At 58.5% G+C, this 47,737-nt stretch carries 38 protein-coding genes; 29 read left to right on the top strand and 9 right to left on the bottom strand.

Annotated elements, in window-relative coordinates; genetic code table 11:
• Positions 1-1,227: sugar-binding domain-containing protein (locus tag V9K67_RS04550; protein ID WP_336720407.1), on the bottom strand; the 1,227-nt coding region annotated here is incomplete at its 3' end.
• Between the two features lie 140 nt (positions 1,228-1,367).
• Here V9K67_RS04550 and V9K67_RS04545 point away from each other — a divergent pair.
• On the top strand, positions 1,368-2,117 hold the full coding sequence (locus tag V9K67_RS04545) for a class I SAM-dependent methyltransferase (protein ID WP_336720405.1): 750 nt from the start codon (positions 1,368-1,370) through the stop codon (positions 2,115-2,117).
• 50 nt (positions 2,118-2,167) lie between these two features.
• The gene (locus V9K67_RS04540) at positions 2,168-2,584 is read left to right on the top strand and encodes a hypothetical protein (protein ID WP_336720404.1); all 417 of its coding nucleotides are present in this window, start codon (positions 2,168-2,170) and stop codon (positions 2,582-2,584) included.
• Positions 2,585-2,787: 203 nt separating this feature from the next.
• On the opposite strand, the gene V9K67_RS04535 is transcribed toward V9K67_RS04540, so the two are convergent.
• On the bottom strand, positions 2,788-5,310 hold the full coding sequence (locus V9K67_RS04535) for a hypothetical protein (RefSeq protein ID WP_336720403.1): 2,523 nt from the start codon (positions 5,308-5,310) through the stop codon (positions 2,788-2,790).
• A 471-nt stretch (positions 5,311-5,781) separates the two neighbouring features.
• Here V9K67_RS04535 and V9K67_RS04530 point away from each other — a divergent pair, with 471 nt between their 5' ends.
• The 18 genes from V9K67_RS04530 (at position 5,782) to V9K67_RS04445 (ending at position 29,553) form a co-directional block, all read left to right on the top strand.
• On the top strand, positions 5,782-6,276 hold the full coding sequence (locus V9K67_RS04530; protein ID WP_336720402.1) for a hypothetical protein: 495 nt from the start codon (positions 5,782-5,784) through the stop codon (positions 6,274-6,276).
• A 66-nt stretch (positions 6,277-6,342) separates the two neighbouring features.
• Complete coding sequence (locus tag V9K67_RS04525) at positions 6,343-7,299, top strand: TerC family protein (protein WP_336720401.1); 957 nt, start codon at positions 6,343-6,345, stop codon at positions 7,297-7,299.
• 111 nt (positions 7,300-7,410) lie between these two features.
• Positions 7,411-8,124 carry a pirin family protein gene (locus tag V9K67_RS04520; RefSeq protein ID WP_336720400.1) on the top strand — a complete coding sequence of 238 codons (714 nt, stop codon included), beginning with the start codon at positions 7,411-7,413 and terminating at the stop codon, positions 8,122-8,124.
• A gap of 335 nt (positions 8,125-8,459) precedes the next feature.
• Positions 8,460-9,050: an RNA polymerase sigma factor gene (locus tag V9K67_RS04515; protein ID WP_336720398.1), complete on the top strand. Its 591-nt coding sequence runs from the start codon at positions 8,460-8,462 to the stop codon at positions 9,048-9,050.
• A gap of 253 nt (positions 9,051-9,303) precedes the next feature.
• Positions 9,304-10,707, top strand: a complete 1,404-nt coding sequence (locus V9K67_RS04510; protein ID WP_336720397.1) for a family 43 glycosylhydrolase — start codon at positions 9,304-9,306, stop codon at positions 10,705-10,707.
• A gap of 53 nt (positions 10,708-10,760) precedes the next feature.
• Positions 10,761-11,813 (top strand): family 43 glycosylhydrolase, encoded by a 1,053-nt coding sequence (locus V9K67_RS04505; RefSeq protein ID WP_336720395.1) that lies wholly within the window; start codon positions 10,761-10,763, stop codon positions 11,811-11,813.
• A 29-nt stretch (positions 11,814-11,842) separates the two neighbouring features.
• Entirely contained in the window at positions 11,843-12,538 is a 696-nt protein-coding gene (locus V9K67_RS04500; RefSeq protein ID WP_336720393.1) for an SGNH/GDSL hydrolase family protein, read from the top strand.
• 59 nt (positions 12,539-12,597) lie between these two features.
• Positions 12,598-13,968, top strand: coding sequence for a glycoside hydrolase family 28 protein (locus tag V9K67_RS04495; protein ID WP_336720391.1), 1,371 nt, complete (start codon positions 12,598-12,600; stop codon positions 13,966-13,968).
• Between the two features lie 144 nt (positions 13,969-14,112).
• Entirely contained in the window at positions 14,113-15,291 is a 1,179-nt protein-coding gene (locus V9K67_RS04490) for a FecR family protein (RefSeq protein WP_336720389.1), read from the top strand.
• Between the two features lie 252 nt (positions 15,292-15,543).
• Positions 15,544-18,759, top strand: a complete 3,216-nt coding sequence (locus tag V9K67_RS04485; RefSeq protein WP_336720734.1) for a TonB-dependent receptor — start codon at positions 15,544-15,546, stop codon at positions 18,757-18,759.
• Positions 18,760-18,778: 19 nt separating this feature from the next.
• On the top strand, positions 18,779-20,476 hold the full coding sequence (locus V9K67_RS04480; RefSeq protein WP_336720388.1) for a RagB/SusD family nutrient uptake outer membrane protein: 1,698 nt from the start codon (positions 18,779-18,781) through the stop codon (positions 20,474-20,476).
• Between the two features lie 183 nt (positions 20,477-20,659).
• Entirely contained in the window at positions 20,660-21,715 is a 1,056-nt protein-coding gene (locus V9K67_RS04475) for a glycoside hydrolase family 43 protein (protein ID WP_336720387.1), read from the top strand.
• 15 nt (positions 21,716-21,730) lie between these two features.
• Positions 21,731-23,797: a beta-galactosidase gene (locus V9K67_RS04470; protein WP_336720386.1), complete on the top strand. Its 2,067-nt coding sequence runs from the start codon at positions 21,731-21,733 to the stop codon at positions 23,795-23,797.
• A 117-nt stretch (positions 23,798-23,914) separates the two neighbouring features.
• A complete protein-coding gene (locus V9K67_RS04465; protein WP_336720385.1) occupies positions 23,915-24,796 on the top strand; it encodes an AraC family transcriptional regulator in 882 nt (293 codons plus the stop codon).
• 242 nt (positions 24,797-25,038) lie between these two features.
• Entirely contained in the window at positions 25,039-25,737 is a 699-nt protein-coding gene (locus tag V9K67_RS04460; RefSeq protein ID WP_336720384.1) for a hydrolase, read from the top strand.
• A 105-nt stretch (positions 25,738-25,842) separates the two neighbouring features.
• Positions 25,843-27,615 (top strand): amidohydrolase, encoded by a 1,773-nt coding sequence (locus V9K67_RS04455; protein WP_336720383.1) that lies wholly within the window; start codon positions 25,843-25,845, stop codon positions 27,613-27,615.
• A 6-nt stretch (positions 27,616-27,621) separates the two neighbouring features.
• Positions 27,622-28,992 carry an alginate export family protein gene (locus V9K67_RS04450; RefSeq protein ID WP_336720381.1) on the top strand — a complete coding sequence of 457 codons (1,371 nt, stop codon included), beginning with the start codon at positions 27,622-27,624 and terminating at the stop codon, positions 28,990-28,992.
• A gap of 18 nt (positions 28,993-29,010) precedes the next feature.
• A complete protein-coding gene (locus V9K67_RS04445) occupies positions 29,011-29,553 on the top strand; it encodes a YceI family protein (protein WP_336720380.1) in 543 nt (180 codons plus the stop codon).
• A gap of 304 nt (positions 29,554-29,857) precedes the next feature.
• Here the strand turns inward: V9K67_RS04445 and V9K67_RS04440 are convergent, their stop codons facing one another.
• The 4 genes from V9K67_RS04440 to V9K67_RS04425 form a co-directional block, all read right to left on the bottom strand.
• Positions 29,858-31,459, bottom strand: coding sequence for a PepSY domain-containing protein (locus V9K67_RS04440; protein ID WP_336720379.1), 1,602 nt, complete (start codon positions 31,457-31,459; stop codon positions 29,858-29,860).
• Between the two features lie 21 nt (positions 31,460-31,480).
• Complete coding sequence (locus tag V9K67_RS04435) at positions 31,481-33,793, bottom strand: TonB-dependent receptor (RefSeq protein ID WP_336720378.1); 2,313 nt, start codon at positions 33,791-33,793, stop codon at positions 31,481-31,483.
• Between the two features lie 139 nt (positions 33,794-33,932).
• Positions 33,933-34,310, bottom strand: coding sequence for a hypothetical protein (locus tag V9K67_RS04430; protein ID WP_336720376.1), 378 nt, complete (start codon positions 34,308-34,310; stop codon positions 33,933-33,935).
• A 117-nt stretch (positions 34,311-34,427) separates the two neighbouring features.
• Positions 34,428-35,645 (bottom strand): PQQ-dependent sugar dehydrogenase, encoded by a 1,218-nt coding sequence (locus V9K67_RS04425; protein WP_336720375.1) that lies wholly within the window; start codon positions 35,643-35,645, stop codon positions 34,428-34,430.
• A 199-nt stretch (positions 35,646-35,844) separates the two neighbouring features.
• On the opposite strand from V9K67_RS04425, the gene V9K67_RS04420 reads away from it, so the two are divergent.
• From V9K67_RS04420 to V9K67_RS04410, 3 genes are all read left to right on the top strand, one after another.
• Positions 35,845-36,387, top strand: a complete 543-nt coding sequence (locus V9K67_RS04420; protein WP_336720374.1) for a YceI family protein — start codon at positions 35,845-35,847, stop codon at positions 36,385-36,387.
• 22 nt (positions 36,388-36,409) lie between these two features.
• A complete protein-coding gene (locus tag V9K67_RS04415) occupies positions 36,410-36,730 on the top strand; it encodes a GNAT family N-acetyltransferase (RefSeq protein ID WP_336720373.1) in 321 nt (106 codons plus the stop codon).
• Between the two features lie 71 nt (positions 36,731-36,801).
• Complete coding sequence (locus tag V9K67_RS04410) at positions 36,802-37,098, top strand: antibiotic biosynthesis monooxygenase family protein (protein WP_336720371.1); 297 nt, start codon at positions 36,802-36,804, stop codon at positions 37,096-37,098.
• 70 nt (positions 37,099-37,168) lie between these two features.
• Here the strand turns inward: V9K67_RS04410 and V9K67_RS04405 are convergent, their stop codons facing one another.
• Positions 37,169-37,657 carry a hypothetical protein gene (locus V9K67_RS04405; protein WP_336720369.1) on the bottom strand — a complete coding sequence of 163 codons (489 nt, stop codon included), beginning with the start codon at positions 37,655-37,657 and terminating at the stop codon, positions 37,169-37,171.
• Between the two features lie 187 nt (positions 37,658-37,844).
• On the opposite strand from V9K67_RS04405, the gene V9K67_RS04400 reads away from it, so the two are divergent.
• From V9K67_RS04400 to V9K67_RS04380, 5 genes are all read left to right on the top strand, one after another.
• Positions 37,845-39,002 (top strand): Gfo/Idh/MocA family protein, encoded by a 1,158-nt coding sequence (locus V9K67_RS04400; RefSeq protein WP_336720368.1) that lies wholly within the window; start codon positions 37,845-37,847, stop codon positions 39,000-39,002.
• A 29-nt stretch (positions 39,003-39,031) separates the two neighbouring features.
• Positions 39,032-40,090 carry a sugar phosphate isomerase/epimerase family protein gene (locus V9K67_RS04395; protein WP_336720367.1) on the top strand — a complete coding sequence of 353 codons (1,059 nt, stop codon included), beginning with the start codon at positions 39,032-39,034 and terminating at the stop codon, positions 40,088-40,090.
• 23 nt (positions 40,091-40,113) lie between these two features.
• Positions 40,114-40,572, top strand: a complete 459-nt coding sequence (locus V9K67_RS04390) for an RpiB/LacA/LacB family sugar-phosphate isomerase (RefSeq protein WP_336720366.1) — start codon at positions 40,114-40,116, stop codon at positions 40,570-40,572.
• Positions 40,573-40,648: 76 nt separating this feature from the next.
• Complete coding sequence (zwf, locus tag V9K67_RS04385; protein WP_336720365.1) at positions 40,649-42,160, top strand: glucose-6-phosphate dehydrogenase; 1,512 nt, start codon at positions 40,649-40,651, stop codon at positions 42,158-42,160.
• 93 nt (positions 42,161-42,253) lie between these two features.
• Positions 42,254-42,979, top strand: coding sequence for a DUF72 domain-containing protein (locus V9K67_RS04380; protein WP_336720364.1), 726 nt, complete (start codon positions 42,254-42,256; stop codon positions 42,977-42,979).
• Between the two features lie 16 nt (positions 42,980-42,995).
• On the opposite strand, the gene V9K67_RS04375 is transcribed toward V9K67_RS04380, so the two are convergent.
• Positions 42,996-43,931: a putative 2-dehydropantoate 2-reductase gene (locus tag V9K67_RS04375; protein WP_336720363.1), complete on the bottom strand. Its 936-nt coding sequence runs from the start codon at positions 43,929-43,931 to the stop codon at positions 42,996-42,998.
• A gap of 198 nt (positions 43,932-44,129) precedes the next feature.
• On the opposite strand from V9K67_RS04375, the gene V9K67_RS04370 reads away from it, so the two are divergent.
• On the top strand, positions 44,130-45,188 hold the full coding sequence (locus tag V9K67_RS04370) for a DUF4236 domain-containing protein (RefSeq protein ID WP_336720361.1): 1,059 nt from the start codon (positions 44,130-44,132) through the stop codon (positions 45,186-45,188).
• Positions 45,189-45,313: 125 nt separating this feature from the next.
• Here the strand turns inward: V9K67_RS04370 and ppk1 are convergent, their stop codons facing one another.
• Positions 45,314-47,434 carry a polyphosphate kinase 1 gene (gene ppk1 / locus V9K67_RS04365; protein WP_336720359.1) on the bottom strand — a complete coding sequence of 707 codons (2,121 nt, stop codon included), beginning with the start codon at positions 47,432-47,434 and terminating at the stop codon, positions 45,314-45,316.
• Positions 47,435-47,737 lie beyond the last annotated feature (303 nt).

Raw genomic sequence — 47,737 nt, 5'->3', positions numbered from 1 at the left:
GAGTTCCAGCCAGAGCTCGCTGTTGGGATAATGGCTGGTGCGGACGGCGTTGATGTTGTATTGCTTCATCAGGGCGATGTCGCGGATCATGGCTTCCCTGGAAATGACATGGCCGGTTTTGGGGTCCGTTTCGTGGCGGTTCACGCCCTTGATCAGCACCGGTTGCCCGTTGACCCGGAATTGTCCGTTGCGGATCTCGATTTTCCGAAAGCCCACCAGTTGGGGGATCACTTCCTGCACCCGGCCCTGGGCATCCAGCAGGCTGATGGTGGCGTCGTACAGATGCGGCGTTTCGGGTGTCCATAACCGGGGATTGGCTACCGGCAATGTAAAGGAGGTGCGGGCCGAATCGAACGCCACCGTTTGCGTGGCTACCGGTTTTCCGCCGTCTTTCAGTTCGAACAGGGCTTTTAGGGGAGCCGCCGGCGGGCGGTTCAGGTCCAGGGTCACCTGCAATTGACCGTTTCTATAATTGGAGTCCAGGTCGGGAATGATCTCGTAATCGTAAAGATGCGTTTTGTTGCGGCCGGCGATGTAGCAGTCGCGGGTGATGCCGCTGAGCCGCCACATGTCCTGGTCTTCGAGGTAGTTGCCGTCGCACCAGCGCATGACTTTCAGCACGAGGGTGTTTTTGCCTTTTTGCAAAAAGGGCGAGATGTTGAATTCCGACGGCAGCTTGCTGTCCTCGCCATAGCCCACGTAGCGGCCGTTGACCCAGACCGCCAGGTTCGATTTGGCGGCGCCGATGTGCAAAATAGCTTCCTTTTCCTGCCAGGAGTCGTCCAGCACGATCTCGCGGCGGTAGATGCCGGTGGGGTCGTGCTGCGTGGGCACGAAGGGAGGGCGGGGGCCGTCCTTCATCAGGTAGGTGAATTCAAAGCCGGAGGTGTTGTACGAGCGGAAGCCGTGGCCGTTCATTTCCCAGTTGGCCGGCACGTGCAAAAAGCCCCAGTCCTTGTCGTTGAAGGCAGGGGTCTCGAAGCCGGCGGGCAGGTGGTTGGGGTTGTCGAACCACCGGAACTTCCAGTTGCCGTTTAAGCTAAAATAGTTTGGGTTGGTGGTCCAGTCGTTCTTTTGGGCGGCCGCTGCGCTGGGATACGCGATAAAGGAAGCGTGCATCGGCAGGCGGTTTTCCTCGTTGCGGGTCTCGTCGAGCCACAGGGGCGTTTGTGCAACGGATACCAGCGGAAAGGCCAGGGACAGGAGTCGGAGCAAATGTTTGATCATGAGCAGGCGGTAACGGTGAAAGATTGGGGCCAAAGGTAATTTCAGAAAAGGCACCGCACGTGCAGATTTTAACCACTAATGGGCAGATATTAACCGGACACGCTGTCGGTGCTCTCGTCAAAAAAAGCTAATTTGCTCCAATGAAATGGAATACCGAACTCTACGACAATAAGCACGATTTTGTCTCGAAGTATGGAGAAGGCGTGATTGACCTTCTGAACCCCCAGGCCGGCGAGCGGATACTGGACCTCGGTTGCGGCACCGGCGACCTGGCGGATGTCATCCGGCAGCGGGGCGCTACCGTGCTGGGTATGGACAGTTCGCCCGACATGATTCAAAAAGCCATTGCCAAGTATCCCGGCATTACCTTCGACGTGCAGTCGGCCACCGGCTTTGCCTACGACGAGCCGTTCGATGCCATCTTTTCCAATGCCACCCTGCACTGGGTGTTGGAGGCCCAACAGGCTGTCACCAGCATTTACAACAACCTGAAGTGGGGCGGACGCTTTGTGGCGGAATTCGGCGGCAAGGGCAATGTAGGAAATATAGTAAATGCCCTCAGAGCAGTGCTGCAGGATAAAGGCTTTGAGCGCCAGGCCCAAAAAGAAGTATGGTATTTTCCTTCTCTTTCCGAATACACCACGCTGCTGGAAAACGCCGGCTTCCGGGTAACCTTCGCGGCGCATTTTGACCGGCCCACCCTGTTGAAAGACGACCAGGGCATGCAAAACTGGCTCCGGATGTTCGGCCAGCCTTTTTTTGAAAACCTGGAGTCCGAAGTAGTAGCGGAAATCCTGGAAGAAGTGGAACGCAGGGTGGAAGCCACCAATTACCTCGACGGGAAATGGTATGCCGATTATGTGCGGCTGCGGGTAGTCGCCCTTAAATAAACCAATCACGGCGCTATAGCTGGTAGAACTATTGCAACCAAAACTTTATCATGATGACCATTCTATGGGAATTTCCCCTGCTCTACATTTTTGGCCCGGCCCTGCTTTTCGGCACGGTGATCCTCCGGGTACAGCGGAACAAAAGGAAAAAGCTGCACCTCAGTAAATTTTCCGAAGCCGTCGAACATTTTAAAATGACGTCCATTGTCTTTGGAGCCCTGGTGGTGGTGTTGTGGCTGCTATTGCCTTCCACGCCTTCTTTAAGCACGTTTGGTTACCCGGATAGCATTGCCGATATTGACACCAGCGAAAAGACGCTGCATTTGCTACAATCCTACAATAGGGCCATCGTACGGACCACTGAATCCTTCCATTGGTTCCTCTTCCTTTTTGTCTGGTGGTTCCTTACTTCCTTATTTGGCGCGGCCGATGCTGTGAAAGAAAGGGCTGGGGAGACTTTTGCATAGCAACAATCATAAACCGGGTGACAACCTATAAGACTGTCATGCCGAACGTAGTAAGGCATCCCGTCAGCACACGAAAAGCTGTTTCTATTTGAAGGACTAGTGTCCTTTTCTTGCAGAAGGCTTTTCAGGCATCGACGGGATGCCTCACTACGTTCGGCATGACAGTCTTATTGGAGCACCTTTGCCTTTTTGTTAGGAGCAGCCTAATTTCCCTTCCACTCCACCTTCAGGTCCTTGATAAGGGTGGGGGAGCCCCCGTTGTATTCGATGCCGAACCCTCCGAAAGCGGTCGGTTCCACGGTTTGCTCCAGCGCTACAGTTGCGGCTACTCCCGGGCGCTCCGAAGCCGGTGCCCCTGTGGATACGTGGGCAGAAAGCTTGTCGCCCTTCATGGATACCTTGATCGTACAGGGTGTGCGGAAGGCAGTGGTGGTTACCGGTTCGCCGATGGCCATGGCCTTGCCGTTCTCGTAGCGCAGCAGCACCGCATCCACCGCATCGTGGTACTTGGTGGTGCGGATCAGCCGCAGGGCATAACCCGACCGGGTTTTCGTATCCATCTTTACCAGCACGTCCATGTACAGGTGGGCCACGCTAAAACCCTGGCCGGCGGTTTTAAAAGGAGCGAGGGTCAGCGTCAGGGACATGTCGCCCTGCTGGCCGTCCACAGGGATGTAGGCCAGGCTGGCGGTCCGCCCCTGCAGCAGTCCCCAAAAACCGGCGGCGCCTTCGCTGCCCTCACCGTACTGCCAGGCATCGCGGGCTTTGTCCGGCCGGTTGCGCGGATCCTCGGGCCCGTTTTCCGGGTAGCCCAGCGTCCAGAAGCCCGGGAGCACCAGGGACTGGTTTTTAGTAGAAAGGTTTTTGAAGTCGGTCGCCAGCACGCGGGCATCGGCCGTGACCTGCCTGGCCGTAACCGGCTGGCTCAGAATAAAACGATAGGGCTCGCCGGCTTTGGAGCGTATATGCCTGGGCGTTACCTCCGCCATCAGGTGCCAGCCTATATCTCCAACCGACAATACATAGTTGCGCAGCGGTGAGTCGAACCGCGAAACCGCCACTTCGACCGGCTGGGTGCCCCTTTCGTCACGGCAGCGGTACCACCGGATATCCGACCGGTCGGCATACTTCGTATCCAGGCGGTAGGCCACCCGGTAACTGCCAGGACCAGATGTGGCTACATAGGGGCTGGCGCTGAAGCGGGGCGCCTCCAGGATGGCGGGGGACACCCGCAGCAGGCTGGCGCCTTCCAGCCCCGAGGCGGTAACGGCCCGCACCACCACCTGGCGGGGCGTATCCCGCTGGTTGGTGGGAATAACGGTGCAACTGCCGCCATCCGGGGAAAGCTTTAACTGGACAAAGGCTTTGTCGGCAGGAGCCACGCTCCAGGTAAGCTTTTCTTGATGCACGGCATAGTTACCAAAACGCTGCAGGGTGGGCTGCAGCAGGGCTTCGTTCTTCCTTGTTTCCAGCGAACGGCCCGTGGGTGCCAGTTTGAGTTGCACCGGCAGGCCGGTATAACGGGTATGCGCCTTCTTTTCGGCCTGCAGCACCAGGGGTTTGATACCCATGGGATCCCAGTCGTCATCGCCCCGCAGCAGGTTGTAGGTATTATAAACCACCTTGCCCTGGTGCACGAAGCGGTAGGCAAGCAGGAGGGGTTTGCCGGCCAGGTCGATGGTGGAGGCGGGATCGTTGCGGCCGATGAACAGCGGCTTGCCGTTCAGCGTGACGCCTGCCTGGTAGTTCCGCGTTTCGGGCGGCACTACTTCCTGCCAGCCCCAGTAGGTGTGGGCAGGTGAGGTCAGGCGGCAGTCGATCAGCGCTACCTGCCCGCCGGCCTTGGTAAAGTACTGGCGGTCGCCGGCAAAGGAGCGGAGGGCGCAGTCGAGGAAAACGGCGCCGGTGCCGGTGGTGTGGTAAAAAGGCTTCGAACCATAGATGTCGAGCGTGGAATGCAGGTACACGCCCGTGCCGCAGAGCGCATCGTCGGTGGACTCGAAATGGCAGCGGTCGAACAGTACCCGCTTGCCGCCGGTAAAGGGACAAAGGTTCAGGCGGCTGATGAAGCGGGTGTTGCGGGCCACGATCTTGTCGCCGTTGCAGTGAATGAGCTGCGCCTGCACGATGGCGGAGGCCCGCCTGGGCCGGCCCAGGGCGGGTTTGAGCGGATACACCAGGTCCACGTTGCAGTAATTGCCAAAGGTGAGGTTTTCCGACCCGGTTCCCTGGCCGGTGAATTTAAAAAGGGTGTAGTTGCCCTGCGCCCCGATAGTCTGGCCGCGGTTGGCCGCCAGCACCACGTTTCGGGCATCGTCGGTCAGTCCCCGGAAGTGCAGCCACTCGCAGGCGATCTCCAGCCCGTAAGGCGTGCTGCCTTCTTTGGGCACCCTGACGGCGGGGTCGTCGGGATTGTCGATCCAGTACACCCAGGGCGCCAGGTAGAGGGTCATCGGCGCCGCTTCGGTGCCGTGGGTAAGGTGGGCGGCGGCCTCGATTACCGAATTGTACACGAAGCGGTAGCGGGCCACCACCGAATCGGGCAGGCCGCCGTCGATGAAAAAGGCTTTGGGGCCGAGCGCCACGGTATCACCCTTGAAAACGATGCGGTCGCCCAGGAACGTTATGGGCTGTTTCGGGTCCAGCGGCCGGTAGCCCTCTGCGGGCTGGGCCGGGCAAAAAAAGAAGGCAAGCAGGCAGCAGACCGCCAGCAGGGTCTTGGTCATGGGTTCGATTTGAGGGGAAGATAAGGGATATTTCGACGCCTTTGCCCCTGCCTCTGTACGCCCCCTTTACATCTCTTTAACAAAGATTAAAGGAAGCGGCTCCTGATATTCAGTATATTTACGCATGCCCACTATTCCTCCATATACCGTCTACGGCTCCAGCAGGCAGCTTCCTTGCGGCTTCCCGGGGGAATATACTGCCTGCATCCATACCGCTTTTCTCACGTTCTGTCATAAACTGTACTTCTTTTCCTGCTATAAGGTCTTTTTCACGTCCACCCCGGCCTGACCAGGTACGGGGAAATTCCTCCATTATTGATGGCCCTGCCGGCACCTGTACGGCGATAGGGGTAACCGCACGCCGGTCCATTATCCTGGTACACTATCGGTAAGGCCTACACGAATCCTAACCTGGAAAAAGACCGGGCGCATGCCCCAAACAATATTACCCGGAAATTTAAAATCGTAAACATGAACGTGTTTATAGTGCCCGTGAAAAATTATATCGACCGCAACCTTCTTGGGGGCTGGAGCATCGGAAAGCTCGCCCGCCATTGCGGCCTGAATTTTACCGCCTTCGAACGCTTCGGCAAAAGGATCATCGGCTGGGACAGCCTGCGCAACGAACTGCTGGTGCTGCGGCAGATGGACGAGCGGATCTGTTATTGCATTATCAACCTGAAGCAGGTGGAGAGCTGTACCGTATTCAAAGAGTACCGCAACATCGAGGCGGTGGACTGGAAAATAAAAGGCCTGGACCACAGCCTGGAAAAGGTGTCGCTGCACCTCCGCCTGAAAAACTTCGGCCGCTCCATCGCCCTGCCGTTTTATGAGCGCAGCGCCGACCCCATCGGCGATATCCCGTACCGGGAGGGCCGGGCCCGCCGCTGGATGCAACTGATCTCGGGGATCATGACCCTATCCCTGCCCGGGGAAGTGCCGCAACTGGTTGCCCTGCCGGGTTAGAAAGGCCGCCGTGAAATCGCGGAATAATTTTTTCATACCTTGGTCTTCAGGGAAAAAAGGGAACTTATGAATGGACTGTCCCAATGGGTGTTGTTCAACGGTTTTGTGCTGGGCATGCTGGCCCTGGACCTGGGTGTATTTCATAAAAAGGACAAGCCGGTCAGCACCCGCGAGGCGCTGACCTGGTCCGCCGTGTGGGTGGCCCTGGCGCTGCTGTTCAACGGCTATATCTACTGGCGGCAGGGACAGGAGGCGGCACTGGAATTCTTAGCCGGCTACCTGATCGAAAAATCCCTGAGCGTCGACAACATCTTTGTCTTTATCCTGCTGTTTTCTTATTTCCGGATACCGCCCCAGTACCAGCACCGGATCCTGTTCTGGGGGGTATTCGGCGCGCTGCTGATGCGGGGGGGCTTCATTGCCCTGGGGGCGCTGCTGATCGCCAAGTTTCACTGGATCATCTATATTTTCGGCGCCTTCCTGGTGTATACCGGCTACAAGATGTTTACCGAATCCGTGGAAGAGATGCACCCGGAAAAGAACCCGCTGGTGAGCTGGTTTACCCGCAGGGGAAGGGCGACCCCCAAGTTTCACGGCAACCATTTTTTTATCAAGGAGAACGGCCGCCGCCTGGTCACCCCCTTGTTCCTGTGCCTGATTTCCATTGAGTTTACCGACCTGATCTTCGCGGTCGACTCCATCCCGGCCATTTTTGCCATTACCGAAGACCCCTATATCGTGTATACCTCCAACGTGTTCGCGATCCTGGGGTTGCGTTCCCTCTACTTTGCCCTGCAGGGGGTGATGAGCCGTTTTCCCTACCTGCGCTACGGGCTGGCCATTATCCTGGTGTTCATCGGCCTGAAAATGCTGCTGGTGGAAGTGTACAAGATCCCTATCTGGATGTCGCTTTCCTTTATTGCCCTGGTGCTGGCCGTTTCCGTCATCTGGAACCTGCTGGCCGACCGCCGCAAATTGCGGGAAGAAGCCCGTAAAGTCGGAGTGGCGGACAATGTAAAATGAGATTTCGGATGTCGGATTTCGGATCCCCTTGAAAGGAGTAAGAGTCTTACTGGAATCAAGGGTTCCGAAATCCGAAATTCCTTAGGCTATATTTGCCGGTAAATAAAGAATATGAAGTCTCAGCTTTTCCCAAGATCGGAACGCGGAATCAAAGACATTGGCTGGCTGCAAAGCAATTTCTATTTCAGCTTCAGCGATTATTGCCATCCCCTGAAGAGCGCCTTCGGCACCCTGGTGGCGTTCAACGACGATTATGTGCAGGCCGGCAAGGGCTTTGGTATCCACCCGCATGCCAACATGGAGATCATCTCGGTGCTGCTGCAGGGAAAGATGAACCATATCGACACCCTGGGCTACAGCACCACCATCGGGCCGGGCGGCGTGCAGATCATGAGCGCCGGCAGCGGCCTGCGCCACGAAGAATACAATATCGGCGACGACGACGCGAATTTTTTGCAGATATGGATCCAGCCCAAGCTGCAGAACATTACGCCCCGCTACCAGCAGCGCAGCTTCCCGCTGGAGGGCCGCAAGAACCAGCTGAAGACCATTGTCTGGAGCGAAGAAGGGCAGGGGCATTGCTGGATCAACCAGAATGCAAAGCTGTCGCTGGGCTATTTCGAAGAGGCGCAGGAAGTGGTCTATTCCTTCCACCCCGTGAACAAATGCCTGTTCATCTTCCTCATGGACGGCAAGATCCGGGTGGACGGCACCGACCTGCAGCCCCGCGACGGCATCGGCGTCTGGGAAACCGGTACTGTTCCCATCCACTGCGAAGCCGGCGCCCACTTCCTGGTCATCGAAACCCCGGTTAACCAGAAATAAGGCAAGCGGAGTGTAATTACCCGCCGTTTTTACCCGGTTGTCGCATTGACAAATAGGGCAAATTGCTCCTATAAGGCTGTCATGCCGAACGCAGTGAGGCATCCCGTCGATACCAGAAAAGTCTTTCTCTGGAAAAGGAAAGCCCTCCTTCGAATAGAAACAGCTCTTCGTTACCGACGGGATGCCTCACTGGTTGTCACCTGGTTTTTGATTGTTGCTCCAGGCAGTGTGTGGGTTGAACTTTGGAGGAGTAGTCCCCATTCCATTCATTTTATCCTCGCCGGATTCTATAAATTTGCCCCGATGATCCTGATTGCTGGTATTAAAGGGCCGATATGCTGAACAATATTGATGAGGAGCTGGTGCTTCGTCTGAAAGAAGATGAGGCAGACGCCTTTAATGCCTTGTACTGGAAATACCACCAGGCCGTTTTTGCCAATATTTTCAAGCTGGTCCGCGAAGAGGAAGCTGCCCGGGACCTTCTCCAGGAGGTGTTCATTACCTTATGGGAAAAGCGGGCCACCCTGGACACGGAAAAATCCGTTTCCGGCTGGCTGTTCGTCGTCAGCTACAATAAGTCCGTTACCTACCTCAAAAAAGTGCTGCAGGCAGCCGTTGCCCCCGATGCCGTTCCGGAAGAGCTGCCCCTGGCCGAAGAGCCCCACTGGAATGTAAGGGAAGTGCAGTACCAGTTGCTGGAAGAAGCCCTCGGCCAGCTGTCGCCCCAGCGGAGGCGGGTGTTCGAGCTGTGCAAGCTCCAGGGGAAAACCTACGAAGAGGCGGCCCGGGAGCTGAATATTTCCCGCTACACGGTCAAGGAATACCTGTCGGCGGCCGTAGCCTCCATCAAAAGTTATATAAAAGACCACCCCGATTACCCGCTGTCCTGCTATTGCCTGGGCCTGATGTCCCTTTTTCTTTCCTGAACAGCCTTTAAAAATCAATTTTAGGATCCCCCCCTTTTTTTTACGGCTGCAGTATTTAGCGTAATAAAGGGCGCCGGCCCCCAGAGCGGGAGCGGAAAAGGAGGAAAACAGGATGAAAACGGGAAAAAACAGGAGGGCTTTTCACCCCTTATCGATCCTCAAGTGTTTTTAGATAGCCTTCTGAAGTACCTGCAGGTACTTAGCAGGGAGAAAATCAACAATGCCCATCACTAAAGAAATATTTGCTGTACATATGAATCGGATAACGAAAGCTGCAATTTTATTCGGATGCCTGGCCACAGGGCTGGTTTCCGGCGCCCAGAAGCCCCAGGGCCGGGGCGCCATTTATTCCGGCGTTCCCTGGTACGACGACAGGGGTGAGGTAGTGAGCGCCCATGGCGCCTGTATCCTGCAGGACAAGGGCCGCTATTACCTCTTTGGCGAAAAGCATACCGACACCAGCAACGCCTTTGCCGGCTTTACCTGCTATTCTTCGGCCGACCTGTACCACTGGAAGTTCGAAAGCCTGGCGCTGCCGGTGCAGCCCTCGGGCAAGCTGGGGCCTAACCGGGTGGGCGAACGGGTGAAGGTGATGCGTTGCCCCCAAACCGGCGAATATGTCATGTACATGCATGCCGACACCCTGGGCTACAAGGACCAGTTCGTAGGCTATGCTACTTCCAAAAACGTTACCGGCCCTTATACCTTTCACGGTCCCCTGCTGTTCGACGGCCGTCCCATCCGCAAATGGGATATGGGGACCTTTCAGGACGCAGATGGAGCGGGCTACGTGCTACTGCATGGTGGCGATATCTACCGGCTCAGCGACGACTACAAAAGCGTTACCGGGCAGGTACACAAAGCCATGACCTCCGGCTTCGAGTCGCCGGCCATCCTGAGAAAGGACAGCGTTTATTTTTTCCTGGGCTCCCACCTCACCAGCTGGGAGCGTAATGACAACTACTACTATACGGCCACGTCGCTGAAAGGTCCCTGGACCTACCGTGGCCTGTTTTGCCCCGAGGGTACGCTTACCTGGAACTCCCAGACCACCTTTGTCCTGCCCATTAAGGGTGCAAAGGAAACCACCTATATGTTCATGGGCGACCGCTGGTCCTTTCCCAAGCAGGCATCCGCCGCTACCTATGTCTGGCAGCCGATGGAGGTTAAGGGCACTTCGCTGTCCATTCCCCAATACCGGGAGGCCTGGCAGGTGGCTACCGCCACCGGCGCGGTAACTTCGGTAAATGGGGGGCAGAAGAGCATCGGGGATACCGACAAAAAGATCCGGTATTCCGGCAACTGGCGGCAGGATACGGCTTCCGTTACTTCGTCGGACCGGAAGGGCGACGCTTTTTCCACAACCTTTACCGGCACGCAGGTGGGAGTTTACGGCCTTTCGCGTCCCGACGGGGGCTATGCCCGGGTGCAGCTGCAGAACGGCAAAGGAAAAACCGTGCTGACCTCGATCGTGGACCTTTATAGCAAATACCCCGTGGCACAGCTGAAGTTTCGGAGCCCCTCCCTTCCCAAAGACAAGTATACCCTGACCGTTACCGTCACAGGCGAGCGGGGCAACTGGTCCGACAAGCGGAAGGCCGACTACGGCAGCACCGGCTATTTTGTTTCCCTGGATAAAATCGTGTTTTCCGAATAGGAGGGGCCGCCTTTTATTCTGCGCTACCTTTGCCGCTTCAACCGCCAACAAACATGAAAACGAGCTTGAAACTTTTGTTTGCCTTCCTGTCCTTACCCTGCAGTACGCTTCGGGCACAGGAAGCAAAACCCGTGACGCCGGTCCAGGTTAAGAAAAAAGGGCAGAACAACCCGGCCCTGCGGGGATTGTTTGCCGACCCCGACATCATCTTTTCGGAGAAAACGGGCCGCTTCTATATCTATCCCACCACCGACGGCTTTACCAACTGGATGGGCACTTATTTTAAAGCCTTTTCCTCGGCCGACCTGGTGCACTGGAAGGACGAAGGCGTGGTGCTGGACCTGCAAAAGGAGGTGAGCTGGGCGGATGTCCGCGCCTGGGCGCCCTGCATCATCGAACGGAAGATTAACGGGCAGTACAAATACTTTTACTACTTCTGCGCCGAGCAGAAGATCGGCGTGGCCGTCGGCGACAGCCCGGCGGGTCCCTTCGTGGATACCGGCAAGCCCCTGATCGACAAACGGCCGGACGGCTTTGTGCGCAAGGGACAGCAGATCGACCCCGACGTGTTCCAGGACCCGCAGACCGGCAAATACTTCCTGTACTGGGGCAACGGCTACCTGGCCGGGGCGGAGCTGAATGACGACATGGTTTCCCTGAAGCCCGAAACCATCAAGGAACTGACGCCGCCGGACCGGATGTATACCGAAGGAACGCACGTATTTTACCGCCAGGGAACCTACTACTTCCTGTGGTCGCAGAACGATACCCGCGATCCGAACTACCGGGTGCGGTACGGCATGACGAAATCACCGCTGGAAAAACTGACGTATCCCCAAAACAATTTCGTGGTGGTCAAGGACTCGGTCGCCGGCATCTACGGCACCGGCCATAACGCCACCATCCAGGTGCCCGGCAAGGACGAATGGTACCTGGTGTACCACCGGTTCAATTATCCCAACGGCATCAACATGGGCCGCGAAGCGGGCTACAACCGCGAAGTGTGTATCGATAAGATGACCTTCAATGCCGATGGCACCATCCAGCAGGTAATCCCCACCCATAAAGGCATCCAACCGGTAAGCCTAAAACCGAAGCGGAAGTAACCGGCTACTTAATCCTAATAATTTCCAACGTGACATACAAACTGAAAATCCTGTTCACCTCCCTGCTGTTGGTTCCCCTGGCGCTGCTGGCCCAGGATACGGCCGTACCAAAAAAAGGCAGGAACATCTTTACCCTGGGCGACAGCAACGGCACCTTTCCGTTCAGCTGGCCCAAACAGCTGCAGGAGGCCTTGCCCGATGCCCAGGTATTCAATATCAGCAAGTCGGGCCGCACCATCGGTTTTCTGAACCTGGGCGACAGCTCGCTGAATTCGCTGCTGGTCATTGACGAGAACCTGAAAAAGGCGGCGGATTTTACCAAGGACCGGCCCTTCGATTACGTGATCCTCGAGCTGGGCACCAACGATGCCAAGGCGGTCTTTGCCGACCGTCAAAAGGAGGTGCCGAAAAACCTGGAGCGGCTGGTACGGAAAATAAAGGGCAGCCCGTATACCACCATCAACCGGGCGCAGATCGTCATCATTTCCCCGCCGCCCTACGGCTCCAAAGCCGAGGCAACGGAGAAATACAAAGGCGGCGGCAAACGGGTAAAGGCCATGAGCAAATCGTTCCGAAAGGTGGCGAAACGGAATGGTTGCCTGTTTGTAAATGGCTATAAAACCCCGGGACTGGATATGGAGACCATGTCGCCCGACGGCCTCCACCCCGATGCGGTGGGATCGAAAAAGCTGGCCGAACCGGTGGTAAAGCTGATCACCCGCTAAGCAGGCGAGGTAAGCACACCCCAAAGCATTTAGTGACATTGAAAATATTGCCCAACGTTATGAAGTCAACCATCACCGTCTTGTTGTTCCTTTGTTCCCTGTTTCTCTTTTCCTTTCCCGGCCGGGGACAGGGCGTGGCCCTGAAGGAAGTGACGGTCCAGGCGCCCTTTGCGATGCCGGCCATCAAGGTGCCGGATTTCAGAAACTGCCCCCGGATGAAGATCACCGATTTCGGCGCCGTGCAGGGCGACAAGAAGGCCACCTCCCGGGCCATTGCCAAAGCCATCGATAAAGCCAACAGGATCGGCGGCGGGGTAGTGGTGGTGCCTGCGGGTGAATGGCTGACGGGCAAGGTCCATTTCAAAAGCAACGTGAACCTGCACCTGGAAAAAGACGCCGTGCTGCTGTTTTCCGAAGACCCGGCCGACTACCTGCCGGCCGTCCATACTACCTGGGAAGGCATGGAATGCTACAACTACTCGCCCCTGATCTATGCCTACAAATGTAAGAACATCGCCCTGACCGGAGAAGGTACCGTAAAGGCAAAAATGGAAGTTTGGGAAAAATGGTTTGCCCGTCCCAAAGCGCACATGGAAAGCATCAAGCGCCTGTACAACCTGGCCTGGGAGCGCCGCCCCGTGAAGGAGCGCCAGATGGTGGACGACACCGCCCACCTGCGGCCCCAGTTCATCCAGTTCAACCGCTCGGAGCATATTTTGCTGGAAGGCATCAGCGTGACCAACAGCCCCTTCTGGACCATCCATCCCTACTTGTGCAGGAACGTGGTGATCCGTAACGTGAACGTGTATGCGCACGGCCACAACAACGACGGGGTGGACCCGGAAATGAGCCAGAACGTGTTGATCGAAAAATGCGTGTTCGACCAGGGCGACGATGCCATTGCCATCAAGTCGGGCCGCAACCCCGAGGGCTGGCGCCTGAAGACCCCTTCCAAAAACATCGTGATCCGCAACCTGACGGTCAGGAACGGTCACCAGCTGGTGGCCATCGGCAGCGAGCTGTCGGGCGGCATCGAGAACGTGTTCGTCGACAGCTGCACCGTGGTGGACGGCGCCCAGCTGAACCACCTGCTGTTCATCAAGACCAACGAGCGGATGGGCGGCTATGTACAGAACATCCACGCCACCAACATCCGCTCCGGCAAAATCGACCTGGGCGTGCTGGGCATCGAGACCGATGTGCTGTACCAATGGAAGACCCTGGTGCCCACCTACGAAGTACGGCTGACGCCCATTAAAAATATTTTCCTGGAAAATATAACCGCCGCCAATGTGAAGTTCGTTTCGCGCATCCTGGGGCAGAAGACCCTCCCGGTACAGCATGTTGCCCTCAAAAAAATAACCACCGGTACCGTCCTGGAGAAAAAGCACATCCACGAGAACGTGGTCAACTTTAAGAGCGTCGATTAGGCCGGGAAAAATATAAAAAAAAGTTCCGGCAGTCTCCCCCCATAATTGCGCCACCCGGGTATTTACAGTACATACAGCCCGTCCGCACAAACCAGAAAGAAAAACACCGGGCTGCACCCACAGTAACTATAAATACTATAGAAAATGGAAGGGCTGAAAAACAAGCTGGAGCAATTGCTGGCAAAAGAGGAGTGGACCCCCGAAGAGAAACAGTGGTTGCTGCACTACCTGGAAAGCCCTGAAACGGATGCCCTGAAGGAACTGATGCGGGAGCGCTTTGAAGCCGCCACCGCTACGCCCGCCATGGACCCGGCGGTATCGGAACACCTGCTGCAGCAGCTCCATCAACGGCTGGGCCTCGAACCGCCGGTGAAACAGGCGCCCGTGCTGCGCCTGCGGTGGTGGAAGATCGCGGCAGCCGCCGCTGTAGTGGGACTGCTGCTCCTGGGCGCTTCCCGCTGGTGGGGGCCGGGAGCGGAAAAAAAAATTACCGCGAAACACATTTTCAGGGATAGCCAGGACGTGGCGCCCGGAGGGCAAAAAGCGGTGCTGACCCTGGCGGACGGCTCCACCATCGTGCTGGACGACGCCCAAAACGGCGACCTGGCCCGGCAGGGAACGACAAAAATTATCAAGGTAGGCGGCAAGCTGGATTACAACCAGGCCGGCACCTCGCCCAAAGAAGTTCTTTTCAATACCATCACCACGCCCCGGGGCGGCCAGTACCAGGTAGAGCTGCCCGACGGCAGCCTTGTTTGGCTCAACGCCGCCTCCTCGCTGCGCTTCCCCACGGCCTTTGCCGGCAGGGAACGGCGGGTGGAGATCACCGGCGAAGCTTATTTTGAAATTACCAAAAACGCGGCTTTGCCCTTCGTGCTGGCCGTTGGCGGTTCCGAAGTGCAGGTGCTGGGCACGCACTTCAACGTGATGGCGTATAGCGAAGAGGCAACGCTGAAGACCACGCTGCTGGAAGGATCGGTAAAATTCGTCAGCGGCGGCCACACCAGCCTGCTTCGGCCCGGCCAGCAGGCGCAGCGCACCAAAGCGGGCGATGTGAACGTGGTCAGCGGCGTGAATTTGGAGGAAGTGATGGCCTGGAAAAACGGCCTGTTCCATTTCGAAAAGGCGGACATCGAAGCGGTGATGCGCCAGCTCGCCCGCTGGTACGACGTGGATGTGGAATTCAAAAACAAAAAGGCCTTTGACCCGCTCTACGCGGAGATCCCGAGGACCTCCAAGCTGTCCGACGTGCTCCGGGCCCTGGAGCTCTCCGGCAGCGCCCATTTCCGGATCGAAGGGAAAAAGATCCTGGTACAACAATAACGATAATAACTATCTAAGGAATAAAATTTGCCCCGGCAGTGGTGTCGTCCTCCGCCCCGGGTAGAAAAGAAGTGACCGGCCTGAAAAGAAAACCGGCAGTGGTTCCAGCACTGCCGGCGAAGGATTCAGGTTGGCCCAATGCAGCATCGTGTACGCTTTTATTGTTTAACCCAAAATCCGGACAAATCTATGCATTTGATTGCTTGTCGCCGTCTCCTCCAACGAAAGGGGATCGGAAAAACTTTGTTATTGATGAAACTAACGGCCATTTTTTTGCTTGTCGTCTGCCTCAACGCCGCCGCCAGCGGCTTTGCCCAGAAAGTCAGTCTCTCCGAGAAAAACGCCCCCCTGGAAAAGATCTTCCGTGAGATCAAACGCCAGACCGGCTACACCTTTGTTTATCGCGAAACCCTTTTGCAAAAAGCCCGCAAGGTGACCGTCTCCCTGCAGAACGCCTCGCTGGAACAGGTGCTGAACGCCTGCCTGCACGACCAGCCCCTGGGCTACTCCATCGTCAACAAAATGGTAATCATCAGGGAAAAGCAGGAAACCCCGGTGCGGGAAGAAAAGCCCGCCCCGCCGCCGCCCGCTCCCATACAGGGAAAGATCACCAACGATAAAGGGGAGCCTCTGGCCGGCGCCAGTGTTTTGGAAAAAGGCACCCGCAACGCCACCACCACCAAAGAGGACGGCAGCTTCACGCTGAACCTGTCGAAGCCCGGGGCGGTGCTCGTGATCTCCTATGTGGGCTACGAAGCCAAAGAGGTGACCGCAGGCGGCCAGGGGAGCATTTCCATAACGCTGGCCCCGGTCAATGCCAACCTGAACGACGTAGTGGTGGTGGGCTACGGCTCCCAGAAAAAAGCCAACGTGACCACGGCCATCGCCTCGGTCAGCGCCGCCTCCATTGCCCGGGCGGCCACCCCCGACGCCACCGGCGCCCTGCAGGGACAGGCCCCCGGGGTAGTGGTGGTGAAAAACGTGGGCAAGCCGGGCAGCGGCTACAACATCAGCATCCGCGGCACCTCCTCGCTCACCGGCTCCAGCTCGCCCCTGTACGTGATCGACGGCATTCCCACCACCTCCGGCCTCAACGAGCTGAACCCCGCCGATATCGAAAAGATCGACATCCTCAAGGATGCCTCCGCCACCGCCATCTACGGCTCCCGCGGCGCCAAAGGGGTGGTGATCGTGACCACCAAAAGAGGCAAGGCCGGCAAGACCTCTATTTCCTATGACGGCTATGTGGGCCTGCGCACCCCCACGCACCTGCCCGAAATGTTCGATACAAAGGAATACGTGGCCTTCCGCACCGAGCTGTTCAAGGCACAGGGTAAAGATATTTCCCGTACGAATGCTACTTTTTTTACCCCCGAGCAATGGAAAAACATCGATGCCGGCGTTAATACCGACTGGCCCTCCCTGGTGCTGCAGAACGGCCTGCAGATGAACCATAACGTTACCGCCAGCGGCGGGGACGAGAAAACCCGCTTTGCCATCAGCGCGGGCCTGCTGCAGGAAGAAGGCAACGTGGCGCCCGAAGACTTCAAACGCTACAGCCTGAGGGGCAACCTGGACCGGCAGATCAGCAAAAAATGGAAGTCCGGCATGAACATCTACCTGTCGCAGAACCTGCGCAAGATCGGCTCCTCCGAGGCCCTGCGCTCGGCCTACCGCCTGCCGCCGATGACCGTGCCCACCGACAGCACCGGCGCCCGCCAGTTCCGCGTGTACGGCGCCAACTCGGTGACCAACCCGCTCTTCGACCAGGAAAACGAGATCCGCGAAAGCCGCAATTTCCGCACCTTCGGCAATCTCTATGTCCAGTTCGAGCCCATCGCCCGCCTGACCCTGAAGTCGACCATCGCCCCAAGCTATTCTTCCCAGCGCAGCGGCTACTACTACGGACCGCTCTCCAAGCAGAGCCTGGGCGGATCGGTGCCCACCCAGGGCTCCAACACCACCAACGAGCAGCTCACCTGGGTACTCGACAACCAGGCCACCTATGACCTGCAGTTCGACGACCACAAGCTGACGGCTACCGTGGTGCAGAGCCTGCAAAAAGACCGCAACGAATCCAACACCATCACCGTGGAGGGACTGCCCTATAAATCCTTATGGTACAACGTCGGCACCGGCGGCCGGGTCATCGGCTATGGCTCCAATTTTACCCAGTCCACCCTGGTGTCGGCCATGGGCCGGCTGAACTACAGCTACGCCGACAAATACCTGCTCACCGCCACCGGCCGCTGGGACGGCTCCTCGCGGCTGGCGGAAGGCAACCAGTGGGGCTTCTTTCCCTCGGCCTCCGCTGCCTGGAAGGTATCGCAGGAGGATTTTATGAAAAACATCGGGGTCATCAACGACCTGAAATTGCGCCTGAGCTATGGCGTTACCGGCAACGACCGCGTCGATCCGTATTCCACCCAGGCGGTGCTGGGCCAGACCTTTTATGATTTCGGCGGCAACCTGGCCCTGGGCTATGCCCCCAACCAATTGGCCAACAAGAACCTCACCTGGGAAACCACCCGCGAGCTCAACGCGGGCCTGGATTTCGGCCTGGTGCGGGGCCGCATCACCGGCAGTGTGGACGTGTACCACCGCCTGATCAATAACATCCTGATGGACCGCCAGCTGCCCGCCCCCTCGGGCTTTGGCTCCGTGACCGAGAACATCGGCAAGCTGCGCAACCAGGGCATCGAGGTCGGCCTGAGCACCGTCAACGTGCGGGCCGGGAAGTTTTCCTGGAAAACCGATTTCGTCTACGATGCCAACCGCAACGAGATCCTGGAGCTGAACGGTGGTAAAAAGGACGACGTGGGCAACCGCTGGTTCATCGGCCACCCCGTGCAGGTCAACTACGACTACGTGTTTGACGGCATCTGGCAGCTGAAGGACAAGGACTTGGCGGCGAAGTACAACCAAAAGCCCGGGCAGATCCGCGTCAGGGACATGGACAACAACGGCGTGATCAATGCGACCGACCGCCGGATCATCGGCAAGCGCGTGCCCACCTGGACCGGCTCGGTGGCCAATACCTTCCGCTACGGCAACGTGGAACTGTACGTGATGGTATACACCCGGCGCGGGGAGCAGTTCGCCTCTTCCTTCGACGCCACGCTGATGAACTACAATGCGGATTACAACCAGGTAAAGGTCGACTACTGGACGCCGGAAAATCCCTCGCAGACCTGGTTCCAGCCGGGCAACCCGGGGCAGTACACGGTGATCCCCACTTACCGGAACGTGGATTTTACCCGCGTGGGCAACATTACGCTGGGCTACAACCTGCCGTCCTCCCTGCTGCAACGGCTGAAGGTGGCCAACCTCAGGCTGTATGCCACGGCTACCAATCCCCTCCTGTTCACCAGGTACGAAGGCTTCGACCCCGAGTGGCCGGCCCAGAACAGCTACGGCACCGCCGTTAGCTCCGCCTCCTACCTGTTTGGTGTAAACCTTTCCTTTTAATGTCCAACGACCCCTCAACATGAAAAAGACTTTATTAATCCTGACGATCGCACTGGCCACCGGAACCGTTTCCTGTAAAAAATTCCTGCAGGAAGAAAACCTGAGCGGCATTACCGCCGACAACTTTTACAACGATGCCGCGGGCTATGAAAAGCTGGTCAACTCCTGCTACGCCTCCCTGCGGGATATTTACGATATCAACCCCAGCCTGTTTGAATACGGCACCGACCTGACTACCCGGGGCGAGATCGAAGCGGTGAGCGGCACGGTGGGCGACCGCGTGGTGCGGGCCACCCAGCTGAACGAGTACAAAACCCTTTCGTCCGATAATTCGGCGGTGGCCGATTTCTTTTCCTCCGCCTTTGCCGGCATCCAGCGCTGCAATACGGCCGTCAACCGGGCCGGCGCCGTGCCCGACCTGTCGGCCGCCCAGAAAAACAAACGCATCGGCGAGGTACGCTTTATCCGGGCGTACTATTACTACCTGCTGGTGGAGAATTTCGGGGGCGTACCCATAGTCACGGAAGAATTCAGTGCGCCGGTGGCGCATTTTGTGCCGGCTTCCGAGCAGGAGGTATATCATTTCATCCTGGAAGACCTGGCTGCGGCGGCGGGAAGTGTAGATCCTGCCAGTGCCGATTTCGGCCGGGTGACGCAGGGGGCGGTCAAGCACCTGCAATCGCTGGTGTACCTGAGCCGGGGCTATAAGCCCTTCGGCGCCCGGGCGGATTTTGAAAAGGCGGCCCAACTCGCAGAAGAAGTGATCGGGGGCGGGCAGTACACCCTGCTGTCGTCCTTTGCCGATGTGTTCCGGGCTGATAACCAGAAAAACAAGGAGATCCTCTTTTCCGTTCAGTACGATGCCACCAGCCTGCGCAACAAGACCGTGGGGAACGGCCAGAACATCCTGTTCGGCTGGCGCGTCTTCCGGGAAGCCGGCTTTTATGACGGGGAAACCGCCCAGTACAACCGGCGTATTTCGGATTTCATGCCGACGCAATTTTTGTACACCCTCTACAACACGCAAAAGGACGCCCGCTACGACGCGACCTTCCTGAGCCGGTTCTATGCCGTCAAGGACGATAAGCTCGGCTCGGCCACCATCCGCAAAGGCGACCTGCGCTTTTACTTTCCTTACCCCGACCAGCCGTTTACAGCCGTGGACTCCGTTGCCCTGAAGGCAGCCAACCCCAACGTGGAGATCATCCGGTTTGCCCGGTGGAAACAGGATTTCGAGGGCATCGGCGGCGTCCTCAAGTTCCCGATGATCCAAAAGTTCTTCGATCCCCAGGCCCAGCCGCCGGGGAACAACGAGCGCGATTACAAAAGTACCCGCGACATCTTCCTGTTTCGCCTGGCGGAAACCTACCTGGTGGCCGCGGAAGCCTATTTCAAGCTGGACCAGTTGGACAAGGCGGCGGAAAAGCTTAATGCCGTGCGCGGGCGGGCGGCCAAGGCAGGGCAGAGCCTGGCCATTACCGCCGGCGACGTGACCCTGGATTTCATCCTGGACGAACGGGCCCGCGAGCTGGCCGGCGAGTACAAGCGCTGGCTGGACCTGAAACGCACCCATAAGCTCAACCGGGCGTTCGAGCAGAACATCCTCACCCGGATGGCCAATCCCGGCGGCGTTCTGGAAAAGTATTACCTGCGGCCCATCCCGCAATCGGTGATCGACCGCGATACCGGCGGCTACCCGCAGAACAAAGATTATTAGAGCTTTCCGGCAATGGGACGAATTGATGAAGTTTTGAAACGAAATGCCTGCCCGAAGTCCATCTTTCCGGCTTTCTTTGCCCTGCCGGGGAAAAATAGTTCGATTCACATAGTATGCAGTTGTAAGCCCCTTGTTCAAGGGGCTTTTTTATGTTATTTGGCTCCCGGTAAAAAAATTACGGATATGAACATGCGATTGGCCATATGGATCTTCCTGCTCCTGTCGGGGGCGGCATCGGCGCAGGGTAAGCGGAAGGCGCCCCGCGAAAAAGACATGAGCGCCTACCTGATGGTTTACTTCAAGGACGCCACCCACGGCCTGTACATGGCCCTCAGCCCCGACGGCTATAGCTTTACCGACATCAACAAAAGTCAGCCCGTTATTGCCGGCGATACTGTATCCCTTCAGAAGGGTATCCGCGACCCGCACATTTTCCGCGGACCCGACGGCGCCTTCTACCTGGCCATGACCGACCTGCACATCTTTGCCCAAAAGGCGGGCTACCGCACCACCGAATGGGAACGCGACGGCAAGGCCTACGGCTGGGGCAACAACCGCTCGCTGGTGCTGATGAAATCCACCGACCTGCTGCACTGGTCGCGCACCATCCTGCGGGTAGACGAGGCCTTTCCCGGACTGGAAGACATCGGCTGCGCCTGGGCCCCCGAAACGAGCTGGGACCCGGTGAAAAAGAAGCTGATGCTCTATTTTACGATGCGCTTTGGCAACGGGAAGAACAAGCTATATTATGCCTACATGAACGACGCCTTCACCCAAATGGAAACGGCGCCGAAGCTCCTGTTTCAATACCCTAAGGACATTACCTATATCGATGCGGACATTACGCAGGTAGGCCGCAAATACCATATGTTCTACGTGCCCCACGATGGTACTCCCGGCATTAAGCAGGCCGTATCCGACAGCCTGCACACCGGTTATGTGTATGACAGCACCTGGTACGACCCCGAGCCCCGGGCCTGCGAAGCACCCACGGTATTTAAGCGCATCGGCCAGCAGAAGTGGGTGCTGATCTACGACATCTACGGCATCCAGCCGCACAATTTCGGATTCAGCGAAACTTCCGATTTCAAAAAATTTACCCACCTGGGGCACTTCAACGAAGGCGTGATGAAAGCCACCAACTTTTCGTCGCCCAAGCATGGCGCCGTCATCCACCTCACTAAAAAGGAAGCCCGCCGCCTGGCGCAGCACTGGGGCCTCGATCTGCAGTTTCAATAAACGGAAATCATTGCCATGAAAAAGTTGTTACGATCCCTTGCCTTTTTATTGCTGGCACAACCGGTCCAGGCACAGCAGCCAAAGCAAAATCAGCTGCTGTATGGCGTAGCGTATTACGACGAATACATGCCCTACGACCGCCTGCAAAAGGACATCGACATGATGAAGGCCGCCGGCATCAACGTGGTGCGCATCGCCGAATCCACCTGGAGCACCGTGGAGCCGCAGGACGGCGTGTTTGATTTTTCGCATATCGACCGGGTGCTGCATGCCATGCACAAGGGCGGCATCAAAGTAATCGTAGGCACGCCCACTTATGCCGTCCCTACCTGGCTGGTAAAAAAATATCCCGACGTGCTGGCCGTCACCAACCGCGGGCAGAACCAGTACGGTCCCCGCCAGAACATGGACATTTCCAACCGGCATTACCGCTTTCATTCCGAACGGGTCATCCGCAGGATCCTGGAGCATGTCAAAGACCACCCCGCCATCATCGGCTACCAGGTGGACAACGAGACCAAGGCCTACGGCACTGCGGGTCCCGATGTGCAGCAGCAGTTCGTGGCCTACATGAAAAAGAAGTTCGGCACCCTCGACAGCATGAACCGGGCCTTCGGCCTCGACTACTGGAGCAACCGCATCAACGCCTGGGAAGATTTTCCCTCCATGGTGGGCACCATCAACGCCAGCCAGAGCGCCGAGTTCGCCAAGTTCCAGCGCCAGCTGGTAACCGACTTCCTCGCCTGGCAAACCGCCATCGTCAACGAGTACAAGCGTCCCGGCCAGTTCGTGACCCAGAACTTCGATTTCGGCTGGCAGGGCCATTCCTTCGGCATCCAGCCCGACGTGGATCATTTTGCCGCCGCCAAAGCCCTGGACATAGCCGGGGTGGACATCTACCATCCCTCGCAGGATGCCCTGACCGGCACCGAGATTTCGTTTTGCGGGGACGTGACCCGCTCCATGAAAGGAGGCAAGAATTTTTTGGTGCTGGAGACCGAAGCGCAGGGGTTTCCCGAATGGGTGCCCTACCCGGGCCAGCTGCGGCTGCAGGCCTTCAGCCACCTCGCCTCCGGCGCCAATATGGTGGAGTACTGGCATTGGCATTCCATCCACAACTCCGCCGAAACCTATTGGAAAGGCCTGTTGAGCCATGACTTCGAGCCCAACCCGGTCTACGAGGAGGCGAAGACCATCGGCAGGGACTTCCAGCGGCTGAGCCCCAGCCTCATCAACCTGAAACAAAAGAACCCCGTGGCCCTGCTGTTCAGCAACGAAGCGCTGACCGCCTACAACTCCTTTCGCTTCGGCTGGGCGGGCTACAACGATATTGTCCGCTCCACCTATGACCCTTTGTACCGCATGAACGTGGGCGTAGATTTCATCGATCCCACCAGCACCCACCTGGAAGACTATAAGCTGGTGATCGTGCCGGCCCTGTACGCGGCGCCCGACAGCCTGCTGCACCGCCTGAACCGCTTTGTCAAAAACGGCGGCCACGTGCTGTACACCTTCCGCAGCGGCTTTTCGGACCAGAACGTCAAAGTGCGGTCGGGCCGCCAGCCGGGTATCATCGGAGAAGCCTGCGGCATCGCCTACAGCCTGTTCACCACGCCCCGCAACGTATCGCTGAAGGGCGATCCGTACGGGGTAGGAGGGGAAGCCAATAAAGTGAATATGTGGATGGAGCTGATAACGCCTACCACAGCCAAGGTGCTGGCGTCTTATGACCATCCCTCCTGGGGGCAGTATGCCGCCATCACGCAGAACCAGTACGGCAAGGGGCTGGCCACTTACGTGGGCTGCATGACCAGCGGGGCGGTGATGGAAAAGGTGGTGGAGGATGCGGTGAAGAAAGCCGGCCTGTGGGGCGAGGCGCAGCAGTTACGCTTTCCCGTTATACTGAAGCAGGGCGTCAATGAAAAGGGAAAAACCATCCGCTACCTGTTTAACTATTCGGCAAAGCCTTCCACCCTAAATTACTCCTTGGGCAACGGCCGGGAACTGCTGAAAGGTGAAAAAGTGGCGAAAAACAGCTCCCTTACCCTGGAGCCCTGGGGCGTAAAGATCATCGAAGAGTAACCAGTTTAGTTTAGGCGTGTACATACGGAGGTCTGCCATACAGCGGCAGGCCTCTTTTTCTTTTGCGGTAAAGGGGTACATTTGCGGGATTCCTCATTCGAACAAACCTCAGCACTCATGACGAGCCAGGCGCCGGTACTTCATATAGCCACGACCGAAAGCACGGTCCCCTTCGAGATGCATACCATGGAGTGGATCGACCGGAACCGGGCGGAGCAGAATGCCGTGCCCCACCGCCATGATTATTACGTGATCGTATGGGTGCGCCAGGGCTCGGGCCTGCACTTTATCGACCTGGACAAATACGAGCTTTCGGGCAACACGGTCTATTGCCTGGCACCCGGCCAGGTACACCTGTTAAAGGCCGACCCGGGGGTCGACGGCTGCGTCTTTTCCTTTACGCCCGAGTTCCTTTGCCTGACCGAGGAGAACTACAACCTGCTCTTCAACAGCGGCCTGTTTTATGCGGGCGACCGTTCGGCGGTGATCCCGGTCCCGGCCGATATGCAGCAGGAGCTGGAAGACGTGACGCGGCAGATGCTCAAGGAATACGAGAATTACTTTTTGCTGCGCTCCGAGATCCTGCGGGGGTACCTCAAAATCTTCCTGCTGTACCTGGCGCGGCAAGTGCAGCAAGCCGAAAAGAAGGGGCTGCACCTGCGCAACCTGGAGATGATCCGGAATTTTTTCTCCCTGCTGCAACAACATTTCGCCTCCAAGAAGATGGTGGCCGATTATGCCGCCGAGCTGGCCGTAACGCCCAACTACCTCAACGAGATCGTCAAAAAAGTGACGGGCACGCCGGCCAGCGAGCACATCAAACAACGGGTAGTGCTGGAAGCCAAGCGGCAGGCCGTTTATACCGGCGTCAGCATGAAGGAAATCGCTTACGGCCTGGGCTTCGACGACGTGGCCCATTTCAGCAAATACTTCAAAAACGCCACCGGCGCCAACTTCACCGACTTTAAAAAACAGGCCGACCAACAGTTTTTGTATTAAGGTTGCCAGCAACGTTAATAGTACAGTCTTAAAGCAGCACCTTTTCTTACCCGATTTTCTTGTACATTTTACCGCTGCCGTTGCCTGCATTATCGATGATAACGGTTACCGATAAAATGTACAACGATAGCCCCGTTTCGTCAATTGCCTTCGCCTCCCTGCCGGAGTACTTTTGCCTTGTCGCTTCCCAATAACAAACAGCCGGCGACAACAACACAAACACAACCATTAAACATTAAGGTATGAAAAAGTCCATCAAGGCAATCGTCTCCCTGTTTACCGCCGCCCTCATCACCCTCACTGCCGGGGCGCAAAAACCTTCTCCCAAACTGCTGACCCCCACCAACCACACCCTGGTGCTGATCGACTATGAAGGCCAGATGGCCTTTGCCACCAAGAACATCGGCATCGGCGACCTCCGCGATAATGTCGGCCTGATCGCCGGCGGCTCCAAAATCTTCAACGTGCCCACCATCGTCACCACCGTGGCCGAGAAAAGCTTCAGCGGTCCCGTCTTTCCCGAGATCGCCGAGCACTATCCCGATGTGAAAACCTACATCGACCGCACCAGCATGAACACCTGGGAAGACACCAAGGCCCATGCAGCCATCGTGGCCAAGGGCAAGAAGAAGCTTGTGCTGGGCGGTCTCTGGTCCGAGGTGTGCATCGTTGGCCCGGCCCTGTCCGCCCTGGCAGAAGGCTATGAAGTGTACGTGGTGACCGACGCCTCCGGCGGCGTCAGCGACGAAGCCCACCAGATGGCCATCCAGCGCCTCATCCAGGCCGGCGTACAACCCATCACCGCCACCCAGTACGTACTGGAGCTGCAACGCGACTGGGCCCGCCAGGAAACCTATAACGCGGTGACCACTCTCTTTAAAAAATACGGCGGCGCCTACGGCCTGGGAATCCAGTACGCACACGATATGCTGAAGCATTAAGGCTGCCTTCCAGGGCATCCCTGCTCTATAAAAAGTTTGATTTTAGGTGTTAGTTAAAGGTTCAGAGCGGGAGTTCCCTCCTGCTCTTTTTTTTAAAACAACCACATGAAAAAGAAATTTCTTTCCATAGCCTTCGCCCTGCTTTCCCTTGCTTCCTTTTCCCAGCAGGGCGCCGGGCTCATCCTGCATAATGCCCAAATAATCACCCTCGACAATGCCCGGCCTACGGCCCAGGCCGTAGCGGTGGAAGGCGATAAAATTGTAGCCGTGGGCACCAACGACGAGATCCTGAAGCGCCGAACGCCCACGACCCGGGTGGTGGATGCCGGCGGGCGCACCGTGATCCCCGGCCTGTACGACTCGCACCTGCACGTGATCCGGGCGGGACGGTTTTATAATGCGGAGCTGCGGTGGGACGGGGTGAAAACGCTTAAACGGGCCCTGCAACTGCTGAAAGAACAGGCGGCCCGCACCCCGAAAGGACAGTGGGTACGCGTCGTGGGCGGCTGGAACGAATTCCAGTTTGCCGAAAAGCGCCTGCCCTCGCTGCAGGAGCTCAACGAAGCCACCGGCGATACGCCCGCTTTTATCCTCTACCTCTATGCCCATGCCTATGTGAACAAGGCCGGGCTGAAGGCGCTTCATATTTCGGAAACCACACCCAACCCCAATGGCGGCCTCATCCAGAAGGATGCCGCCGGGCAGCCCACGGGCCTGCTGGTAGCCGAACCCAATGCCTATCTCCTGTATTCCACCCTGGCGAAGCTGCCCGAGCTGAGCCCGGCGGAAAAGGGCAATTCCACCCGCCTGTTTCTAACGGAATTGAACCGCCTGGGCGTGACCAGCGTCATGGACGCCGGCGGCGGTTTCCAGAACTTTCCCGACGATTACGGCATCACGGATTCCCTGTCGAAGCTGGGACAGTTGACGGTCCGCCTGCCGTACTACCTCTTTGCCCAAAAACCCGGCACGGAGCTGCAGGATTACCAAAAGTGGATGGGCATGGTCGATATCGACCACCAGCCCGGCGAGCATGCGGAAACGGAATACTTTGTCGAAGGGGGTGGCGAGAACCTGGTGGCTTCCGGGGGCGATTTTGAAAACTTCAACAAGCCCCGCCCCGAGCTGGCGCCCGTGATGGAACAGCAGCTGAAGGAAGTGCTGACCCTGCTGGTGCGCCGCCGCTGGCCCTTCCGCCTCCATGCCACCTACAATGAATCCATCAGCCGCTTCCTCAACGTGATCGAAGAGGTAAACCGCGCAGTGCCCCTGGACGGCCTGCCCTGGCTGTTCGACCATGCCGAAACCGTGTCGGAGGAAAACCTCCGGCGCATCAAGGCGCTGGACGGGGGCATCGCCATCCAGCACCGCATGGCGTTCCAGGGTGAAAACTTCGTGGCCCGCTACGGGAAGGCGGCGGCGGCCCATACGCCCCCCATCCGCCAGATGCTCGACCAGGGCATCCGGGTAGGGGCCGGCACCGACGGCACCCGGGTGGCTTCCTACAACCCCTGGGTGGCCCTGTACTGGCTGGTCACCGGCAAAACGGTGGGCGGGGGGGATTATACCGCCCCGGAAAACAAGCTGGACCGCATCACCGCCCTCAAACTGTTTACCCAGGGCAGTGCCAGCCTGGTGCGCCAGGACCACGACCGCGGCGCTATCAGGGAAGGGTTCCTGGCCGACCTGGCGGTGCTCAGCGATCCTTATTTGCAGGTGCCGGCGGACCGTATCAAGGACCTGCATTCCCTGCTGACGGTCGTGGACGGCAAGGTAGTGTATGGCGAAGGGGCGTTCGGCTCCCTGGCCCCGGCCGTTCCGAAGGCCCTGCCCGCCTGGTCGCCCGTGAATTTTTATGGGGGTTATCAAAATCAATAAGTAGGAATGATGAAGCGAATTTTCTTTGCCCTGCTTTTGGGGCTACCGTTTACGGTTGGAGCGCAGGAGCCGCTGCCGCCTTTCCAACCCCTGCGCTACAACGAGGATTATTCGGGCCTGAAGGGCGATACCTCCTCCTGGTACCGGAAGCTGAAATACACCCCGCTCTCCCGGCGGGGCGAGGCCTATGCTTCCTTCGGCGGGGAGGTGCGCTACCAGTACTTCCACCTGCGCCACGAGGACTGGGGCGCAGCGCCCAGGGACCCCGACGGCTATACGCTGGCGCGGTTCCTGGGCCAGGCCGACCTGCATGCGGGCAGCAGCTTCCGCCTGTTCGTGCAGCTGCAGGGCGGGCTGGCCAACGGCAAGGCTTCCGGCACCAGCGCCGTGGACGAGAACCCCCTGGACCTGCACCAAGCTTTTGTCGATATCGGCAATCCATCGTCCCCTGCCCACCTGCGCCTGGGCCGGCAGGAGCTGTCCTATGGCTCCCAGCGGCTGGTTTCGGTGCGGGAGCTGCCCAACAACCGCCAGTCCTTCGATGCGGCCAAAGCCCTGTTCGCTTTCGGCGGCTACCGGCTGGACGCCTTCTGGGGGAACTACGTCACGGCCCGCAAGGGCATTTTCGACGACCGCTCCGGCCGGGACAGCCGCCTGTGGGGCGCCTACCTGGTGAAAAAGGACGTGCCTTTTTTGAAAAACCTGGACCTGTACTACCTGGGCCTGCACAAGCAGCAAGCGGTTTTCGACGAAGGGCCGGGAAAGGAACGGCGCCATTCGGCCGGCTCCCGGGTATGGGGCGGCGGCGGCGGCTGGGCCTACGACTTCGAAGGAGTGTACCAGTGGGGGCGGTTTGCCGGCAGCCCGGTCCGTGCGTGGACCCTTTCCTCCAATACGACCTATCAATTTGAAAAAGCCCGCCTGCGCCCCGAGCTGGGCCTGAAGACCGAGGCCATCAGCGGCGACCGTGGGAAAGGCGATGGCGCCCTGGGGACCTTTAACCCCCTGTTCCCGAAGGGCGCTTATTTCGGGCTGGCGGCACTGATCGGCCCGGCCAACCTGTTCGACATCCACCCCTCGCTGGCCCTGGAGCTGGTGGGCGAAAAGCTGGTGTGGAGCCTCGACCATGACCTGTTCTGGCGGTTCAGCACCGCCGACGGGATCTATGGGCCCAACGGGGCGCTCCTGTTCGGGAGCGGCAACAGCGGCGAGCGATGGATCGGCCACCAGCTGGCGACGGACCTGACCTATGCGCCCAATGCGTTCCTGCGTTTCCGGGGCGAGGTTACCTGGTTCCGGGCGGGCCCGTACCTGGAGGCGGTGAGCCCGGGAAAAGACATCCGGTTCCTGGGCCTGACGGCGCAGTTAAAATTTTAACCCTTAAATTTAGCGGCCATGGAAACGAACGTACGAAAATCGGTCTGGTTGTTCGACCCCGTCCACACGAAGATCCGCTTCGAAACCAAGTACCTGCTGCTCACCACCGTATCGGGCTGGTTCGGGGAGTTCGAAGGATCGGTGACCAGCCGGACGGAGGATTTCAGCGACAGCCAGGTGCGGCTGACCCTGTATACGCACTCGCTCTGCACCGGCAACGAGGAGCGGGACGCCCACCTGCGCTCGCCGGATTTTTTCGATGCCCGGCGCTATCCCACCATCACGTTTACCTCCACCTCCGTAAAGGCCGTGGATACCGGGGTAGTGGTGACCGGGCAACTGCGGATCAAGGACATTACGGAAACCATTTCTTTTGACGCCACCTTTACCGGCTCCTGCCTCGACGATCGGGGCAACCGCAAGGCCGGCTTCGAGATGACCCTGCACCTGAACCGGAAGGATTTTCATATTTCCTGGAACCGGTTTTTTGACAAGGCAGGCATATTGTTGTCCGATGACGTTACCATTCACGGTGATGTACAGTTGTTACAGGTTTCCTGAGAGGAGTAGGATTACGGATAGGTATCAATTTTTGAAAACCTATGAAAGAATTGGCTAAGCAACAAGAAGCCTGAAAGGCTTCACTGTGAATAGCCCCGGGTGCAACCCGGGGAGAAGGTGGCGTTAAGCAAACAACCCCAAAGGGGTTGACGGTGTCCTGTTCCATTTAAAACTATTTTCATTTCCGCAGAATCCTTCGAATAACCTTTTTGATCCCGGACAACATGTTCGTTGTGGGTTCCACAATCAACCCTTTCAGGGTTGTGTCCTTAATGCGCGCATGTTCCCCGGGTTGCACCCGGGGCTATTCATTATGAAGCCTTTCAGGCTTCTTTCCCTGAACAACGGCTTTTCTTCTTTTGGACTTTTGCCAGAGGATTAATCCCACGACCACCATCGCTATTTGCGCCATGGCCCAGAACATCGTGCTGAAGTCCCGTACGCCTTTGCCGGCCCAGTCCATAAAATGATGCTTGTGCAGCAGGGCAAAGCTGTAGCCCTCCGCCAGGTCGCTGTCTTCCACGCGGGTGGCCAGCTGGCCGGTGCCCGTTTCCACGTAATAGCGTTCGTTGCCGTTGCCGGCATAGGCCACTTTCCAGACCGGCAGGCGTTTGTTCACGAATCCGTACTCGCCCTCGAATTTGGTAACAGGCGTCAGGGCAATGCTGTCGCCGGGCAGTCTGCCACTATAGCGGGAAGCCAAAAATGCTGCGTAGGCTCGTTCCCCGCCAGGGTACACCGAATAATTTTCCTGATCCACGTACACGGCGCCGGGCGGCGGGGGCGTTCCGCCCTTTGATATTTTTGGGGTGAAGACCTGCCAATAGCTTTTATCGGCGATGCGGGCTAAGCGCACATCGGTGATGGGGCCATCCACGGCCGCCTGTAAGCGGTCCCAATCGAGGTCCAGGGCGGCAGCGGGGGTAAACGCCGGCGTATAAGGTTTTACCTGTTCTTTTTCCCCGATCTTTTCCCAGGCATGGAAGGCCCCGCTGAAGGCAAACAGGATGGTGAACAGGGAAGCCAGTACGGAGGTCCAGCGGTGGTTGCGCCGGGCGTTGACCACGGGATTTCCTTTTGCCGGCTTTGCTTTTGTCGTAAAGAATATATACAGGCCCATAAGGGTCGTCAGCAGGGTGGCGGTGAGCAGCAGCACCATCACCCCATACTTTCCTTTACCGGCCCCTTCCAGCCAACTCCAGGTATGGAACAGGGAAAACAACCGGTCAAAGACCGCCCGCTGGTCGTCCACGGCATAGGCAAAGCGGTCGGTGGTGGTTTCCACGTACACCCGCAGGCCATCCGCCCGCTCAAAGTTTACCTTGTACACCGGCAGCAGCCGGTTTACGTATTTGTATTCGGAAGAAAACTGCTCTACTCGTACAACGCCGGCCACCTTGTTTTTCGCGTTGGCTTTCTTTACAAAATGGGCGGCCGCCATACAGCAGTCGTGCCCTTCCGCCGGGGCTTCCGGGGCCAGGAGCGCGAGCCGGCCGGGACGGGGCAGAACCGCCTTCGGCGGTTCCGGCGGACCGGCGACAAACTGCTGCGCCAGGTACTGGGCATACAACTCGTCGCCCTTTTGCAGCGGCCGGCCCGTCCGGGTGCTGAAATACTTGGGTGCCGCGCCGGCGACGGCCTGCACCTGGTAAAACCAGTTGGTGTCAATGGACACCAGCCGGAAATTGTATACCCCGGACAGGTTGTTTTTCTGCAGGACCGTTTGCAGCGGCTGTTGCATGCGGCTGCTGTCCACCACCTGCGGCGTTAAAAACTGGGTGGCTACCTGGGGCTTCAGGGTAGTCATGAGCGGGTGCATGAAACCGCTGGCTGCCCACAGCAATACGGGAAGGGCAATGACCAGGCTGAGGGCGCGGTGCACTTTATAGATCTTTTTCCGGAACATGGTAAAAATGGGGAACTGTGGTTATTTTTTGGCGGTGAACTGGTATTGCAGGCCCATGACGAAGGTGCGGGGCGCGGCAGGGGTAAAGGTGGTGCGGTCGGTGGCATTGTTGCCCCGGGTGGCACTGGTGGCGTAGAGGGCATCGGCCAGGTTCAGCACGTTGGTGAACACTTCCACGCCCTTCCATTGGTAGCCGGCCCGGAGGTTTAGTAAATCATAGCCCTTGGAGCGCACGGAATTGATCTGGTCCTGGAACCAGCCGTCCACGTGCTGCCACTCCAGGGCCGTGCGCAGGCCGCTCAGCCAGGCGGGGTAATAGCTGACCTCGGTATTGAAGGTGGTGCGGGGGGCGGAAGGCATTTCAAAACCGTCCAGCTTTTTGACGGCATCGGTGGCCTTCGTGCTCACCAAAAAGTCCTCGAAGCGGTGCAGGGCGGTGGTGCCGCCAAAGCGGAAGGCCAGCTGCCGGTTCGGCCGTACGCTCAGGCCGTATTCCACGCCCCGGTGCAGGGTTTTGCCGGCGCTCTGGTAGTCGGTGGAATTGTCCGGCTGGCGGATGCTGAGGAGTTCGTTGCGGCCCTCCATCTGGTAGAGGCTCCCATCCGCATAAATCTTATTGTTCCACAAAGCCGCCCATCCGCCTACTTCGTAGTTGTGAAACCGGCCGGGTTCCAGGTTGTAATAAAACTCGGCGGGGTCGGAGTTGGGCTTGCGGCGGAAGATGGCGGTCAGGCTGGGCGGGGCGAATCCCTGCGAGAAGTTGGCATAAAAGCCTTTACCCCGGAGGTTGTAAGTAAGCCCCAGCTTGGGCGTTGCCTGCTCGTAGCGTTTGTTGCCGCTGCTTTTGTCCAGGAAGTTGTCATACGTAAACGACATGCGGTCGAAGCGGGCGCCGAACACCAGGCGCAGGTGCCGCAGCGGCTCGGTTTCCAGCTGGGCGTACAGGGCGGCATTGCGGATGGCGGCGGCGTAATCGGCCAACCGGATGTCGGGCCGTTCCTGGCGGATGGAAAAGTTTTCCACAGACTTGCCGCCGGTGCGCAGCCGGGCGTCCAGGTCCACCTGGTAGCTCCAGTAATCGGTGGGGGAATAGTCGAACAGGCCGCCCACCAGCACTTGGGTGTTCCAGGGGGCGAACTGCTGCGTATGCTGGGCGATCACGCCATAGCTATTAAAATTGCTGGAGTTGATCTCGCCCCGGGCCGTGGCCTGGCCGGTGGTCCAGCGGATGGCGTAGGCGGGGTTCTGGCCGTGCTCGTTGAAGCGGTGGAACAGGGTAAGAAAGGAGTGGGCCGAGCTGTCCCAGCGGTGCTCCAGCGTCAGGCGGTTGCGCAGGGCGGTGGATTTGCGGTAGGTAAAGTCGGTCGGGCTCTGGTAGGTGCGGGTGTAAAAGGCCAGGCTGTCCACGCTGCCAGCTGTTTGGGAAAAGTAGTCGGAATAAACCGAGGCGGCGGTCAGGCGGGTGCGTTCGTTAAACTGGTACTCGGCCCGCAGGTTCCAGGTGTTCTTGGAATAATCCGAACTGGCCATCCAGCTGTTGTGCTGGTCGCTGACCAGGCCGCCGGCATAGATCCCCAGCCTGCCCAGGCGGGCGCCGGCACCGGCCTGTACGCGGCGGTAGCCAAACTGGTCGAACTGGACGCCCACCCGGGCAGTGGGGACGGCGGTGGGTCGCTGGGTGATAAAGTTGACGGCACCGCCCACCGCTTCGGGACCGTAGATGCTGCTGGCCGGGCCTTTCACCACTTCAATGGAGGAGATGGCGTACTGGTTCACTTCCAGCAGGGCGTTGTGGTTGAACACGCCCATCGGGCGGATCGGCACGCCGTCTTCCATGTAGAGATAATAGTTGGAAGTGCCCATGGGCTGGCGGATGCTCATGGCATGCTGCTCGTTGTTGTAATTGACCATGAGCACGCCGGGCATTTTGTTGATGACCTCATAGACCGAAACCGCCCGGGCCTCTTCCAGCATCCGGGGCGTAACCTGGCTGATGGCCACCGGCACCTGGGAGCGCAGGGTGGCCTGGCGGTTGGCGGTCACCACCACCTCCTGCAACCTGTCGCCCTTGCGCTGGAGGGCAATAGCGGCCGGGCCGGCCAGGGAAACCTGCCGGGAGACATAACCTGCAGAGGATATCTCGGCGGTGGTGGCCCTGCCGGCAAACGGGAATTGTCCTTTTTCATCGGTGGTAAGAGTACGGTCGCCGGTGGTGATGGTGGCCCCGGCCAGCGGTTCTTTGGTGTCGGCGTCGTACACGACGCCTTTCTTTTGCTGGGCCAGGGTAACCAGGGAGATCAAGCAGGCAAGGAGGGATATGAAGAGTTGCTTCATGACAGGATGTTGTAGGAGGTAGTGCAGGCAGTTATTGCCCGGCAAAAAGGATCGAAAGAGAAGGACAGTCCGAACCTAACTCCGCACGGGCATAGCCATCCCTGTACAGAGAAACGTTCAAAATAACGGAAGGGGGAAATTAACAACAGGGGGGATGGAAAATAGCAAAAGAGCGGTCGATCACCTTGCCGGCAGGGATTACCGGAACTTTTTGTTGGGCCAAGCCCGCATGGGGGCAAAGCGGGGAGGGGGAAAAGAAAGAGTGGAAGGAAAGATCCGAAGCCGCCTTGTTTTCGGCTTTGCGATCCGGGTTTTGTCCATTTTTCTTTTCCTCTTCCTGGAGTTTTTTCATCATCTGGCACTTGCCGTGGCACTTCAGCTGGGGCCGCGCCTTGTTCTCGCAGTTTTGGGCGAAGGCCTCCGTATGGGCATAGTAGTCCGCCACGATCAGCACCTGGCTGAACGATTGGACTGCAAAAGCAACAATGAATAATATGGCGACCAGCGAGCGGAGCATGATTTCAGCTGCGAAACTATCCAAAACATTCCATAAGAATCCTGAGAATGCTCATCTTTTTAAAAAGGAGGCAGGCGCCCGAAGCCGCAGGAAGGCTCCGGGCGCCTGCAGGCAGCCTTACTGGGCGGCCACCCGGTAGATGACGCCGTTGGTATCATCCGACACCAGCAGCGAGCCGTCGGTATGCACGGCCACGCCCACCAGCCGGCCGAAGTGGGCCTTGTTGTTCTGCACCAGGAAGCCGGTCAGGAAGTCGTCGAAGCGCACCGGCTTGCCGTTTTCGAAATGCAATCTCACCACCTTGTAGCCCACCGGCTGGCTGCGGTTCCAGGAGCCCCGCATGGCCACAAAGGCGTCGTTGCTGTATTCCGCCGGGAACTTCGTGCCGGTATAAAAGGCCAGCTGCATGGGCGCGGCGTGGGCTTGGTAGGTGAGGGCGGGCAGGGTGCTCAGCTGCAGGTACTGCTGGTAGGTGGTATCGCCGGGCGGGCGGTCGGCGGGGTTATATTTGCCTTCACCATAAATGTAGGGCCAGCCGTAGTGGGCGCCGGCCTTGATCTGGTTCACTTCCTCCTTCTGGTCGTCGTCGCCCAGCCAGTCGATGCCGTGGTCCATGCCCCAGAGCTCACTGGTCTGGGGATGCCAGCCAAAGCCGATGGTGTTGCGCAGGCCCTTGGCATAGATCGCCAGGCCGGTGCCATTCAGGTTGGAGCGTACGATGGTGGCGTTCATTGGGTTGGGCTCGGGACAGGCATTGCAGGTGCTGCCGACCGTAATGTACAGCAGGCCGTCGGGGCCGACCGCCAGGGTGCGGTTGGGGTGCTGGCCGCCATCGGGCAGGGCGTTGATGATCAGGGAAGGCGGGCCCAGGGTGCCGTCGCCATTGATGGCGGCCACGTACACCTCCCTGACCGCCGCTATATACATTTTCCCCTGGTGGATGGCCAGGCCGTGGGCCTGTTTGATCGTGGCCACGGTTTGTTTGCTGTCCGAGACCCCGTCGCCATTGGTGTCTTTCAGCAGGAGCACGACCCCGGCTTCGCGGTCCGAGGCATATACATGGCCGGCAGGGCTTACCGCCAGGATGCGGGGCTTGCCCAGGCCTTCGGCGAACTTGGCCACCGTAAAGCCCGAAGGCACTTTCAGTTTTCCAACATTTTCCGCGGATGCGGGCGCCAGGGCCGGGCGGAACACGTAGCCGTTCACCTGGGCCGCCGTGGCGGTGTCTTTGGTTTCGGGAACCATCCAGTCCCAAAAGTCGTCGTCTTTGCTGCAGCTGTACACGATGCCGGTCATCAGGGCCAGGACCGCAAGGGCGTTGATCCACGATCTCATAATAAAGGGTTTTAAATAAATGATGGGAAAACCGGGTCAAATTTCATGCTGCACCCACCCGGAGGAAATTAAAGGGCCAAAGGCCCCCGATCGAGTATTTGTACAACAATATCCATGATCCGGCTATTCTCCGGGTGGCGCCGGCGGGCGAATTTTGCTCTATCAAATTATTCAAACAAACCCATAAAAAAATAGAAACATGGCAACGTTAAACTGGACCGTAGATCCCGCCCACAGTGAAGTACTTTTTAAAGTAAAACACCTGATGATCACTACCGTCACCGGTTATTTCCGCAAGTTCAACCTGGAAGTGGAAACTGGCTCGGAGGATTTCGCTTCGGCCCGTAACATCGAATTCACCGCCGATATCCAGTCCATCGACACCAACAACCAGCAGCGCGACACCCACCTGAAGTCGCCCGACTTTTTCAATGCCGAAGAGCACGGGCAGCTGCGCTTCGTGGGAAAAAAATATGAAGCCAAAGGCAGTGACGAGGCCAGGCTGCACGGCGACCTCACCATCCGCGGCATCACCCGCCCGCTGACCGTGAACGTGGAGTTCGGCGGCATCGTGGTGGACCCTTACGGGCAAACCAAGGCCGGCTTTACCATCGACGGCAAGATCAGCCGCAAGGAATTTGGCCTGACCTGGAACGCCGTAACCGAAGCCGGCAGCGTGGTGGTGAGCGATGAAATTAAGATCCACGCCGACATCCAGCTGGTAAAACAGGCGCAGGCGTAACGAAAAAGCCGATCTTCACGAAATGATACAGAAAGATATGGAAGACGTTCAACTGAAGATCACCGGGGCCGGCAAAGGCTTTTTTGAAATAAAAGACAACGGGCAGCGGATCGCCGAAATGGTGATTTCCGTTGCCGCCGGCGAGCTGACGGTCTATCATACCGAAGTGGTGCCGGAGGCCGAAGGCAAGGGGCTGGCCAAAAAGCTGCTGGCCGCCATGGTGGCTTATGCCCGGGAGCAGGGCCTGAAGGTCGTGCCGCTTTGTCCTTACGTACATGCCCAGTTTGCCCGCAACCCGGCCGCCTATGCCGATATCTGGAAACGGGCAGGAGAGGAGGCGTAAGCGGGGCGCGGTAACGAGGCCTTGCGCGGAAGCCTGTAACAATCCCTTACCTTCCGCGAAAATTTTTACCTATGATTCTTGAAGTAGTGACCATCGACATCCGGGAAGGGGCAAATACGGATTTTGAAGCCGCCCTGGAAAAGGCGCAGTCGGTGATCAGCCAATCCAAAGGGTACCTGGGCCACGAGTTCCAAAAATGCATCGAGCAGGAAAACCGTTATCTCCTGCTGATCCGCTGGCAAACCCTGGAAGACCACACCGTCGGCTTCCGCGAATCGGACCTGTTCGTACAATGGCGCGGCCTCATCGGGCCGTATTTCCAAAACCCGCCCTTCGTACAACACTACGAGCTGAAGTTCGAAAAATAAGAATGCCATAAAGAATAAGGTTCCCCTGAGCTGCTCGAGCAGCCCAGGGGAACCTCTGTTTAAAATCGTGTCAGAGGGCTTTCCGAAACGATTCCACTTCGGCCACCTCATCGTTCTCTACATGGACCGACACCAGGTTCCGCATGCCTTCCAGCTTGACCTCCCAGATATTGCGTTCCTCGTTTTCGATATGGGTGGCCGCTACAATGCTGTAGCCGGAATACTTTCCGTTCACCAGGTTTTGTACGGTTTCTGGGAGATTTTTTTCTCCCCCGAAGGTAAGGTGGTACACCAGGCTTCCCTGTTTGCCGAATAAGGCATGCTGCTTCAGGCCTTCGCGGGTAAACCGCACGAGGAATTTTTCCCCGATCTTACTCCAGACCGGGTCGGCGGCATTTTTAAAGGAGCGTTCAAAAGCGCGGATCACTTTCGGCTGCACCTGGTACGAAACAATGGTAACGGGCGATAAGGTCCGGCCTTCGTTTTCCTGGGCATGCAACGGATGGGCAAGGAGCAGGAAGAGGCCGAGGGAAGCGGAAAGCAGAAGGTTCTGTTTCATAAAATGTTGTTGAAAGGAAAAAGGAATGGTTTGCATCTCGGGGAAAGAAAAGCGCCGTTCTAATGGTACAAAGTAAGGCCAGTCGAACCCTCCGGCTTTATGACAGGCGTCAGGCAACTGCTTTGATAAATGTCACTTTCTTTGCCTTATCTTTCTCGGATCGTAACATCAACTAACAACATCGGTAATGAACAGAAAACTGAAAATCGGGATGATCGGCGGCGGCCCCGGCGCCTTTATCGGGGCGGTCCACCGCATCGCCGCCCAAATGGACGGGGAAATAGAGCTGGCGGCCGGCGCCTTCAGCAGCAACCCCGAAAAGTCGCGGCAAGCGGGTGAAGCCCTGCACCTGCCCGCCCACCGGGTGTACGCCTCCTACGACGAACTGATCGCCCGTGAAAAGGGCCTGCCCGAAGGCGAGCGGATCGACGCCGTCAGCATCGTCACCCCCAACCACCTGCATTTCGACCCGGCGAAAAAAGCCCTCGAAGCGGGCTTCCACGTGGTGCTCGACAAGCCCATGACCTTCGACCTCGCCCAGGCGCATGAATTACAGGAAATAGCCACCCAATCGGGCCGGCTGTTCTGCCTTACGCATACCTATACCGGTTATCCCATGGTAAAAGAAGCCCGCTACCAGGTGCAGGCCGGCAACCTAGGAACCATCCGCAAGGTGGTAGTGGCCTATCCCCAGGGGTGGCTGAGCACCTTCCTGGAAGGCGCCGAAAACAAACAGGCCGAATGGCGCACCGACCCCGCCCGCAGCGGCCAGGCCGGCTGCATGGGCGATATCGGCACCCATGCCTTCAACCTGGCCGAATACGTGACCGGCCTGAAGGTGACCCGCCTGTGCGCCGACATCCATACCGTGGTGGAGGGCCGCCTCCTCGACGACGACGGGGCCGTGCTGCTGAAATTCGATAACGGCGCCAGCGGCCTGCTCTATGCCTCGCAGGTGATGGCCGGCGAGGAAAACGACGTCACCATCAAGGTCTATGGCGAAAAAGGCGGGCTGGAATGGAAACAGACCGACTGCAATACCCTGCTGCTGAAATGGAGCGGCCGCCCCACCGAAATTTACCGGACGGGCAGTCCCTACCTCAGCTCGTTTGCCGCCCACAACACCCGCGTGCCGGCCGGCCATCCCGAAGGCTACCTCGAGGCCTTTGCCAACCACTACCGCAACTTTGCCCTGTCCGTCCGTGCCGCCGCCCAAAACGAAACGCCCCGGAAGGAATGGCTGGATTTCCCCGGCCTGGAAGACGGCATCCGCGGCATGGCTTTTATCGAAAACGTTATCCGCTCGGGCCGCAGCACCGAAAAATGGACCGAATTCACCCTGTAACCCCCAATAAAAAAAGATTCAATAACAGCATGATGCAGGCAATCAAAGGACCGGGGATCTTCCTGGCACAGTTCCTGGGCGACCAACCGCCCTTCAATGATCTGAAAACTATTTGCGGCTGGGCCGCCTCGTTGGGTTATACCGGCGTGCAGCTGCCCGCCTGGGACGCCCGCTGCATCGACCTGAAACAAGCGGCCGAAAGCAAAACCTATTGCGACGAGCTGAAAGGGATCGTGGCGGATTGCGGCCTCCAGGTCACCGAGCTGTCCACCCACCTCCAGGGCCAGCTGGTGGCGGTGCACCCGACTTACGACCTCCTCTTCGACGGCTTTGCCCCCGAGGCCATGCGGGGGAATCCAAAAGCCCGGACCGATTGGGCCGTGCAGCAACTGCGCTATGCCGCCAAAGCCTCGCACAACCTGGGGCTGAACGCCTGCGCCACTTTCAGCGGCGCCCTGCTGTGGCCTGTCGTTTACCCCTGGCCGCAGCGCCCCGCCGGCCTGGTGGAGACCGGCTTCCGCGAACTGGGCCGCCGCTGGCAGCCGATACTGGATGCCTTTGACGAAGCCGGCGTGGACCTCTGTTACGAGATCCATCCCGGCGAGGACCTGCACGACGGCATCAGCTACGAGCTTTTTCTGAAAGAGGTACACCACCACCCGCGGGCCTGCCTGCTGTACGACCCTTCGCATTTCGTGCTGCAATGCCTCGACTACCTCGAATACATCGACTTCTACCACGAGCGCATCCGCATGTTCCACGTCAAGGACGCCGAATTCCGACCTACCGGCAAGCAGGGCGTCTACGGCGGCTACCAGGGCTGGACCCACCGTGCCGGCCGCTTCCGCTCCCTCGGCGACGGCCAGGTGGACTTTAAAACGGTTTTCAGCAAGCTGACCCAGTACGGCTACAACGGCTGGGCGGTGCTGGAATGGGAATGCGCCCTCAAGCATCCCGAAGACGGCGCCCGTGAAGGCGCGGATTTCATCCGCCGCCACATCATCCGGCCCACCGAAAAGGCGTTTGACGATTTTGCCGGCGGCGGCACCAACGAAGCGCAGAACCGCAAAATCCTGGGTTTATCTTAGGTTTACCCGTAAAAAAAGCAACGATGAAAATAGGCATAGCAGCCGACCATGCCGGCTTTGAAACGAAGCAGGAACTCGTCGAACGGCTAAACGCCGCCGGCTACCAAGTAGTGGATTACGGGGCCCATACCTTCGACCAGACCGACGACTACCCCGACATCGTGCTGCCCCTGGCCCGGGGCATCGCCGGGGGCGAGGTGGAGCGGGGCATTGCCGTCTGCGGCAGCGGGGTAGGGGTGTCGGTAGCCGCCAACAAGATCGACGGCATCCGGGCGGCCCTCATCACCGAAAGCTATTCGGCCCACCAGGGCGTAGAGCACGACGACATGAACCTGATGTGCGTCGGCGCCCGGGTGATCGGCCTGGTGCTCATCTGGGAACTGGTGCAGGTGTTCCTCAACGCCCGCTACGCCGGCGGCGAGCGCTTCCAGCGCCGGCTGGAAAAAGTCCTCCGCCTCGAAAAAGGAGGAAGGGGGGAATAACCCGGTACTTCCGGCAATCAAAGGCTGGAACAGGCCCTGGCATTAAATTTCAAGGAGGAAAGGGAAAAGCACCTCCATGAACTCCGGACAAAAGCCTGCCCCCACCATCATCGTCATCTTCGGCGGCACCGGCGACCTGGCCAAACGAAAGCTGGTCCCTGCCTTCTACAACCTTTTCCGCGACGGCTCCATGCCCGACCGCTTCGCCATTATCGGTCTGGGCCGCAAGCCCCTGGAAGAGGGCGACTTCCGCGGCCGCCTGCAGGAAGGACTGAAGGAGTTCTCCCGCACCGGTGCACCCGAGGAGGCCGTATGGGAGCGGTTCGCCCCCGCCGTTAGTTACCTGGCTTCCGATATCCACGACGAGGCATCGTACCATAAGCTGGCCGAAAAGATCAACGCTATTGAAGGGGAGTGGGGCGCCCGGGCCAACCGGCTGATCTACCTGTCGGTAGCTCCCGAGCACGTGGAGGCCGCCGCCGCCAACATCGGCAAGGCCGGCCTGGCCGCCGAACCCGCCCGCGACCGCATCGTCGTGGAAAAGCCGTTTGGCCACAACAAGGAAACCGCCGTCGCCCTCAACAACCTGCTCACCCGCACCTTCGAGGAACGGCAGATCTACCGCATTGACCACTACCTGGGTAAGGAAACGGTCCAGAATATTTTGGTCTTCCGCTTTGCCAACGCCCTGTTCGAACCGCTCTGGAACCGCAACTATATCGACTCGGTACAGATCACCGTGGCCGAAAAGGTGGGGGTGGAGGACCGGGGCGCCTACTATGAGGGGGCCGGCGCCCTGCGCGACATGATCCAGAATCACCTGCTGCAGATCCTGTGCATGGTGGCCATGGAGCCGCCGCTTTCCTTTGCCGCCGAGGAGGTGCGCAACCGCAAGGTGGACGTGCTGCGGGCCGTTCGGCGGATCGCCCCCGACGAGGTGCCGCAGTTTGCCGTGCGCGGCCAGTATGCCCGCGGCTGGCTGCAGGGCGAGAAAGTGCCCGCCTACCGCGAGGAAAAGGGGGTGGACAAGGCCTCGGAGACCGAAACCTTTGCCGCCCTGCAGCTCTACATCGACAACTGGCGGTGGCAGGGCGTGCCTTTTTACCTGCGTACCGGCAAGCGCTTGCAGGAAAAAACGTCCTCGGTGACGGTACAGTTCCGCCCCGTGCCGCACGCCGCTTTTCCCGAAAGCACTGCCGGCAGCCTGTCGCCCAACCGGCTTACCATCAACATCCAGCCGCAGATGGACATCAGCACGCGCTTTATGGCTAAGCGGCCGGGCCTGGAAATGCACCTGACCCCCGCCGAAATGGTTTTCGATTACGATAAATGCTCCACGCAAACCCCCGAGGCCTACGAGACCCTGTTGCTGGATGCCATGGTGGGCGACGCCAGCCTGTTTTTGCGCGCCGACCAGCTGGAGGCCGCCTGGGATGTGATCACGCCGGTGCTGGAGGCCTGGGAGCGCCGCGACCCCCTGGACTTTCCCAATTATGCCGCCGGCTCCTGGGGACCCGAAACTGCCGAGGCCCTCATTGCCCGGCAGGGTCACGTTTGGGCCAGCAATACCCATTTATTTGAAGGGTAAGTGTATGTTTTGTATCGATTGATGGGTTTTTTTGGGGAGACATCCCTATTTCCGCAAAACCAAAGATTTTCCGACTACAAATATCTTTGCCCCATGAGCGTTCACATCGGCACTTCAGGCTGGAGCTACGACCACTGGCAGGGCGTCTTATATCCCGAGGGCCTGCCGCCCTGGCAGCGGCTGGGGTATTACGTGCACCGCTTTCACACCGTAGAGCTGAACAGCAGCTTCTACCGCTGGCCCAGCCTGGCAGGCTTCAAAAGCTGGCAGCGCCGCCTGCCGCCCGGCTTCCAGATGAGCGTCAAGGCGCCCCGCGGACTGACCCACGCCAAGTGCCTCTACGCTCCCGAGCGCTGGCTGGAGCGCATCAAGATCTGCTGGCACGAGCTGGGCGACAAGCGAGCGGTGCTGCTGGTGCAACTGTCCCCTAATTTCGCCTATGATTTCGAACGGCTGCGGTATTTCCTGCAGCAGGTGCCGCCCTGGATCCGGGTAACGGTGGAATTTCGCCACCCCACCTGGCACCAGGATGCCGTGTTCCGCCTGCTGGAAGATTACGGTGCGGCCTACTGCATCATGAGCGGGGCGCACCTGCCCTGCATCCTGCGGTCCACCGCTTCCTTTGTGTACGTGCGCCTGCACGGTCCCGACCGCCAGCACCTGTACGGCGGCTACTACCCCGATGCGGACCTGCACTGGTGGGCCGCCCGCATCCGCGAATGGCAGGGGCAGGGCAAGGATGTGTACGCCTACTTCAACAACGACGGCGGCGGCAATGCCGTGTACAACGCTTCCACCCTCCGGGCGATCCTGGGGTAAAAGGATTTTATATTCATTACCCACGAATGTTTTCGCTTTCCCGGAACCGCAGCAGTTGGGCCACCAGGTCCACTTTGGACATGTAATAGCCGGCAGCCCGGGCCCGGGCCACCGGGGTTTCGTAGATATATTTTATTTCCAGGGGCCGGTGGTGGTCGAAATCGAGCTTCATGCTGGGGGCATACGGCCGCATGGCCCGGGTAAACTGGAGCATGTCGTCGGCAAAGGAGGAAGGCAGGGGTACACCGCAGGCCTGGGCGCCGGCGATCACTTCCAGCATCAGCTCCCGGGAAAAAGCGTACCCATAAGGTTCCTGCACCAGGCGGTCGGTGGTGGTGTTCAGCAGCACCGACAAGCCATTGAAGGCAATGTTCCAGACCAGCTTGCGCCAGCGCAGGGCGTGCAGGTCGGGCGTGAGGGCGGAAGGGATGCCCGCCCGGGCAAAGGCGGCCACCACCGGTTCCAGCCGTGAGGGGTCAGGAGCGTTGAAGTTGCCGATGTCGAGGTTGCCGTGCTCCAGGTGGTGAATGTGGCCGGGGCCGGTCTTGGTAGCGGCAATCAGGGCGACGCCGCCGGCCAGGGCCAGGCCGGGAAAAAGTCGGGCTACGTCCTCTTCTACGCCCAGCCCGTTCTGGATCAGCACTACCACCGTAGCGGGGTGCAGCAGGGGCGGCAGGAGGGAGGGCAGCAGGTGCTGGTTGAGGGTGCTTTTCAGGCACACCAGCACTACGTCGCAGGGGGGCATGTCTTCGGCCCGCTGCCAGGCCCGGACGTTCCGCAGCTGCAGGGGGCCGAGGAGTTCGGATTGGATGTGGAGGCCGTGCTGCCGCACCTGATCGTAATCGCTGTGGAGGAGAAAATGTACCTCTTCGCCGGCCAGGGCCAGCAGCCCGCCATAGAATCCGCCGATGGCGCCGGTGCCGATCACCGCATACCGGATGGGATGGTTCATGTGAGGATTATTTTTTTATTGAGTTTCCAGGTTGCAAAGTCATGGAATTTTCCCCTTTTTGTGCTACTTTAAATAACTTTTCCGAAGAAAAGCCCGCCACGCATTCCAACGAACCGCGGCCTGCTGGGGTTGCCGGCTCCGTAATAAAAACCAAAACATTCAAAAAACCACCTGCAAATCATCCAAAAACCGACCCATATGGCATGGAACTATCAAAAGCGCATCGCGATCTTTCCCGGCGTCCAGGTAGCCTTCGGCAAAAGCGGCGTCTGCACCTCTATAGGGTTTCCCGGGGCCTTTCTCACCACCGGGCCGCTGAATAGCCGGCCTGGGCCGGAGGAGCCCGCCATCCTGGAAAATTTCTTCAGTTGCCGCCCCCTGTCCGTGGAGGGGCACGACCTTGCCGGTATAAGGCAACTGCTGGTAACGGCTTACCAGCAACGAAAAGAACTGCAACAGGACCTGGAGCAGGTCACGGCCGACCTGCGGCGTTTGTGGATGAAATTTACCGCCGGCAACCTGCTGCTGTACGGCCTGCTGAACCGGCGGGGGGCGCTGCAGACCAAACAGGAACTGGAGGCCCGGCGGGCAGCCGCCGAAGCCATCCGCTCCCGGATCGAAAAAAGCTGCGTGGAGTTGGAGGTGTCGTTTGAACCCGACATTAAAGTGAAGTACGACCGGATGGTGGCGGCTTTTAAAAACCTGGTCACCAGCGAACGTACCTGGGACGTTTCCGGCGGTGCCCGGTCCACGGGCAAAGGTCCCCGCCCGGCGGCAACCACCGCGGCGGAAAGCCGGAAAGAGGTTCGGTTCGGCGTCCGGACCATCCCCCTGGTCCAAACGGGCATCCTGCCTCTGTGGCTGACCGATGCAGCCGGCGGCAACATGCTGCTGTACCCGCACTTTGCCGTGCTTTATGCCGCACCCGACCATTTTGCCGTCATCGGGCTGGAGGAGCTGCAGCTGCATTTTAACGAGGTCCGCATCATCGAGGAGGGAAAGGTGCCGCGGGAAAGCCAGATCGTGGGCCGGGCCGGTTCCGATGAGCCCGCAGCGGCCCACCTCACCTATAAGAACAACCGCAGTTTTCCCGTAGTGCGCTACGGCGAGATCTGCCTGAAAACGGAAGCCGGGCTGCAGCTGGTGTACCAGTTCAGCCATTATGGTTTTGCCGAGGATTTCAGTAAAGCCTACAACGATTACCGCAAGGCCATCTTTGCGCTTAAAAGCACCCAAGGCAAACCCCAGGTAGCATGATAATTATTTCGGATGCCGGATGCCGGATTTCGGAACCCTTAACAGGTGAAAATTGCCTAAGCCATTCCGTCTGACTTTATTTAAACTACTGCTTAAGTTCCGGGTTTTTGTATGGGGCTCATGTGTCAAAAGCTATCTGTAGTCAAGGGTTCCGAAATCCGACATCCGGCATCCGAAATCTCTCCCTTATTCTCGCCCCTGGCTTTCAAAAACTGGTAGGTTTCCTTTTGCGAACGGATGCGTGCTCCGTTTTGGGGGAGCGCATAGTGGTTGGAAAGAGCGCCGTCCAGGATCCTTGCTTTTACATTGTCCTGCAGCTGGAGGTCCAGGAGGTCGCGGAGTTCCCGGCTCAGCTGCGGGTCCAGCACCGGCACGGCCGCTTCCACCCGGTGGTCGAGGTTGCGGACCATCCAGTCCGCTGAAGAGAGATACACTTTCGGTTTCCCCCCATTGTGAAAGACCAGCACCCGGGCGTGCTCGAGGTATTCGTCCACCAGGCTGATGGCAGCGATCCGGTCTTTGAATCTTTCACCGGTGAATACCGGGCAGAAGATTCCGCGGACGATCAGTTTGATTTCCACCCCGGCCGAGGCCGCTTCGTACAGCTGGGTGATCAGGGCATGGTCGCTGAGCGAGTTGAGCTTGAGGGTGATGGCGGCCGGCTTTTTCCGGCGGGCCGCCTTTATTTCGCGGTGGATCAGTTGGGAGAGTTCGGGCCGCATGCCGGTGGGCGATACCAGCAGTGTTTTGCAGGCCTTCAGCGGGGTAAAGTCCGTCCGCGGGCCCTCCAGGAAGTCGAAGATACGGTTGATGTCGGCCATGACCGGGCGGTTGCCGGTGAGCAGGCAGTGGTCGGCATATACCCGGGCGGTCTTTTCGTTCAGGTTGCCCGTGCTCACAAAGCCGTACTGGACGAGGTGGCTGCCGGTCCGTTTGCGGATGAGGCAGATTTTCGCATGCACCTTCAGGTTATGAAAGCCGGCCAGTACTTTTACCCCTTCCAGCTCCAGCCGTTTTTTCCATTCCAGATTCGCCTCTTCGTCGAACCGCGCCTTGAGTTCCAGGGCCACCGTCACCTGCTTGCCGTTGCGGGCCGCATTCACCAGGGCATTGATCACTTTGGAGTCGGAAGCCAGGCGGTACAGGGTAATTTTGATCACTTCCACGCCGGGGTCCATGGCCGCTTCGCGCAGCAGGTCGATCACCGGGTCGAAGGAGTGGTAGGGAAAATGCAGCAGCACATCCTGTTGCAGCACGACCGAAGTAACGCCCGAGCGGCCCTCCAGGGCGGGGTGCGACAGGGGGGCGGGACGTTGCTGGCGGGGCCCGAAGACGTTGGGAAAATTCATGAAGTGGCGGAAGTTGTGGATGCGCCCGCCGGGGATGACGCTGTCCTTGCGGGTGAGGTTCAGCTCGCGCACCAGGTAGTTCAGCAGGCCGGCATCCATTTCGCGGTCGTATACCAGCCGTACCGGTTTGCCCTTGCGGCGGTTTTTGAGGCCCTTTTCGATTTTCTGGATCAGCGAGGTTGACAGGTCGTTGTCAATGTCCAGTTCGGCGTCCTTGGTCACGTTGAAGATGTGGGCCGAAAACTGGTCGTAGCTGAAATAGGCGAAGAGGGAGGGCAGGTTGAAGCGGATCACGTCTTCCAGCAGGATGATGTGCTGCCGGCCGTCGGTAGGGGGCAGCAACAGGAAGCGGCCGACGGCTTTGGCCGGCACCTCGATGAAGGCGTACTTCTGGTCGTAGGCCGATTCGTGGCGGCTCATGACCACGCCCAGGTAGAGCGATTTTTCGCGCAGGTAGGGAAAGGAGGGATTCGTTTGGGGCAGCAGCGGGATGATGTTGCTGCGGACCTCCTCGTCGAAGAATTTTTTGACGAACAGCTGCTGCTGCCGGTTCAGTTGCGCCGGGGAAACCAGGAAGATGCCTTTCGCTTCCAGTTCGGCCAGGATGTTGTCCCAGATCCGGTTGAATTCGTTTTGCTGCTGCAGCACCTGCACCTGTAGGTCGTTGAGCACCTGCTGCGGGTCTTCGGCCGGGTAGCTGTCCTTTTTGTCCAGGGCCGCCAGCCGTTTCAGCGTGGCCACCCGTACGCGGAAAAACTCATCGAGGTTGTTGGAAAAAATACCCAGGAAGCGGATCCTTTCCCGCAGCGGTACGGTGGGGTCGTTGGCTTCCTGAAGCACGCGTGCGTTAAAACTGAGCCAGCTGATGTCCCGGGGAATGAAGGTGGGTTTGGTCATAAGAGTTTTCAATAATAAAACCGTAGATAAAAGTAGCGAAGGGCCCCGGCTTCACATGTTAAGTAATTGTATCCTGCCGCCTCCGGAAGTTCCGGGTGGGGTTCAAAAATGGTAATGAAAAATTATTGGAATATGTAGGCGCGGGCGGTGCCTGCGGGGGTAAATTGCGGACCGGTCGCGGGGGGCGGAGCCCTTGATCCCGGCCGCTTCCGGCGGGGGCGGAAGGGGAAAATTGTTTGCGAAAAAAAACAGGATCAATTTTTGAAAACCATCTATTTTGTTTAAGTTTATCTGGAACAAAAA

It is taken from the genome of Huijunlia imazamoxiresistens (assembly GCF_037132455.1).
GTDB classification, from domain to species: domain Bacteria; phylum Bacteroidota; class Bacteroidia; order Chitinophagales; family Chitinophagaceae; genus Flavisolibacter; species Flavisolibacter imazamoxiresistens.
This window is presented reverse-complemented; position numbering and strand designations above follow the sequence as displayed.

What these genes read in the sequence shown, in the direction of transcription:
- V9K67_RS04510 (WP_336720397.1), top strand. Translation starts at nt 9,304, where the DNA reads ATGAATCGGATAACGAAAGCTGCAATTTTATTCGGATGCCTGGCCACA.
- V9K67_RS04495 (WP_336720391.1), top strand. Translation starts at nt 12,598, where the DNA reads ATGAAGTCAACCATCACCGTCTTGTTGTTCCTTTGTTCCCTGTTTCTC.
- V9K67_RS04520 (WP_336720400.1), top strand. Translation starts at nt 7,411, where the DNA reads ATGAAGTCTCAGCTTTTCCCAAGATCGGAACGCGGAATCAAAGACATT.
- zwf (WP_336720365.1), top strand. Translation starts at nt 40,649, where the DNA reads ATGAACTCCGGACAAAAGCCTGCCCCCACCATCATCGTCATCTTCGGC.
- V9K67_RS04430 (WP_336720376.1), bottom strand. Translation starts at nt 34,310, where the DNA reads ATGCTCCGCTCGCTGGTCGCCATATTATTCATTGTTGCTTTTGCAGTC.
- V9K67_RS04530 (WP_336720402.1), top strand. Translation starts at nt 5,782, where the DNA reads ATGAACGTGTTTATAGTGCCCGTGAAAAATTATATCGACCGCAACCTT.
- V9K67_RS04415 (WP_336720373.1), top strand. Translation starts at nt 36,410, where the DNA reads ATGATACAGAAAGATATGGAAGACGTTCAACTGAAGATCACCGGGGCC.
- V9K67_RS04460 (WP_336720384.1), top strand. Translation starts at nt 25,039, where the DNA reads ATGAAAAAGTCCATCAAGGCAATCGTCTCCCTGTTTACCGCCGCCCTC.
- V9K67_RS04545 (WP_336720405.1), top strand. Translation starts at nt 1,368, where the DNA reads ATGAAATGGAATACCGAACTCTACGACAATAAGCACGATTTTGTCTCG.
- V9K67_RS04450 (WP_336720381.1), top strand. Translation starts at nt 27,622, where the DNA reads ATGATGAAGCGAATTTTCTTTGCCCTGCTTTTGGGGCTACCGTTTACG.
- V9K67_RS04410 (WP_336720371.1), top strand. Translation starts at nt 36,802, where the DNA reads ATGATTCTTGAAGTAGTGACCATCGACATCCGGGAAGGGGCAAATACG.
- V9K67_RS04475 (WP_336720387.1), top strand. Translation starts at nt 20,660, where the DNA reads ATGAACATGCGATTGGCCATATGGATCTTCCTGCTCCTGTCGGGGGCG.
- V9K67_RS04540 (WP_336720404.1), top strand. Translation starts at nt 2,168, where the DNA reads ATGATGACCATTCTATGGGAATTTCCCCTGCTCTACATTTTTGGCCCG.
- V9K67_RS04420 (WP_336720374.1), top strand. Translation starts at nt 35,845, where the DNA reads ATGGCAACGTTAAACTGGACCGTAGATCCCGCCCACAGTGAAGTACTT.
- V9K67_RS04505 (WP_336720395.1), top strand. Translation starts at nt 10,761, where the DNA reads ATGAAAACGAGCTTGAAACTTTTGTTTGCCTTCCTGTCCTTACCCTGC.
- V9K67_RS04440 (WP_336720379.1), bottom strand. Translation starts at nt 31,459, where the DNA reads ATGTTCCGGAAAAAGATCTATAAAGTGCACCGCGCCCTCAGCCTGGTC.
- V9K67_RS04405 (WP_336720369.1), bottom strand. Translation starts at nt 37,657, where the DNA reads ATGAAACAGAACCTTCTGCTTTCCGCTTCCCTCGGCCTCTTCCTGCTC.
- V9K67_RS04400 (WP_336720368.1), top strand. Translation starts at nt 37,845, where the DNA reads ATGAACAGAAAACTGAAAATCGGGATGATCGGCGGCGGCCCCGGCGCC.
- V9K67_RS04375 (WP_336720363.1), bottom strand. Translation starts at nt 43,931, where the DNA reads ATGAACCATCCCATCCGGTATGCGGTGATCGGCACCGGCGCCATCGGC.
- V9K67_RS04390 (WP_336720366.1), top strand. Translation starts at nt 40,114, where the DNA reads ATGAAAATAGGCATAGCAGCCGACCATGCCGGCTTTGAAACGAAGCAG.
- V9K67_RS04380 (WP_336720364.1), top strand. Translation starts at nt 42,254, where the DNA reads ATGAGCGTTCACATCGGCACTTCAGGCTGGAGCTACGACCACTGGCAG.
- V9K67_RS04470 (WP_336720386.1), top strand. Translation starts at nt 21,731, where the DNA reads ATGAAAAAGTTGTTACGATCCCTTGCCTTTTTATTGCTGGCACAACCG.
- V9K67_RS04485 (WP_336720734.1), top strand. Translation starts at nt 15,544, where the DNA reads ATGAAACTAACGGCCATTTTTTTGCTTGTCGTCTGCCTCAACGCCGCC.
- V9K67_RS04490 (WP_336720389.1), top strand. Translation starts at nt 14,113, where the DNA reads ATGGAAGGGCTGAAAAACAAGCTGGAGCAATTGCTGGCAAAAGAGGAG.
- ppk1 (WP_336720359.1), bottom strand. Translation starts at nt 47,434, where the DNA reads ATGACCAAACCCACCTTCATTCCCCGGGACATCAGCTGGCTCAGTTTT.
- V9K67_RS04535 (WP_336720403.1), bottom strand. Translation starts at nt 5,310, where the DNA reads ATGACCAAGACCCTGCTGGCGGTCTGCTGCCTGCTTGCCTTCTTTTTT.
- V9K67_RS04395 (WP_336720367.1), top strand. Translation starts at nt 39,032, where the DNA reads ATGATGCAGGCAATCAAAGGACCGGGGATCTTCCTGGCACAGTTCCTG.
- V9K67_RS04515 (WP_336720398.1), top strand. Translation starts at nt 8,460, where the DNA reads ATGCTGAACAATATTGATGAGGAGCTGGTGCTTCGTCTGAAAGAAGAT.
- V9K67_RS04465 (WP_336720385.1), top strand. Translation starts at nt 23,915, where the DNA reads ATGACGAGCCAGGCGCCGGTACTTCATATAGCCACGACCGAAAGCACG.
- V9K67_RS04425 (WP_336720375.1), bottom strand. Translation starts at nt 35,645, where the DNA reads ATGAGATCGTGGATCAACGCCCTTGCGGTCCTGGCCCTGATGACCGGC.
- V9K67_RS04370 (WP_336720361.1), top strand. Translation starts at nt 44,130, where the DNA reads ATGGCATGGAACTATCAAAAGCGCATCGCGATCTTTCCCGGCGTCCAG.
- V9K67_RS04445 (WP_336720380.1), top strand. Translation starts at nt 29,011, where the DNA reads ATGGAAACGAACGTACGAAAATCGGTCTGGTTGTTCGACCCCGTCCAC.
- V9K67_RS04525 (WP_336720401.1), top strand. Translation starts at nt 6,343, where the DNA reads ATGAATGGACTGTCCCAATGGGTGTTGTTCAACGGTTTTGTGCTGGGC.
- V9K67_RS04435 (WP_336720378.1), bottom strand. Translation starts at nt 33,793, where the DNA reads ATGAAGCAACTCTTCATATCCCTCCTTGCCTGCTTGATCTCCCTGGTT.
- V9K67_RS04455 (WP_336720383.1), top strand. Translation starts at nt 25,843, where the DNA reads ATGAAAAAGAAATTTCTTTCCATAGCCTTCGCCCTGCTTTCCCTTGCT.
- V9K67_RS04480 (WP_336720388.1), top strand. Translation starts at nt 18,779, where the DNA reads ATGAAAAAGACTTTATTAATCCTGACGATCGCACTGGCCACCGGAACC.